Source organism: Kutzneria kofuensis (genome assembly GCF_014203355.1).
GTDB lineage: Bacteria > Actinomycetota > Actinomycetes > Mycobacteriales > Pseudonocardiaceae > Kutzneria > Kutzneria kofuensis.
In genome coordinates, this window is sequence record NZ_JACHIR010000004.1 from 1 (window position 1) to 57671 (window position 57671).

The 57671-nt window shown below is 71.5% G+C and carries 39 protein-coding genes; 21 read left to right on the plus strand and 18 right to left on the minus strand.

The annotated features are described in order from the left end of the window. Both BJ998_RS44920 and BJ998_RS44925 read right to left on the minus strand, forming a co-directional pair. Positions 1–313: condensation domain-containing protein (locus BJ998_RS44920; RefSeq protein WP_184870325.1), on the minus strand; the 313-nt coding region annotated here is incomplete at its 3' end. Positions 314–391: 78 nt separating this feature from the next. Beyond that, the gene (locus tag BJ998_RS44925; protein ID WP_246490212.1) at positions 392–1621 is read right to left on the minus strand and encodes a DegT/DnrJ/EryC1/StrS aminotransferase family protein; all 1230 of its coding nucleotides are present in this window, start codon (positions 1619–1621) and stop codon (positions 392–394) included. A 408-nt stretch (positions 1622–2029) separates the two neighbouring features. Here BJ998_RS44925 and BJ998_RS44930 point away from each other — a divergent pair, with 408 nt between their 5' ends. Genes BJ998_RS44930 through BJ998_RS44940 form a run of 3 tightly spaced genes read left to right on the plus strand, consistent with a single transcriptional unit; the run spans position 2030 to position 5510 of the window. After that, positions 2030–3220, plus strand: coding sequence for an FAD-dependent oxidoreductase (locus BJ998_RS44930; RefSeq protein ID WP_184870326.1), 1191 nt, complete (start codon positions 2030–2032; stop codon positions 3218–3220). Positions 3221–3255: 35 nt separating this feature from the next. Next, entirely contained in the window at positions 3256–4230 is a 975-nt protein-coding gene (locus BJ998_RS44935; protein ID WP_184870327.1) for an ornithine cyclodeaminase family protein, read from the plus strand. Between the two features lie 20 nt (positions 4231–4250). Beyond that, entirely contained in the window at positions 4251–5510 is a 1260-nt protein-coding gene (locus tag BJ998_RS44940; RefSeq protein WP_184870328.1) for a cytochrome P450, read from the plus strand. Here the strand turns inward: BJ998_RS44940 and BJ998_RS44945 are convergent. From BJ998_RS44945 to BJ998_RS44965, 5 genes are all read right to left on the minus strand, one after another. Further along, complete coding sequence (locus BJ998_RS44945; RefSeq protein ID WP_184870329.1) at positions 5497–7740, minus strand: lantibiotic dehydratase; 2244 nt, start codon at positions 7738–7740, stop codon at positions 5497–5499. The two genes, BJ998_RS44940 and BJ998_RS44945, sit on opposite strands and share 14 nt — an antisense overlap. After that, the gene (locus BJ998_RS44950) at positions 7730–13225 is read right to left on the minus strand and encodes a type I polyketide synthase (protein WP_184870330.1); all 5496 of its coding nucleotides are present in this window, start codon (positions 13223–13225) and stop codon (positions 7730–7732) included. The genes BJ998_RS44945 and BJ998_RS44950 overlap by 11 nt, the downstream gene beginning before the upstream one ends. Positions 13226–13378: 153 nt before the next feature. Further along, entirely contained in the window at positions 13379–13621 is a 243-nt protein-coding gene (locus tag BJ998_RS44955) for an ATP-binding protein (protein WP_184870331.1), read from the minus strand. A gap of 90 nt (positions 13622–13711) precedes the next feature. Beyond that, positions 13712–15640, minus strand: a complete 1929-nt coding sequence (locus BJ998_RS44960) for a glycoside hydrolase family 15 protein (RefSeq protein WP_184870332.1) — start codon at positions 15638–15640, stop codon at positions 13712–13714. A gap of 166 nt (positions 15641–15806) precedes the next feature. After that, entirely contained in the window at positions 15807–16307 is a 501-nt protein-coding gene (locus BJ998_RS44965; RefSeq protein ID WP_184870333.1) for a hypothetical protein, read from the minus strand. Between the two features lie 420 nt (positions 16308–16727). On the opposite strand from BJ998_RS44965, the gene BJ998_RS44970 reads away from it, so the two are divergent. Both BJ998_RS44970 and BJ998_RS44975 read left to right on the plus strand, forming a co-directional pair. After that, complete coding sequence (locus tag BJ998_RS44970; protein ID WP_184870334.1) at positions 16728–19886, plus strand: family 43 glycosylhydrolase; 3159 nt, start codon at positions 16728–16730, stop codon at positions 19884–19886. 95 nt (positions 19887–19981) lie between these two features. Beyond that, complete coding sequence (locus tag BJ998_RS44975) at positions 19982–21580, plus strand: long-chain-fatty-acid--CoA ligase (protein ID WP_184870335.1); 1599 nt, start codon at positions 19982–19984, stop codon at positions 21578–21580. Between the two features lie 3 nt (positions 21581–21583). On the opposite strand, the gene BJ998_RS44980 is transcribed toward BJ998_RS44975, so the two are convergent. Beyond that, positions 21584–23200 (minus strand): phosphoenolpyruvate--protein phosphotransferase, encoded by a 1617-nt coding sequence (locus tag BJ998_RS44980; RefSeq protein WP_184870336.1) that lies wholly within the window; start codon positions 23198–23200, stop codon positions 21584–21586. 100 nt (positions 23201–23300) lie between these two features. Here BJ998_RS44980 and BJ998_RS44985 point away from each other — a divergent pair, with 100 nt between their 5' ends. From BJ998_RS44985 to BJ998_RS45005, 5 genes are read left to right on the plus strand one after another with little or no spacing between them, the layout of a single operon-like run. Next, a complete protein-coding gene (locus BJ998_RS44985) occupies positions 23301–24062 on the plus strand; it encodes a DeoR/GlpR family DNA-binding transcription regulator (protein WP_184870337.1) in 762 nt (253 codons plus the stop codon). Beyond that, on the plus strand, positions 24059–25003 hold the full coding sequence (gene pfkB, locus BJ998_RS44990) for a 1-phosphofructokinase (protein WP_184870338.1): 945 nt from the start codon (positions 24059–24061) through the stop codon (positions 25001–25003). The genes BJ998_RS44985 and pfkB overlap by 4 nt, the downstream gene beginning before the upstream one ends. Continuing rightward, a complete protein-coding gene (locus BJ998_RS44995) occupies positions 25000–25452 on the plus strand; it encodes a PTS sugar transporter subunit IIA (RefSeq protein WP_184870339.1) in 453 nt (150 codons plus the stop codon). The genes pfkB and BJ998_RS44995 overlap by 4 nt, the downstream gene beginning before the upstream one ends. A 1-nt stretch (position 25453) precedes the next feature. Continuing rightward, positions 25454–26914, plus strand: a complete 1461-nt coding sequence (locus tag BJ998_RS45000) for a PTS fructose transporter subunit IIC (RefSeq protein WP_184870340.1) — start codon at positions 25454–25456, stop codon at positions 26912–26914. Positions 26915–26923: 9 nt separating this feature from the next. After that, positions 26924–27202, plus strand: coding sequence for an HPr family phosphocarrier protein (locus BJ998_RS45005; RefSeq protein ID WP_184870341.1), 279 nt, complete (start codon positions 26924–26926; stop codon positions 27200–27202). 74 nt (positions 27203–27276) lie between these two features. On the opposite strand, the gene BJ998_RS45010 is transcribed toward BJ998_RS45005, so the two are convergent. Next, a complete protein-coding gene (locus BJ998_RS45010) occupies positions 27277–28743 on the minus strand; it encodes an RICIN domain-containing protein (RefSeq protein ID WP_184870342.1) in 1467 nt (488 codons plus the stop codon). Between the two features lie 237 nt (positions 28744–28980). On the opposite strand from BJ998_RS45010, the gene BJ998_RS45015 reads away from it, so the two are divergent. The 4 genes from BJ998_RS45015 to BJ998_RS45030 all read left to right on the plus strand — a co-directional run bounded on the left by BJ998_RS45015 (position 28981) and on the right by BJ998_RS45030 (position 32716). Next, positions 28981–30180 (plus strand): IS110 family RNA-guided transposase, encoded by a 1200-nt coding sequence (locus BJ998_RS45015; protein ID WP_376776079.1) that lies wholly within the window; start codon positions 28981–28983, stop codon positions 30178–30180. A 321-nt stretch (positions 30181–30501) separates the two neighbouring features. After that, positions 30502–31785, plus strand: coding sequence for a nickel-dependent lactate racemase (larA, locus tag BJ998_RS45020; protein ID WP_184870344.1), 1284 nt, complete (start codon positions 30502–30504; stop codon positions 31783–31785). After that, positions 31785–31994 (plus strand): hypothetical protein, encoded by a 210-nt coding sequence (locus tag BJ998_RS45025; protein ID WP_246490213.1) that lies wholly within the window; start codon positions 31785–31787, stop codon positions 31992–31994. The genes larA and BJ998_RS45025 overlap by 1 nt, the downstream gene beginning before the upstream one ends. After that, positions 31991–32716, plus strand: coding sequence for a FadR/GntR family transcriptional regulator (locus tag BJ998_RS45030; protein ID WP_184870345.1), 726 nt, complete (start codon positions 31991–31993; stop codon positions 32714–32716). Before BJ998_RS45025 ends, BJ998_RS45030 begins: the two co-directional genes overlap by 4 nt. Positions 32717–32944: 228 nt before the next feature. Here the strand turns inward: BJ998_RS45030 and BJ998_RS45035 are convergent, their stop codons facing one another. Then, on the minus strand, positions 32945–34309 hold the full coding sequence (locus BJ998_RS45035; protein ID WP_184870346.1) for a GH12 family glycosyl hydrolase domain-containing protein: 1365 nt from the start codon (positions 34307–34309) through the stop codon (positions 32945–32947). A gap of 679 nt (positions 34310–34988) precedes the next feature. Here BJ998_RS45035 and BJ998_RS45040 point away from each other — a divergent pair. The 3 genes from BJ998_RS45040 to BJ998_RS45050 are packed head-to-tail and all read left to right on the plus strand — an operon-like array spanning position 34989 to position 41127. Further along, positions 34989–36251, plus strand: coding sequence for a CE1 family esterase (locus BJ998_RS45040; protein WP_184870347.1), 1263 nt, complete (start codon positions 34989–34991; stop codon positions 36249–36251). Between the two features lie 39 nt (positions 36252–36290). Further along, on the plus strand, positions 36291–37421 hold the full coding sequence (xynA, locus tag BJ998_RS45045) for an endo-1,4-beta-xylanase XynA (RefSeq protein WP_312890693.1): 1131 nt from the start codon (positions 36291–36293) through the stop codon (positions 37419–37421). 49 nt (positions 37422–37470) lie between these two features. Further along, positions 37471–41127 carry a glycoside hydrolase family 3 C-terminal domain-containing protein gene (locus tag BJ998_RS45050; RefSeq protein WP_184870348.1) on the plus strand — a complete coding sequence of 1219 codons (3657 nt, stop codon included), beginning with the start codon at positions 37471–37473 and terminating at the stop codon, positions 41125–41127. A 48-nt stretch (positions 41128–41175) separates the two neighbouring features. On the opposite strand, the gene BJ998_RS45055 is transcribed toward BJ998_RS45050, so the two are convergent. The 7 genes from BJ998_RS45055 to BJ998_RS45085 form a co-directional block, all read right to left on the minus strand. Continuing rightward, entirely contained in the window at positions 41176–42048 is an 873-nt protein-coding gene (locus tag BJ998_RS45055; protein ID WP_184870349.1) for a sigma-70 family RNA polymerase sigma factor, read from the minus strand. Between the two features lie 28 nt (positions 42049–42076). Next, positions 42077–42469 (minus strand): VOC family protein, encoded by a 393-nt coding sequence (locus tag BJ998_RS45060; RefSeq protein ID WP_184870350.1) that lies wholly within the window; start codon positions 42467–42469, stop codon positions 42077–42079. A 54-nt stretch (positions 42470–42523) separates the two neighbouring features. Next, a complete protein-coding gene (locus BJ998_RS45065) occupies positions 42524–46738 on the minus strand; it encodes a glycoside hydrolase family 38 N-terminal domain-containing protein (protein WP_184870351.1) in 4215 nt (1404 codons plus the stop codon). A gap of 11 nt (positions 46739–46749) precedes the next feature. Beyond that, the gene (locus BJ998_RS45070) at positions 46750–48060 is read right to left on the minus strand and encodes an ABC transporter substrate-binding protein (protein ID WP_184870352.1); all 1311 of its coding nucleotides are present in this window, start codon (positions 48058–48060) and stop codon (positions 46750–46752) included. A 45-nt stretch (positions 48061–48105) separates the two neighbouring features. Next, positions 48106–48966, minus strand: coding sequence for a carbohydrate ABC transporter permease (locus BJ998_RS45075; protein ID WP_184870353.1), 861 nt, complete (start codon positions 48964–48966; stop codon positions 48106–48108). 14 nt (positions 48967–48980) lie between these two features. Next, a complete protein-coding gene (locus BJ998_RS45080; RefSeq protein WP_184870354.1) occupies positions 48981–49937 on the minus strand; it encodes a carbohydrate ABC transporter permease in 957 nt (318 codons plus the stop codon). 195 nt (positions 49938–50132) lie between these two features. Beyond that, positions 50133–51257 carry an ROK family protein gene (locus BJ998_RS45085; RefSeq protein ID WP_184870355.1) on the minus strand — a complete coding sequence of 375 codons (1125 nt, stop codon included), beginning with the start codon at positions 51255–51257 and terminating at the stop codon, positions 50133–50135. 188 nt (positions 51258–51445) lie between these two features. Here BJ998_RS45085 and BJ998_RS45090 point away from each other — a divergent pair, with 188 nt between their 5' ends. Genes BJ998_RS45090 through BJ998_RS45105 form a run of 4 tightly spaced genes read left to right on the plus strand, consistent with a single transcriptional unit; the run spans position 51446 to position 56286 of the window. Beyond that, positions 51446–52351 (plus strand): N-acetylglucosamine kinase, encoded by a 906-nt coding sequence (locus tag BJ998_RS45090; protein WP_221339741.1) that lies wholly within the window; start codon positions 51446–51448, stop codon positions 52349–52351. Position 52352: 1 nt separating this feature from the next. Next, complete coding sequence (locus tag BJ998_RS45095; protein WP_184870357.1) at positions 52353–53495, plus strand: Gfo/Idh/MocA family protein; 1143 nt, start codon at positions 52353–52355, stop codon at positions 53493–53495. After that, on the plus strand, positions 53492–55489 hold the full coding sequence (locus BJ998_RS45100) for a hypothetical protein (RefSeq protein ID WP_221339742.1): 1998 nt from the start codon (positions 53492–53494) through the stop codon (positions 55487–55489). Before BJ998_RS45095 ends, BJ998_RS45100 begins: the two co-directional genes overlap by 4 nt. Beyond that, a complete protein-coding gene (locus tag BJ998_RS45105) occupies positions 55486–56286 on the plus strand; it encodes a DUF6807 domain-containing protein (protein ID WP_184870358.1) in 801 nt (266 codons plus the stop codon). Before BJ998_RS45100 ends, BJ998_RS45105 begins: the two co-directional genes overlap by 4 nt. Positions 56287–56328: 42 nt before the next feature. Here BJ998_RS45105 and BJ998_RS45110 read toward each other — a convergent pair whose 3' ends face one another. After that, complete coding sequence (locus BJ998_RS45110; protein ID WP_184870359.1) at positions 56329–57483, minus strand: alpha/beta hydrolase; 1155 nt, start codon at positions 57481–57483, stop codon at positions 56329–56331. Positions 57484–57671 lie beyond the last annotated feature (188 nt).

Here is a 57671-nt window from a genome sequence, read left to right on the forward strand (position 1 = left end):
CGGGCTCCGTGCTGAGGTCGAGTACGGGCAGGTCGACGGGGCGGGGCGCGTCGACCTGGACCCGCACCTCGTCCTCGGCCGGCACGTACCGGGACCGCAGCACGTCATGCCGCCGCACGACGGCCGTGAGTGCGTCGGCGAGGGCGGTCACGTCAAGGGGACCGACGATCGTGTAGCTCTGCTGAAGGGTGTGCGCCGCATTGCCGGGCACCAGTCCGTCGAGGAACCAGAACCGCTCCTGCGCGAACGAGGGCATGGTCTCGCGATACTGCGCACCGGCGGCTTCCGGCACAACCAGATCATCAGTCGCCATATGTTGTACTCCATGCTCGAACACCCCTCCGCGTCTTGTCCCATGAAAAAGGGACAGGGCCCGGAATGACACCGACGGTCACGCCCTGGCGCCGGCCAGCGCTTTGTCGAGGGCGGCGACGAGGCGCTCGAGGTGAATGTCGGTCAGCGCGGGGTGGCACGGCAGGTTGAGCTGACTTCCGAACCACAGCCGCTCCGCCGTCGGGCATTCGCCGAAATCATGTCCCCGGCTGCGCCATTCGGGCAGCAGGTGCAGCGGGAAATAACGCAGCCACATTTCGACGCCGAGGTCCTCCAGCGACCGGATCAGCGCGTTGCGGTCTATTCCGCTGCCGGGCTCGACAAAACACGTGTACAGGTGCCGGCCGTGCACGACGTCGGGCGGGACCGCCTGGATCCTGATGTCGTCGCGGTCGCGCAGGTGGTCGTCCAGCACGCCGGCCACGTGGCGGCGGCGGGCGCTCAGCTCGGCCAGCCGGCCCAGCTGCACCAGGCCGACGGCGGCCGCCGGCTCCCCCATCGTGGCGTTGGTGCCCGGGTCGCGGACGGTCACGCACTCGTGGGTGTGCGCCAGCCCCGGGTAGAGCGCCTTGGGCACCTCGTCGAACCGCGCGGTCGCGGCCCGGTACACGCCGTCGCAGTCGTTGCCGCGGATCCGAGCCACCCGCTCGGCCCAGTCGTCCCGGTCGAACGTGATCATCCCGCCCTCGCCGAGGGTGGTGATGGTCTTGGACGAGTGGAAGCTGAAGCAGCCGATGTCGGCCAGCGCGCCCGGCCGCCGGCCGCGGTAGGACGCGCCCAGCGCGTGCGCGCAGTCCTCGACCACCACGATGCCCCGGGGCCGGGTGATCGCCATGATCTCGTCCATGGGCGCGGGCAGCCCGCCGTAGTGCACCAGCATGACGGCCCGGGTGCGCGGGGTGACCAGCTCGGCCATCCGGGCCACGTCGATGTTCAGCGAGTTGGCGTCGATGTCACAGAACCGGACGGTCACCGGCAGGCCGAGCAGGGCGTGCACGGTGGCCTGGAAGGTCTGCGGGGTGGCGATCACCTCGTCGCCCGGCTGCAGGTCCAGCAGCCGGACCGCCATCTCCAGGGCGACCGTGCCGCTGGTCACCGTCAGCGCGTGCCGCGCCCCGACGTGGTCGGCGAACGCCCGCTCGAACCGGTCGCGCCACTGCCCCTGGGAGAGCCGGTCGCCCGACCGCAGCACCTCGCCGAGCACCGCCAGCTCGGGCTCGTCGAGCACGCCGCCGAGCATCGGGAACGGCACCTCGGCGGCGGCCGCCCGGCTCATTCCTGTCGACATTTCACGGCGAGTGGCGAGAGCATTCCGCCGGCGGGCGCCGTGAATTCACCCGGCGAGCCCGTCGGCAATCCGGCGGAACAGGACCCCGCCGCCGACGACCACTGGTCACGGTCGACGGGATGTGACATTTCCAGGCGCACGATCTCCCCCGAAACATCTCGATTGATTTCGCCAGACGCGCGAATCCGCATATTCGCCGAAACCGTTCCTGGCGACGGTGCCGACCGGACGTTCGGCCACGCTACCAGCTGTGTGCCGAAAGGCAAGCAGCGCGGACTCGACACGGATCGCTCCTGGCGGCCCGTTGGTTTCCGTGGCATGCTGCTGGAATCATCGCCGAGGCGCCGATGTGCGGTGGCGACCGACCGCACGGGGGAATCCGACGGGCCCGATAGCCGGGAGGGCGCGATGCTGGACGCTGAATTCTTCGACCTGACCGTGGTCGGCGGCGGCCCGGTGGGCCTGGCCGCCGCCGGGGCGGCCGCCGCGCGCGGGCTGTCGGTTCTGGTCGTGGAGCGGTTCGACTTCCACGGCGGGCACGGCAGCTCGGGCGGGGCCGAACGGCAGTGGCGGCTCCAGTACGCCGAGACCGATCTGTCCGCGCTGACGCTGCATGCCCGCACCGCTTGGCGCGACTTGGCGGCGCGCACCCGGCGCCGGGTGGTGCACGAGACCGGCAGCCTGTGGTTCGGCGACACCACGCAGAGCAGCTCGGAGGGTCAGATCGAGGCGGCCGTGGCCGTGCTGGACGAGCTGGAGATCGCCTACCAGCGGGTGGACAACGACGAGCTGCGCACCCGCTACGGGTTCCATGACCTGCCCGCGGACTACCACGGCATCCACCAGCCGCAGGGCGGCGTGCTGGACGTCGCCGCGGCGCGCTGGGCGCTGCTGGACTCGGCCGCCGGCCTCGGATGTGCCTTGCACAGCGGCGAAACGGTGCTCGACATCGCGCCGGACGGCAACGGCGTCACCGTCCACACCGACCGCGGCCGCTATCGCTGCGGGCACGTGGTGGTCACCGCGGGCGCGTGGACTCCCGCGGTGCTCGACCGGATCGGCGTGTCGGTCGACCTCACGCTGTACGAGCTGACCCAGGCGCACTTCCGGCTGCGCACGGACCGGGACTACCCGACCTGGTTCGCCTTCCAGAACGCCACCGACACCGACAGCAACCTGTTCTACGGCTTCGGCCGCACCCCGTGGGCCGACGACGACCTGGTCCAGGTGTCGCCGCTGTTCGAGGCCGACCCGATCGCCGACCCGGCCGCCGCGCGCCGCGCTCCCCGTGAGCACGATCTGCGCCGCGTGACCGAATGGGTCCGCGACCACATGCCTGATCTGGAGCCACAACCGCTGCACGCGGGCACGTGCGTCGCCGCGCTGCCCACCGACCACGGCCGGCAGTTCTACCTCGGCTCCGCCGCCGGCCTGGTGCCCGACGGCGAGCGCGTGGTGGTCTGCGCCGGCGGCTGGGGCTTCAAGTTCGTGCCCGTGTTCGGCGAGGCGTGCGTGCAGCTGGCGCTGGACGGCCGCACCCGGTACGGGTTGGAGCGCAGCGGGCTCACCGCGACGTCGGTGACCGGCGCGACCGCATAGCAGAAACCACGTCCAGCGAGCGGGAGACAGCGACCGTGCAGATCAAGGTCATCAGCGGCAGCACCGTGCGGCGGTTGGTCACCCTGGCCGACCTGGCCGGGCCGATGCGCGACGCGCTGGTCGGGTTCAGCGCCGGCACGGTGTACCAGCACCCCCGGGTGACCGCCGAGCCGAGCGACGGCGACTACGTGCTGATCATGCCGGCCGGCGGGGGCGGCAAGGTCGGCCTGAAGGTCCTCACCATGTTCGCCGCCAGCACCCAGCACGGCCTGCCCAGCGTCCAGGGCCTGGTGGTGCTGGTGGACGGCACGACCGGGCAGCCGCTGGCCCTCGTGGACGGCACGGTGATCACCGAGCTGCGCACGGCCGCGGTGTCGGCGCTGGCCACCGAACGGCTGGCGCGGGCGGACGCCCGGACGCTGGCCGTGATCGGCGCGGGTGTCCAGGCCACCGCGCATCTGGAGGCCTTGCAAGGCGTTCGCGAGTGGGACGACGTCCGGGTGCACAGCCGGACGCCCGAACGCGGCCAGCAGCTGGTGAAGCAGGCCGAGGCGTGGGGGCTGCCGGTGCGGTGGGCGCCGTCCGCCGCCGAGGCGGCCGACGGCGCGGACGTGATCTGCACCGCGACGTCCTCGTGCTCGCCGGTGATCCCGTCGGACGCGGTCGGGCCGGGCACGCACATCACCGCGGTGGGCGCTTTCGGGGCCACCTGCCGCGAGCTGCCGACCGAGGTCGTCGTGCGGGCGACGCTGTTCGCCGACAGCCACGCCTCGGTGCTGGCCGAGGCGGGCGACGTGCTGATCCCGATCGGTGAGGGCCGGCTGCCGGCCGACCCGCCGCTGACCGAGATCGGCCGGGTGCTCGCCGGCGACCATCCCGGCCGCACGGACGACGACGAGGTCACGGTGTTCAAGTCGCTGGGGCTGCCGGTGGAGGACGTGGCGGCGTGCACGCTCGTGTACGACCGCGCCCTGGCCGCGGGCGCCGGCCAGGACGTGGACTTCGACTGAACGGACGGATCGGCATCCCGATGAGCGCGCCCAGCCAGCCGGCCGCGACCGGCGCGGAACTGTTCGCCCGGCTGATCGACCCGGCCCGCCGGCACGACCCGTACCCGGTGTACGCCGAGATCCGCCGGCGCGGTCCACTGTGGATAGAGCACATGCCGGCGGTCGCGGTGGGCTCGTACCACGACTGCGAAGCCCTGATGCGCGACCCACGGCTGAGCGCGGAGCGGTGGCGGTACGCCGGGGCGACGTCGAACCACGAGCGGCTGCCGATCGACGCGCCGACGTCACTGTGGCAACCGTCCTTCCTCTCGCTGGACCCGCCGGACCACACCCGGCTGCGCCGGCTGGTGACCAAGGCCTTCACCGTGCACACGGTGACCAGGCTCGAACCGGCCATCGCCGACCTGGTGGACCGGTTGGTCGACGAGGCCGCCGACCGCGACACGTTCGACGTCATCGCCGACCTGGCCTACCCGCTGCCGGTCACGGTGATCTGCCGGATGCTGGGCGTGCCCGCCGCCGACGAGCACCTGTTCCACCGGTGGTCCTCGCAGCTCGCCCGGTTCGTCGACGGGCTCGCGCTGGCCGCCGCGGGCAGCGACGACAAGTTCGACTGGATGTCGGGCACCATCGAGATGCACCGGTACATCGAGGACCTGGTGGCACTGCGGCGCGTCGACCCCCGTGACGACCTGGTGTCGGACCTGATCGCCATCGAGGACGCCGGTGACGTGCTGACCGCCGACGAGCTGGTGTCGACGATCGTGCTGCTCCTGGTCACCGGGCACGAGACCACGATGAACCTCATCGGCAACTGCGTGCTCGCGCTGCTGCGGCACCCCGAGCACCTGGCGGCCGTGCGCGCCGACCCGACGCTGGTGCCGGCGGTCATCGAGGAGACCGTGCGCTACGACCCGCCGGTGCACCTGAGCGCCCGGGTCGCCAAGGAGGCCATGGACATCGGCGGGACCGCGGTGCCCGAGGGTGGCCTGGTGTTCCTGCTTCTGGCGGCGGCGCACCGGGACCCCGCGATGTATCCCGACCCGGACCGGTTCGACCCGACCCGAGCGCAGCCCGGACACCTCGGTTTCGGCGTCGGCATCCACTACTGCGTCGGCGCCGCGCTGGCCAAGACCCAGACCAGGCTGGCGCTGACCAGCCTGCTCCGGCGGCTGGTCGACCCGGTGCTGGCCCAGGACCCGCCGCCCTACCGGGAACACGTGAACCTGCACGGACCGAGCGCCCTTCCCTTGGCCCACAAGGGGATCAGGCCTCGGTGACCACCCGGTCCGCGGCGGTGGCGCGGACCGCCACCATCCGCAGCTCGGCCGGGTACCGCCGGCCGGCGGGATCGCGCAGCCAGAGCTGGTCCGGTCCGGGCAGCATCTCGGTGACGGTGACCGGCAGGCCCTCGCGCGCGGCCGCCCGGACCAGGCGGGCCATGTCGTCCAGCAGCGCGGGGGCGGTGAAGTCCACGTACACCGGCTTGACCTCACGCGGGGTGTGCACGAACACGTGCCGCGGCATGCCGTGCCGGCCGGCCCACTCCCGCAGGCACCGGTAGGTGTGGTCCTGCGGACGTGACCGCGGCAGCGGCACGTCGGTCGCCGGGACATGCCAGCTCTCCCGGCACACCACCACCTCGTCGATCAGCACCCGCGGCGCCCACGCGCGGCGCGCTCGCAGCGTGAACATGTTGACGCACAAGGAGGTCAGGAACTCGCCGAAGAACTCCGCGACCGGGGCCCGCCACCCGTCGGTCACGCCGACGAGCACGCCGTCGCGTTCCACCACCCGCACCGCGGTGGCCGGCACGGCGGCGACGCCGTGTTCGTGCCCGTGGTCCGCGCCGAACGACCAGTAGTGGAATCCGCCCGGCGGGTCCAGCGCCGGCGGCGGGTAGGTGCGGGAGTTGTTGGCCACGCCGTCGTGCGGGTACAGCGGCACCACCCGACCGGCCGCGAAGTCCCGCGCCGTCGCGTCCACAAGGGACGGACGGTCGGCGCACTGCGTCGCGAACAGCCGGCTCTCCAAGGTGTTCAGCGCGACGTGCAACTCGCCGAGCACCCAGAGATGGCCGCCGTCGGGCTGCCGGGCCAGCATCAGGTCGGGGGTGTGGTGCCGGGCGGCGGCCCAGCACGGCGTCCGTTCCGGGAACAGGGCGTCGACGAGACCGCGCAGTCCCGCCGTGGTCAGGCGGACCGGCCCGGTCGCGGCGTCCGGCAGGATCTCCGCCCAGCGCAGCTGGAAGTCCTCGTGTACGGCGGCGACGATGTCGTTGCCGGGAACCAGCACGTCGGTGACCGCGGCCTGGAGCTCGGCCAGTGTGACCACTTCGCGGCGCATCGCGTGCAACGCCTTGGCCATGTGCCTCTCGACCACGTCGCCGACCTCCGCGGCGACCCAGTCGGCGGCGCGCAGCAGCAGACCGAGCGGGCCGGCGAGCGCTGCCAGCAGCGGCTCGCCCAGCTCGACGTCCAGGTCCCGCCGGCAGTCCAGGTACACCGAGGTCCGGCCGAGGTCGTGACGGGAGATGGTCCGGGTGGCGGTGCCGCCCGCGGCCCGGACGGCTGTGGCCAGCTCCCCCATCGCCGCGTGCAGCTGCGCGGGGGCCGTGGCCGTCGCGGCCACCCTGGCCCGGGCGGCGTCCAACTCGTCCAACCGGACCAGGAGATCGCCGCGGACCCGGCCGTCCGGGATCTCGGCCACCTGCTCGCGCAGGCGCCGCTCGGGGTGTTCGTCGAACGGGATCAGGAACCCGACCTGGAGCACGCCGGCCGCGCACAGCTCCTCGGCGGCCTCGGTGAGCGTGGACGCGGCGAGACCGCTCGTCGCGGCGGCGTCGGCGACCAGCATCGAGAGTGTCTGCTTCGGCGCGAGCGCGGCGAGCAGCGCGGCCGCCGCCCCGTCGAGGTTCCGGGGCGGCCGGCGCGGCCGCAGCAGCCGCCCATAGTCCACAGTGGACGCCGGATGCAGTCGGACCGGCAGGTGCGGCCGGACTTCCGGCCGCTCACCCCACGACCGGGCCAGTTCGACGATCGCCCACACCTCGAAGGAGACCGTGCTGTCCCGCAGGCCGAGCGTGCCCCGCCAGGACAGCGGGGCCGCCGCGTCGGTGAACGTTCCCCACGCGACCGGCCCGAAGAAGCCGATGGACTCGTTCTTCGTCGCGTAGCGCTGGGCGTACCGGGCGATCACCCGTTCCCGTTCGTTGCGCCGGGAAAGGGGTGGGCGTTCGCCGCTTCGGGCCAGTGCCGCCAGCCGGTGCGCCCAGGTGTCGACCACCGACGGGTTCTGCCAGGTCAGCGCGGCCATGAACGTGTCGTCCGCCAACGCGGACCACACCGCCTCGGTGGTCGCCGCCCGCGCCGCCGGCTCGTCGTCGGGCCGGTCGACGGCGAACGTGTCGACGAACTCCACCGGCAGGCCGGTGCTGCGCACGGCGTACCGCCGCCACAGTGACCACCGGCCGTCCAGCGGCACCAGATGACTGTCCACTTCAGACTGCACGGGCGTCGCGCACCAGGGCGGCCAGCGCGTCGACGGTCGGGTGGTCGAAGACCGCGCCGATGCCGAACTCGATCTTGAACACGTCCCGGATGCGGCCCATCAGCTGCACCGCGCTCATCGAGTCGCCGCCGAGGTCGAAGAAGTCGCCGCCGGCGTCGAACGACGCCACGCCGAGCACCTCGGCCCACAGCTCGCGTAGCCGATTCTCGACCGACTCCCCGTCGGGCGCCGGCACCGCCGCCACGGGCGCGGGCACGACCGGGGCGGCCGACGGCTTCGCGGCCGCCGCCAGCACCTGCGCCGGCGATGCCACCTCGGCCGCGCCGGCGTCGACGCGGGCCAGCGGCACCGGCGTGTCGTTCTCGAACGGCCGGACGAGCACATGTGCCGGCGTCCGGGCAGACAGCAGGTCCAGCAGGAGCCGGACGCCCTGCTCCGGGGCCAGGCCGCGGCCGGTGCCCGGCACGGGGGCGACCCGAGCCGGTGGCGCCTCCGGGGCGGTCGCCGGCGTCCGCGTGGCGAAGGAATGCCGGTCGGCCCGGCGCATGGTGAAGCCCTCGATCTCGCCGATCACCGTGCCGTCCGGTCCGATCAGGTCGATGTCGCCGACGATCGTGCGGTCGGTGCCCTCCCGGCGGTGGATCCGGCTGTGCATGACGCCGGGCAGCGGCGCGTGCACCGTGAACCGGCGGTACATGAACGGCAGGTGCAGCCCGTCCTGGTCGGGGTCGCGCATGATCGAAGTAGCCAGGTCGAGCAGCGCGGGGTGCAGCGGGTGCACGGCCAGATCCGGCCGGAACGGCTCCGGCAGCGACAGGCTGACCAGCTTGGCCGACCCGGCCGCCCAGACCCCGGTCATGCTGTCCCAGCGCGGGCCGAGGTTGAACATGCGGGTGCTGGACATCACCACGTTCGGGATCTCCTGCTGGTCGAGCGCGGCGCGGACCTCGTCCACCGCGACCGTGCGGCCCGACCCGGCCGCCCCGGCCGGCGCCGAGACGAATCCGCTGGTGTGGTCCTGCCACGGCTCGTCCGAGCCAGCCGCGCGGGAGGCGACGGTGAACCGGCGCCGGTCCCCGTCCTCGACGAACCGGACCCGGACCTCCTGCTCACGGCGCACCGCGAGCGGCTGGCCGAGCGTCACGTCCTCGAACACGACCGTGCCGTCCGGCCGGAGGTCGAACACCTCGCGGAAGGCGCGGATGACGAGGTCGAGCTGGCCGGTGCCGGGCAGCACCGGCCGGCCGTCCACGCGGTGCTCGTCCAGCGCCCAGCAGCGGTCCGGAGCCAGCGTGGTGAGGTGATCGCGGGTGCCGGCCGGCGGCTCGTCACCGGACGGGCCCACCAGCGCCTTCGCCATGCCGACGGTGCGCCAGGCCGGCCAGCCGATGCTCAGCACGCGCTCGCCGCCCCGGCCCCACCGGCTGGCGGCGTACGCGTCGAGGAACGCGTTGGCCGCCGCGTAGTCGCCGTTGCCGACCATGCCGGCCAGCGCGGACCGGCTGGAGAAGGAGACGAGGAAGTCCAGCGGGGCCCGGCCGGCGAACGCCTCGGCCAGCGCCAGCACGCCCTGCACCTTCGGCCGGCAGACCCGCTGCACGTCGGCCCGGTCGCGGACGGCCAGCATGCCGCCGCCGGGCACGCCGGCCAGGTGCAGCACGCCGTTGACCGGACCGAAGTGGGCGGTCGTGATGTCGAGCATGCGGGCCAGCGCCCGTGCGTCGGCGATGTCGCACGCGTGCACCCGCACCTGCGCGCCCAGCGCCTCCATCTCCGCGATCGCCGCCGCCGTGCCGTCCTCGTCGGACGGCAGGCCGGACCGCCCGGCCAGCACCAGGCGGGGCCGCAGCCCGGTGCCCGCCAGGCCCTTGGCGACCGCCACGCCCAGCCCGCCCAGGCCACCGGTGATCAGGTACACCCCGCCGCGGCGCAGCGAGGTCCCGTCGGGTCGGGGCTGCCAGGGCAGTTCGCGCGGCACCCAGCGCCGCCCGGCCCGCAGCGCGACGACGACCTCGTCGGGCTCGGCGCCGAGTTCGTCGACCAGGTCCTCCTCGCCGACCGGCGCGATGTCGAGCAGCCGGCAGGCCACGCCGGGCATCTCCGCGGCGAGCGTGCGCAGGTGCGCCGGCAGGACCGCCTTCGCCGGATGTGCGCCCTCACCGCCGGAGACATCCACCGCACCGTTCGTCACGACGAGCACGCCGGGCAGCCGGCCGTCGGTGTCCGGCGCCGCGCCGGCCGCGTTGACCAGTGCCTGCAACGAGTGGAACGCCAAGTCCAGTTGGGCGGTCGCGTTGTCGACGCCGACCGGCTCCCACTCGCCCAGCGCCCAGCCGTGCACCAGCAGTCGGGGCGAGCGGCCGGTCGCGGCCAGCGCGGCAACGACGGCCGCCAGATCCGCCTGCTCGCCCGGGCGGACGTGGAACTCGGTGTCACCGGCCACGAAGCCGCTGCCCGGCCGTACCCGGACGACCTGGTAGCCGCGTCGCTGCAGGGCCAGGACCAGGGGCAACGCCGTCGCCTGGTCCTCGGGCACCAGGGCGAGCGCGCACTGGCCCGTGGCCGGATCGACCGGCCGGCCCGCCCGCGCCCGTTCCGTCCAGGTGACGGTCGCATACGGCGACGCCTCCGCCGGCGTGCCGGTGGCCACCGGGACCGTATCGTCCGATGTGGACGGTTCGGACTCGGTCGGCGGCTGGTACGGGGCGGCCGGTCCGGTCTTGGGGTCGATCCAGTACCGGCTGCGCTGGTACGGGTATCCCGGGACGGGCACCCGCCGCAGCGGCTCGTCCGGCCGCAGCGCCGCCCAATCCGGCTGCTGGCCCAGCTCCCACAACGCCGCGAGGGCGTCGAGGAACGAGCGTTCGTCGTCACGCACCGAGCGGTCGCCGCGCGGCAGCAACGCCCGCACCGTCGAGTCGCCCTGCCGCACCGCATCGTGCTTGCGCACCACACCCGTGAGCACCTGGTTCGGCCCGACCTCCAGCAGGACGTGCATGCCGCTGGCCACCGCCGAGCCGACCGCCTCGTCGAACCGCACCGGCTCGACCAGCTGGCGCGCCCAGAACTCGGGGTCGGTCGCCTCCGGCGCGGTCAGTTCCCGTCCGGTCGCCGCGGAGTACAGCGTGATCGCCGGCTCGTTCAGGGTCACCCCGTCAAAACCGGCGACGAACGGCGCCACGGCGCCGCGCATGGCCTCGCTGTGGAAGGCGTGCGAGGTGGGCACGACGGTGACCGTCAGGCCGGCCGCCCTCAGCGCGTCCACTGCCGGCGTCGGGTCGGCGGGGCCGGCGAGCACCAACTGCTGGGGACCGTTCACCACCGCGACGGTGAATCCCTCGGGCAGCAGCGGGGTGACGGTGGCCTCGTCGGCCCGGACCGCGATCATGGCGCCGGCCGGCTGGTCCTGCATGAGCTTGCCGCGCAACGCGGTCAGCCGGAGCGCGTCCTCCACGCCGATCACGCCCGCGACGGTGGCAGCGACCAGCTCGCCGACGCTGTGGCCGAGCACGGCCCGCGGCCGGATACCCGACTCGATGAGCGTCCGCGCGAGCGAGTACTCCACGGCGAAGAGCAACGGCTGTGCGTACGCGGTGGGGCGCAACGCTTCGTCGTCGCCTTCCAGCCACAACTGCGCGAGCCGGGGGCCGTCGTCCAAAGCGGCCAGGCAGCGGTCCATCTCTGCGGTGAACACGGCGTTCTGCCGGTAGAGCCCGGCGGCCATCCGCGCGTGCTGGGAACCCTGTCCGGGGAACATGAACACTACGTCACGGGGCAGCGGCGCCGTCTCGGGCGACCGCGCCAGCCGCAGTGCCTCGGCCGCCTCGGCCCGGCTGGCCGCCACCACCGCGGCCCGCACCGGATGGGCGGTCCGTCCCTGCTGCAGCGTCGCCACGGCGTCGGCGAACAGGTCGTCCGGCGCGTCGGCGAGGAAGTCCGCGAGCCTGGTCCGGCTCTCCTCGGCGGCCGCGGCGTTGCGCGCCGACCACACGACGATCCTCGGCCGGCCGCGGTCCGGCGTGCGCATCCGCGCCGGTCCCTCGCCGATCACCAGGTGCGCGTTCGCGCCGCCGACGCCGAACGAGCTGATCCCCGCGTACCGGGGCTTGTCCGGGTCGCGCGGCCACGCCCGCAGCTCACTGTTGACGTAGAACGGGGTCTTGTCCAACTCCAGCCGCGGATTGGGCTCGGTGAAGTTGATGCTCGGCGGCAGCTCCTCGGCGTCCAGCGCCATCGCCAGCTTGATCAGCCCGGCCACGCCGGAGGTGGGCACGGTGTGCCCGATGTTGCCCTTGACCGAGCCGATGCCGATCGAGCCGGGGGCCAGCTCACTGTCCGACAGCGACCGGTACGCCCGGTTCAGCGCCGTGACCTCGATCGGGTCGCCGACCGCGGTCGCCGTGCCGTGCGCCTCCACGTACGAGATGTCCGCGGGGGTCAGCCCGGCGACGCTCATCGCCTGGACGATCGCCGCCGACTGGCCGGTGACGCTCGGCGCGCTGAAGCTCATCTTGTCGCGGCCGTCGTCGTTCAGCGCGGTCCCGTGGATCACCGCGCGGATGTGGTCGCCGTCGGCCACCGCGTCCGACAACCGTTTGAGGACCACCATCCCGGCGCCGTTGGTGAAGATGGTGCCGTTGGCCGCCGCGTCGAACGGCCGGCAGTGCCCGTCCCGCGACCGCACGCTGCCCGGTCCCCAGCGGTACCCGTGACCGTAGGGCAGCTCGACGTTCGCGGCACCGGCGAGTGCCATGTCGCACTCCCCCATCACCAGCGACTGGCACGCCAGGTGCACCGCCACCAGCGAGCTGGAGCAGGCGGTCAGCACGGTCAGCGCCGGGCCGTGCAGGTCGAGGTTGTACGAGGTGTAGGTGGTGATGTAGTCGGGGTTGTTGAACACCACGTTCGTCGCGTCGTGCTGCTGCAGGCGCCCGTTGATGTACAGGTCGGTGTACCGGGTCAGGCCGGTCGCCCCGAACACGCCCACGTCCCGGGTCATCGTGGTCGGGTCCAGCCCCGCGTCCTCGAGCGCGGCGTGGCTGACCTCCAGCGTCAGCTTCAGCTGCGGGTCGCTGAACCGCGCCTCGCGGGCCGTCATCCCGAAGAAGTCCGCGTCGAAGTCCCGCACGTGCGGGACCAGGCCCGCGGCCCGCACGTAGTACTCGTCGGCCACTTCCGCCGGCGTCGCGCCCTCGGCGAGCAGCTCCTGCTCGGACAGCTGGGTGATGGACTCGGTGCCCGCTCGGAGGTTGCGCCAGTACTCCCGGGCGTCCCGCGCGCCGGGCAACCGGGCGCCGACGCCGATGATCGCGATCGCCTCGAGGGAATCGTCCACAGCCAAGCCCCATTCCCCATCGTCCTCATGCGACAGCGGGGTGATCCGGCCGTGCGGGCGACGAACCGCGGCCGCCGAGGTCGACGCCGTCCGTTCCCGCGCGACGGCGCCGCACCCGTACGGACCGGACACCACTACCCAGTGCCGCATCCCGTAGGTCTCGAACCCCGACCCTATACAAGCCCCTCGCAGCAAAGGGAAAACGCGCTGTCCCCAAAAAAAATGACAGCGCCGGCTTCGTACCCGCCTCGGCGAGGGGCGCGAGCAGGCGGTCGTAACCCGCTCCGAACTCCTCCACGGGGATCACCTGCCCTTCGGGTCCAGCGTGTGCCAGCCCATGTCGTCGACCCCGACGAGGATCGACACCACGTCCGGGCCCCGGAAACCCCAGGCCCGCCCGGCGACCTCGGCGGCGACGCGGGTCTTGCCGGCCCCCGCCGGTCCCGTGACCAACACGAGCCCACCCCGGCCGGCGCGGGCGCGATCCAGTGCGGCGCCGAGCTCGGTGAGCACGGCACTACGGCCGGTGAACGGAAGCGCCTCCACCGTCGATCCTCTCGCCGCCGTCGAGCGTAGGCGCGATCCGCCGCCGCGGCACCGTGGCCGCGCCGGTTTCGAGTGGGCGGACGAGCGCGTTCAGGTTTTCGGGTTCACGACAACCCCCGCGGTCTCTTTCCGCGCCGGTAAGGCTGACGGATCGTCCGCCACGGCGGTCGGGCGCGTCGATGCCGCAGGTGGGTGGAGGTCCAACTGCCGGTCGAGAGTGATGGCGGCGTCGATGAGGGCGAGGTGGGTGAACGCCTGGGGGAAATTGCCGATCTGTTCGCCGGTGAGGGCGATCTCCTCCGAGTACAGGCCGAGGTGGTTCGCGTAGGTGAGCATCTTCTCGAAAACGACGCGGGCCTTGTCGAGCCGGCCGGCGCGCGCGAGGGAGTCGACGTAGGCGAAGGTGCACAGGGAGAACGTGCCCTCCGAGCCGCGAAGCCCGTCCGGTGAGGCCGCGGGGTCGTACCGGTACACCAGACTGTCGGTGACGAGCTCGCGGTCCATCGCGTCCAACGTGGACAGCCACATCGGGTCGGTCGGGGCGATGAACCCGACCGCGGTCATCCGCAGCAGCGACGCGTCGAGCACATCGGTCTCGTAGTGCTGGCGGAACGCCTGCCGGCTGGCACTCCAGCCTCGATCCATGACCTGGTCGTAGATCGCGTCGCGCTGCTCGCGCCAGCGGTCCACCGGGGCCGGTCGTCCGTGTTCGGTGGCGAGCCGGATGCCACGATCGAGTGCCACCCAGTTCATGAGCCGGCCGTAGGTGAAGTCCTGGCGTCCGCCCCGGGTCTCCCAGATGCCTTCCTCGGCCTGATCCCAGTTCTCGCTGACCCAGTTCAGGATGTCGGACACCACCCGCCATCCGTGGTGGCCGGTGAGGATGCCGTGCCGGTCACCGACCCAGATGCTGTCGAGCGCCTCGCCGTAGATGTCGAGCTGCAACTGGTCGGCCGCGTCATTGCCGATGCGGACCGGCGCCGAGCCACGGTAACCCTCCCAGTCGGCAAGGATTTCCTCGGTGAGATCCGAGGAACCGTCGACGCGGTACATGACCTTCAACGGCCGGCCGGCACCGGCCTGCTCGTCGACACGGTGCGCCAGCCAGCGTCCCAGGGCGGCGGCTTCCTCGGAGAAACCGAGCCCGAGCAGCGAGTAGACCGAGAACGACGCATCCCGGACCCAGGTGTAGCGATAGTCCCAGTTCCGTTCACCGCCGATCTGTTCCGGCAGTCCCGCCGTGGGCGCGGCCACGAACGCGCCGCTCGGCGCATAGGTCATCAGCTTCAGCGTGATCGCGGAGCGGTTCAGCGCCTCGCGCCACCTGCCCCGGTATGTCGACCGGCCGATCCACGACTTCCAGAAGTCCACCGTCTCCTCGAGCAGCCGCCACGCCTCGGCCACCGGGATCTGACGGATCGGGCCGGCGACCCCGGTCTCCAGCACCAGACCCCGCGTCAGCCCGGCTCGCAGGGTGGCCTCCCCGTGCACGTTGCCGTGGTCGTCCACACGCGCCCGTGCGAGGTACTCGTCCTCGGGATCCCTGATCAAGTTCGCCGTCATCGACGTTCCGGTCCTGCCCTCGAAGACCGCGCCGTCCGGCATCAGCCGCGTCTCGTGCGGCTCGCGTCCGTAATCGAACCGCGGCGCGATGTCGAAGGAGAAGGTCATCTCCCCACGGACACAGCGCAGCAACCGAACCAGCTGGTGGCGAGCCGTGGCCACCGTGCCGGTGACCGGCATGAAGTCGATGACCTCGCCCACCCCGGCCTCGGTCATGAAGCGGGTGACCAGAACCGCGGTGTCCGGGTAGTAGAGCTGCTTGCTGGTGAACACCTTGACGGTGGGACGGATCCGGCAGTGCCCGCCGCGACGCTGGTCGAGCAGGGCCCCGAAGGTGCTGGGCGAGTCGAACCGAGGGGCGCAGAACCAGTCGACCGTGCCATCGGTGGCCACCAGCGCGGAGGTCTGCAGGTCGCCGATGAGGCCGTGGTCGGCGATCAGCGGGTAGTCGGACATGGTTCTCGTGTCCTTTCGGTTCGCTGCCGGAAAACCGCGTCGATGGGGAAAGATTGCGGAGAGCGCGCTTCGGGCCAGTGTCGAAGTGGCATCACCACGGCACCTCACCCGGGGGAGATGAGACCGGACAGTGTCCAGCTGGGCGAGATGGACCGCTCCGCGCCCTTCAGTGCAGGTGAACCAGAACGAAGTTCTTCATCAGGATCATGACCACGCCGAGCAGCCCGGCCGCACACGTCGCCCCGATCAGCTTCGGCCCACGAAGCCGGGCGACCCGTGCGGCCGACCACGCGTGGTACACCAGCAGCACGACCGCCGCGGCGAGCCCGGCGTTGGCCGCGGTCACCGGCGAGGCGCCGGCCAGCCGGACCAGCAGCAGCACGGCGAGCGGGACGTAGGAGGCCGTCACCATGGGCCAGGTGGCGCGCAGCTCCGCGACAACCTGCGCCGTCCCGGGGAACTTTCCGTCGTGGACGTGCGCGCCCAGCAGTTCCGCGTATTCCTCGGCCGTCCAGTAGACCAGGAGCGTGACCACGACCGCGACCGCGAGGGGCAGAGTGGGCAGCTGCCCGCCCGCGGCGGTCAGGATGGCCGCGGTGACGATCGCTCCGTAGATTCCCGCCGCCCGGCGCCGCCCCGCGATCCGTTCAGCCGTTTGATCGGCCACGTGTCGCCTCCTCTGTCCGAAGTGGACGAATAGCGATGGAGGCTCGGTCCGGGACACGAATGTCGCCGGCGGGTCCCCACCGCCCGGTGTGACCGTGGGCCCGAGGCTCCTTCACGGGTGCGAGGCTAGGGCGGCGGCACCGCGCCCTGCTCATCCCGGCGGGGTGGCCGGAACGGCGAGTTCCTCATCCGGCCGGGGTGATACGACTTCCGCCCGGTTGAGTTCTCGAGGCCCGTCAAGACTCGTGGGTAGGGTATTTCGAACGCTTCGACGCCGCTCGAATCGAGGTCCGCACAGTGTGGCCGGCCCGAGGCTTGACCACCCACCACACCGGAACTTACTGTCAACGTGCCCTCCATTGTGTTAGCGCTAACACAACGGCATCCCGCGGGCGGTTCGGCGAGAAGAAAGACGACAACGATGAAGTTGTTCTCATTACGCCGTGTCGGCGTCGTACTGGTCGTGATGGCCGCCGTCCTGCCGTTGGGCGGTGTGAGTGCCGGCGCGGCGCCCCGGCCCGCCGTTCGAACCGAGGGGTATTCACCCGCTCGGAGCGCGGCGAACTCGTTGTCCCTGCCGAACATCGATGACGTCCGCGGCAACATGACGCTGCCGACCGCCGGCCCGAACGGCTCGACCGTCACGTGGACGTCGTCCGACCGCAAGGTGATCACGCCGACCGGCGAGGTCACTCGCCCGCCCACCGGTGGCAAACCGGCCAAGGTCGTGCTGACCGCGACGGTGCGCCTCGGGCACGACAGCGCCACCCGGCGGTTCACCGCCACCGTCGTGCCGCTCCCGCCGAAGGAGCCGCTGGCGGGCTACAGCTTCTTCTACTTCACCGGCGAGGGCACCTCGAACGGCGAACAGATCTACTCCGCCGCCAGCAAGGGCAACGACCCGCTGAACTGGACCGAGCTCAACAACGGCCAGCCGGTGCTCAAGTCGAGCCTGGGCGAACTGGGCGTGCGCGACCCGTTCGTGATGCGCTCCCCCGACGGCGACAAGTTCTACCTGCTCGCCACCGACCTGAAGATCTACGGCGGCCGCGGCTGGGACGCCGAGCAGCGCACCGGCAGCCGGTCGATCATGATCTGGGAGTCCGACGATCTCACCCACTGGTCGCGGCAGCGCAGCGTGCAGGTGGCGCCGGCGACCGCCGGCAACACCTGGGCGCCGGAAGCCTTCTGGGACGCCAAGCGCGGTGACTACGTCGTCTTCTGGGCATCCAAGCTGTACGCGGACAACGACCCCGGCCACACCGGCGACAGCTACAACCGCATGATGTACGCCACCACCCGCGACTTCGTCACCTTCAGCGCGCCCAAGGTGTGGATCGACCCGGGCTACTCGGTGATCGACTCGACGGTCATCCAGAACAACGGCACCTACTACCGGTTCACCAAGGACGAGCGGAACAACACGTCGTCGTCGCCGTGCAGCAAGTACATCCTGGAGCAGAAGGCCACCGACCTGCTCGACCCGGACTACGACTTCGTCGCCGAGTGCATCGGCAAGGCCACCGCGACCAGCCCCGGCCTGTCCGCCGGAGAGGGCCCGACCGGGTTCAAGTCCAACACCGAGAACAAGTGGTACCTGTTCATCGACGAGTACGGCGGCCGCGGCTACGTCCCGTTCGAGACCACGGACCTCGACTCGGGCAAGTGGACGATGTCCACCGGCGCGCACCTGCCCGCGTCGCCGCGGCACGGCACGGTCCTCCCCGTCACCCAGGCCGAACTGAACCGGCTGACCGCTCCCCCGGCCCCGGTCGAGGCCGACCGCAACGGCCTGGTCGCGCACTGGCCGCTCGACGCGAAGTCGGGCCAGGTCGCCGCCGACACCACCGGCCACGGCTACGACGCCGCCCTCGCCGGCGACGTGAGCTGGACCGACGGCGCGCTGTCCTTCGGCGGCACGAACGGCCATGTCCAGCTGCCCAACAACCTTCTGACCGGCGCGAGCGCCGCCACGGTGTCCGCTGACGTCCTCGTCGACCCGAAGCAACAGACGCCTTACTTCCTCTACGACTTCGGCAACACCGCACCGTCCGGCGTCGGCAACGGCTACCTGTTCGCCACCGGCGGCACGGCCGACAGCGGCCTGCGAGGCGCGATCGCGACCGGCAACTGGACCACCGAACAACAGGCGGCGTCCAGCGGCGGACTTCCACGCGGGGTCTGGAAGAACGTGGCCCTGACCGTCGGCAACGGCGTGGAGGTGCTGTACCTGGACGGCGTCGAGGTGGGCCGCAACACCAACGCCACGATCAAGCCGTCGGACATCGGCGGTGGCGTCACCGCGGCGAACTACCTGGGCCGCTCGGCGTACGCGGCGGACAACTACTTCACGGGCAAGATGAAGGACGTCCGGCTCTACGACCGGGCGCTGTCCGGGGACGAGGTCGCCGCCCTGCCGTCGAACAGCACCCTGATCCGTTCCGTCGACCTGGCGTCCCTCAAGGTCCCGGCGGTGATCGACGCGAGCGCGGGCACCGTCGTGCTGCCCGTCAAGCCGGGCACCGACCTGCGCAGGCTCGCGCCGACGTTCGGGCTCGCACCGGGCTCGAGGATCACGCCGGCCAACGGCCGCACGGTCGATCTGCGCAGCCCCAAGAAGTTCACCGTCACCGGACCGGAGGGCCGCAGTCGCGTGTGGACGGTCGAGGCGCACGAGATGCGCAGCCCGGTGTTGCCGGGGTTCAACGCCGACCCGAACATCGTGGCGTTCGGCGACACGTACTACATCTACCCGACCACGGACGGCTTTCCCGGCTGGAGCGGCACCACGTTCTCGGCCTGGTCGTCCAAGGACCTCGTCAACTGGACGAACCGAGGCGTCGTGCTCGACCTCGGGCCCGACGTGAGCTGGGCCGACAAGAACGCGTGGGCGCCGACCATCGCCGAGCACAACGGCAAGTACTACTTCTACTACTGCGCCGAGGCCAAGATCGGGGTCGCGGTCGGCGACTCGCCGGTCGGGCCGTTCAAGGACTCCGGCAAGCCCCTGATCGCCTCGAACCCCGACGGTGGCCAGGCCATCGACCCCGCCGTGTTCGTCGACCCCAGCGGGCAGCCCTACCTGTACTGGGGCAACGGAAACGCCTACGTCGTGCCGCTCGACGACGACATGGTCTCCTACGACCCGGCCAAGATCACGCACCTCACCGGCCTGGCCGACTTCCGCGAGGGCCTGTTCATGGTCGAGCGCCGGGGCACCTACTACCTCAGCTGGTCGATCGACGACACCCGCAGCCAGGACTACCGCGTCGGCTACGCCACCTCGTCCAGCCCGACCGGCCCCTTCACCAACCACGGCGTGATCCTGAGCAAGGACACCAGGCTCGGCATCGTGGGCACCGGCCACAGCTCGATGCTGCAGGTGCCCGGCACCGACGACTGGTACATCGCCTACCACCGCTTCGCCATTCCCGGCGGGGACGGCATGCACCGGGAGACCACCATCGACAGGATGACCTTCAACCCGGACGGCACCATCGCCCCGGTCAAGCCCACGCTGGAAAGCGTGGAGCCGCAGCGGATCCCGCCCCGGCACTGCGGCCGGAACCGGTACGTCTGAGCGGGTGGTGCCCGGTCCGCGCCGGGCACCACCCACGGCACGCCGTTGTAGAGTACGGACCATGCTGGCCAGCCCCCACGCCGCGGTGCCGTGCCATGGCCGGCCCTGACGCGCCGACCGTCACCGACCTGCTGCTGGCCAGAGCGGCTGATGATCGCCCGGGCCTGCGGTTCGAGGACGACACCTGGTCCTGGGCCGCCCACATCCGGTGCTCGGCCGCCTACGCGGCGGCCCTCACCGCCCTGCGCCGGCCCGGAATGCCGTTCCACGTCGGCATTCTGGCCGACAACCTGCCGGAGTTCTCCTTCGCGCTCGCCGGCGCGGCACTGGCCGGCGCGGTCCTGGTCGGGCTGAACCCGACCCGGCGCGGCGCCGCCCTGGCCAGGGACGTGCGGCTGGCCGACTGCCAACTGATCCTCACCGAGTCCCGGCACGCGGGCCTGCTGGCCGGACCGGACCTCGCCGTCGGCCCCGACCGGATCATCGACCTGCACTCCGCCGCCTGGCGGGAGCTCGTGGCCGCGCACGCGGACGCGCCGCTGGCCCCGGCGCCGGCCACCCCGGGCGACCTGCTGATGCTGATCTTCACCTCCGGCACCAGCGGTGACCCCAAGGCGGTGCGCTGCACGCACGGCAAGATCGCGTTTCCCGGCCGGATGCTGGCCGACCGGTTCGGCCTGTCCACATCGGACACCGTCTACCTGTCGATGCCGATGTTCCACTCCAACGCCATCATGGCCGGCTGGTCGGTCGGACTCGCGGCCGGCGCCACCCTCGCGTTGCGCCGCCGGTTCTCCGCATCCGGCTTCCTCGCCGACGTGCGCGCCTACGGCGCCACCTACGCCAACTACGTCGGCCGCCCGCTGTCCTACGTCCTCGCCACCCCGGAACGCGAGGACGACGCGGACAACCCCCTGCGCATCGTGTACGGCAACGAGGGCGCCGAGGCGGACATCGCCCGGTTCGCCGAGCGGTTCGGCTGCCGGGTGATCGACGGATTCGGCTCGACCGAGGGCGGCGTGGCAATCGTCAGGAGCCCGGACACCCCACCCGGCGCGCTCGGCCGGCTCACCGACGGCACCGTGGTACTCGATCCGAACACCGGAAAACCCTGCCCGCCGGCCGAGATCGGCCCGGACGGCCGGCTGCGCAACGCCGAGCAGGCCGTCGGCGAGTTGGTGAACACCGCCGGGGCGGGCTGGTTCGCCGGGTACTACGGCGATCCCGAGGCGGACGCGTCCCGGCTGCGCAACGGCTGGTATCACAGCGGGGACCTCGGCTATGTCGACGAGGACGGCTACTGCCACTTCGTCGGTCGCACCGGTGACTGGATGCGGGTCGACGGCGAGAACCTCGGCACCGCGCCGATCGAGCGGATCATTGCCCGGCATCCGGATATCGCCGAGGTCGCCGTCTACGGGGTGCCCGATCCGACCGTCGGCGACCAGGTGATGGCGGCGGTGGTGCTTCGGCCCGGGGCAGTGCTCGATCCGAGCGGCTTCGCCGCGTTCCTCGCCGCGCAGCCCGATCTCGGCCCCAAGCAACTGCCCCGCTACGTGCGGATCACCACCGCCCTGCCGCGCACCGCGACGTACAAGGTCGTGAAGCGCACGCTCACCGCGCAGGGCGTCGACTGTGCCGATCCGGTCTGGCACCGGCCGGGCTCCGACGCGGTGTTCCACCCGTTGACGTAGGCGTCACTCCCCTTGGGGCCGGGCCGTCTCCGGATCAGTGGCGGCCAGCGCGGCCTTCGCGCGGTCACGGCACGCGTTCAGGTCGACCCCGGCCAGGGCCGCGCCCACCGGCGGGAGCGCCACGGGGTTCATCGACAGGCTGGTCAGCCCGAGCCCGGCCAACACCGGGGCGAGCGCGGGATCCGCCGCGGCCTCCCCGCAGACCCCGGCGGGCTTGCCGGCCTTCGCCGCTGCCTCGGCGACCATCGCGACCAGCCGGAGCAACGCCGGCTGCCACGGGTCGTTCAGCGCGGCCACGGCGCCGAGTTGCCGATCCGCGGCGAACACGTACTGGGCGAGGTCGTTGGTGCCGATCGAGACGAAGTCGACCGCCGCGAGGATCTCGGTGGCGGCCAGTGCCGCCGCCGGAACCTCGATCATCACCCCGATCCGGGCGATGCCCGCGTGCCGGGCCCGCTCGGCGAACCAGCGGGCTTCGGCGGCGGTGGCGACCATCGGGGCCATCACGGACACCTCCGCGCCGGTGTCCGCCGCCGCGGCGGCCACGGCGGCCAGCTGGCGGTCGATCAGGTCGGGACGCTGGAACGCCACTCGCAGGCCGCGGACGCCGAGGGCCGGGTTGGGCTCGTCCGTCGCGGGCAGGAACGCCAACGGCTTGTCCGATCCGGCATCCAGCGTCCGGACGACGACGGGCTTTCCGGCGAACGGCGCGAGCACCGCGGCGTAGGCCGCGCGCTGGGCGGCGACCGTCGGTTCGTCGGTGGCGGCGAGGTAGCAGAACTCCGTGCGGAACAAGCCGATTCCCTCGGCTCCCGCCGCCGCGGCCGCGTGGGCGTCGGCCGCGGATCCGACGTTGGCCAGCAGCTTGATCGGGTGGCCGTCGGCCAGCCTGCCGACGCCGTCCCACTGCTGCCGTGACCCGCGCCCGGCGGCCCGCACGGTTCCGTCGGAGATGTCGACCGTGCCGGCGTTTCCGTCGACCGCCAGGCCCGGGGCGTCGAGACCGAGCACGCCGGCGCACGCGACGACGGCCGGGATGCCCAGTGCCCGAGCCAGGATCGCGGTGTGGCTGGTCGGCCCGCCCTCCTCGGTCACCAGGGCGAGGACCAGGGTCGGGTCCAGCCCGGCGGTGTCGGCCGGGGCGAGGTCCCGCGCGACGAGCACGCTGGGCGCGGTCAGCTCGGGCACGCCGGGCGGGGTCACGCCGAGCAGCTCGGCGATGATCCGATCGCGGACGTCCGCGACGTCGCGCACCCGCTCGGCCAGGTAGCCGCCGGCGCCGCGCAGCGCGGCGATGAACTGTCCGGCCGCCTCCCACACCGCCCGGGGAGCGGGCAGGCCGCGTTCGGTCACGAGCCGCTCGGCGGCCTGGACCAGGGCCGGGTCCTCGGCCATCGCCGCGGTGGTCGCCAGCACCGACCGGGCGTCACCGGACACGGAACGGGCACGATCGGACAACCGGGCGGCCACCTTCGCCGCCGCCGGCCCGATCCTGCCCGCTTCGGCCGCGAGGTCGCCGGGCGCCGGCCCGGAGGCGGGTTCCGGCAGGTCAGCGGCCACGACCGCGACCGGCCCCCGGGCTCGACCGGGGCTGACTCCGACTCCACGCAGACCTGTCACGACGACCTCCGACCGGAGTGATCCAGCAACTGGGGATTGACAGTAAGGTAACAACGGGCAGAATCAAATGACAACAGGCAGACACCGGAGAGGAACGGGCATGTACGCGGCCGAACGGCATCAACTGCTGGCGCAGCGGGCACGGCGGGACGGCCGGGTCGACGTGGCCGACCTGGCCGCCGAACTGGGCGTCGCGCCCGAGACGATCCGCCGCGACCTGGGCACGCTCGAACGCCAGGGCCTGGTGCGGCGCGTCTACGGCGGCGCGGTCGCGATCGACCGGCTGGACTTCGAACCCGAGGTGGCCCAGCGCGACCAGACCAACGCCGCCGAGAAGGACGCGATCGCCCGCGCCGCCGTGGACCTGCTGCCCGACCGCGGTTCGGTGCTGCTCGACGCCGGCACGACCACCAGCCGGCTGGCCACGCTCCTGCCCACCGACCGCGAGCTGACCGTGATCACCAACTCGATCCCGATCGCCTCGATCCTGGCCACCCGTCCCGGCGTCACCCTGCACATGCTGGGCGGACGCGTCCGCGGCACCACGCTCGCCGCCGTCGAGTCCTGGACCCTGCACGCGCTCGGCGGTCTGCTCGTCGACGTCGCTTTCCTCGGCACCAACGGTTTTTCGGTCGAGCACGGCTGCACGACCCCCGACATCGCCGAGGCGGCGGTCAAGGCGGCCGCGGTCACCGCCGCCCGCCAGCGCGTCGTGCTCGCCGACCACAGCAAGTACGGCGCCGACCAGCTCAGCCGCTTCGCCACGCTCGCCGAGATCGACGTGCTGGTCACCGACCGCGGCCTGGACGCGGGCGCCGTCTCCGAACTGGAGGACGGCGGCCCGCGGGTGGTGCTCGCATGATCGTCACGCTGACTCCGAACCCCAGCCTCGACCGCACGGCGACGGTGCCCGAGCTGCGTCGCGGCGAGGTCCTGCGCGCCTCCCGTGTGCGGCTCGATCCCGGCGGCAAGGGCGTGAACGTCGCCCGCGCGCTCACCGCGGCCGGCACCCCGACCGTCGCACTGCTGCCCGCGGGCGGCACGGTCGGCGAGCGGCTGGCCGCTCTCCTCGCGCCCGAGGGCGTCGCCGTCGTCGCGGTGCCGATCGCCGGCACGACCCGCAGCAACATCACCGTCGTCGAGGCCGACGGGACCACAACGAAGATCAACGAGCCGGGCCCGGAGATCTCCCCCGCCGAACTCGCCGCGCTGGAACGCCGCGCCGTCGAACTGGCCGGCCGGGACAGCTGGCTGGTCTGCTGCGGCAGCCTGCCCGCCGGCGTGCCGGACGACTTCTACGCCCGCCTGACCCGGCTGGCCCACGACGCCGGGGCCAAGGTCGCCGTCGACTCCTCGGGCGCGCCGCTGGCCGCCGCCTGCGCCGGCGGGCCGGACCTGCTCAAGCCCAACCTCGACGAGCTGACCGAACTCGCCGGCCGGCCGCTGCCGCTGCTCGGCGACGTCGTCGACTTCTGCCGCGAACTCGTCGCCGGCGGCGTCGGCAGCGTGCTGGTCAGCCTCGGCGCCCGCGGCGCGGTGCTGGTCGACGCGGCCGAAACCCACCACGCCGCCGGGCCGTTGGTCGCCGTGCGCAGCACCGTCGGCGCCGGAGACGCCGCTCTCGCCGGATTCCTGCACGCGGGCGGATCCGGCCCGCAGGCCCTGCGCACCGCGGTCGCCTACGGCACCGCCGCGGTCGCCCAGGAGGGCAGCCGCATGCCCACCCCACAGGACGTGCACGCGGACGCGGTCCGCCTGTTCGCCGCCGACCCCACCGTCAACCTCAGCGGAGCCGCCGCATGACCATCACCGACCTGATCAGCGCCGACCTGGTCGACCTCGCGCTCGACGCCCCGGACCGACACGCCGCCGTCCGCTCGCTCGCCGAGCGCCTCGTCCGCGCCGGCCGGGTGACCGACCTGGAGTTGTTCCTCACCGACATCGAGGCGCGCGAGGCGCAGATGGCGACCGGACTCGAAGGGGGCATCGGCATCCCGCACTGCCGCTCGGCCGCGGTCACCGCGCCGACCCTCGCCTTCGGCCGCAGCCCGGCCGGCGTCGACTTCGGCGCGCCGGACGGCCCGGCAAAGCTGATCTTCCTCATCGCCGCGCCCGAGGGCGGCGGCGCCGAGCACCTCACCGTCCTCGCCGCGCTCGCCCGCCGCCTGGTGCGCGCGGAGTTCAAGCAGACCCTGCTCGACGCCACCGACCCGGCGGCGGTCGCCGGCTATGTCAGCCAGGAGGTGTCCTGACATGAAGTTCGTCGCCATCACCGCGTGCCCCACCGGCATCGCCCACACCTACATGGCCGCCGAGTCCCTGGAGCAGACCGCGAAGGCCAACGGGGACACCATCGTCGTCGAGACCCAGGGCTCGGCCGGGTCGACCCCGCTGTCGGCGGAGGACATCGCGACCGCCGACGCGGTCATCTTCGCCGCCGACCTCGCCGTGCAGGGCCGGGACCGGTTCGCCGGCAAGCCGATCGTCGAGGCGCCGGTCAAGCAGGCCATCAACGACGCGGCCGGGCTGTTCGAGCGGGCCAGGGCCGCGGCCGCGGCGGGCTCGCCGTCGCCCGCCGCGCCGGCCGCCGGCCCCGAACTGACCACGAAGGTCGGCGCCAACGACCGGCTCGGCACCCGGATCCGGCAGTGGCTGATGACCGGCGTCAGCTACCTCATCCCGTTCGTCGCCGCGGGCGGGCTGCTGATCGCGCTGAGCTTCGCGCTCGGCGGCTACCAGATCGCGAGCGCGCCGAAGGTCACCGAGCACTTCGACGCCGGTTCGGTGGCCGGCTGGGCCGCGCTGATGTTCCAGATCGGCAGCGCCGCGTTCAGCTTCCTGGTGCCGGTGCTGGCCGGCTTCATCGCCTTCGCGATGGCCGACCGGCCGGCCATCGCGCCCGGGTTCGTCGGCGGGGCGATCGCGGTGACCGTCGGCGCCGGGTTCCTCGGCGGCCTCGTCGCCGGCCTGCTCGCCGGTGGCGTGGTGATGGCGCTCAAGCGCGTCCAGGTGCCCAAGGCCATGCGCGGCATCATGCCGGTGGTGGTCTACCCGCTGCTCGGCTCGATCGTCGTGGGCGTGCTGATGTACGTGGTCGTCGGCAAGCCGATGGCGGCCGCGACCGACGGGCTCACGCACTGGCTGAACAGCCTCAGCGGGGTGAGCGCGGTCCTGCTCGGCGCGCTGCTCGGCCTGATGATGGCCTTCGACATGGGCGGCCCGGTCAACAAGGCGGCCTACACGTTCGCCGTCGGCGGCCTGACCACCGGCACCGGGGCGTCGCTGCAGATCATGGCCGCGGTGATGGGCGCCGGCATGGTGCCGCCGCTGGCGCTGGCGCTCGCGTCGACCGTGCGCAGGAAGCTGTTCACCGAGGCCGAACGCGAGAACGGCCGGGCGGCATGGCTCCTCGGCGCGTCGTTCATCACCGAGGGCGCGATCCCGTTCGCCGCGGCCGACCCGTTCCGCGTCATCCCGTCGATGATGCTCGGCTCGGCCGTCACCGGCTCGCTGTCGATGGCCTTCGGCGCCACGCTGCGGGCACCGCACGGTGGGATCTTCGTGCTGCCCCTGATCGGCCGCCCGCTGCTGTTCACGCTCGCGCTGCTGGTCGGGACCGCGGTCTCCGCCGCGGCCGTCATCCTGCTCAAGCAGCTGCGGCTGCGGACCTCCGACACCGCCGCCGCCGTCACCGCCAGTCCGGTCAACGCCTGAGGAGTCCTCGTGTACCGACGCCGAACCGCCGTCGCCGCCCGGATCGGGCTGCACGCCCGCCCGGCCGGGCTGCTCGCCCAGGAAGCCGCGAAGTCCCCGGCCCGCGTCCGGATCGCCAAAGTCGTCGACGGCACCGCGGGCGAGCCGGTCGACGCGGCCAGCGTGCTCAGCCTCATGACGCTGGCCGCCGGCCACGGCGACGAGGTCGAACTCAGCGCGGACGGTGATCACGCCCGCGAAGCCGTCGACGCGCTCGTCGCGCTGCTCGAGCAGGATCTCGACGCCTGACCGGCAGCCTTCCGACGTTGACCGCGTCGGTCCTGCCGATGCCGGCGCGGTCGTGACGGGCGCGGGCGATCACGTCATCGGGACAGTGTCCAGGTCTGGTTGCTGCCGCCGTTGGTGGTCCACTGGACGACGGGAGCTCCGGCACTGGCGGAGCCGCCGGAGACGTCAGCGACCCAACCGCTGCCGAGGTTGACGAAGAGGTAGCTGGCATCGGCCGACGAGGCGTAGTCGCCAACGGCGTCGAGGGCCCATTGCTGGCCGGCGCCACCGTCGCAGGTCCGCTGGTCGAGCTGGGTGCCCTGGGCGGTGGAGCCGGCCGGGTCGTCGAGACACTTGCCACTGCCGGCGTTGACGACGGTGTACACGTTGCCGGCGCGCTGGGTCAGAGTCCAACGCTGGTTGCCGGCCTGGTGGTCGGTCCACTGGATGATCTTCCCGCCATCGGCGGTCGACGCGTCGCTGACGTCCATGACCAAGCCGCTGTTGGCGTTGGTGAGCGTGCGCGTGCCGGCAGGCGGGTTCGACGAGCCCGCCGACCACGTTCCCGCGGCCGGGTCGAGACTCCAGGAGTTCTGCCACCCGACGGTCACCGTGGTGCCGGCGATCGTCATCGGCAGCCAGACCGCCGGGGACGCGCCGAGATTACCCGTGGTCCACCGATCCCCCGCGTAGACGTAGGTCGTGCCGGCGCTGCCTTGCACGGGGATGATGTTGGCGGTCTGGCTGTTGTACGTGTTGGTGCCGGCCGGGGCGAAGGGCCGGAACGGCGCCCACGGGCCGCCCAGTGAGGTCGCGGTCGAGTACACGTTGTCGTTGGCGCCCCAACCGGTCAGGCGCGAGCCGAGCAGGTAGTACCGGCCGTTGTCCTTCACCATGGCCGGTGCTTCGTAGTCCGGCAGGACGGCGACAGCGGAGTCGACCGAGAGGTAGTCGGCGGACAGCCGATCGATGCGCAGTCCGTTGGCGCGGTCCTCGCTGAGGAGGTAGCCGGTGCCGTCGCTGTCCTGGAACAGCCCGAGATCCCGGCTCAGCTGTCCCAACGGCCGAAAACTGCCGCGGTAGGTGTAGGGGCCGCACGGCGTGCCGCTGGTGGCCACGCCGACCTTGGCATCGCCGTAGGACGGGCTGTCGATGTGCAGGTACATCACGTACGTCCGGGTGGAGGCGTTGTAGAGCACCTTCGGCCGCTCCACGACGCGGTTCGGACCGAGGTCACCGCTCGCCTGCCGGACCAGGGCGCGTCCCCGCGGCGTCCAGTTCGCCAGGTCCGTGCTGGCGTAGCAGGGAATGTCCTGGAACGACGTGTCGGCGGAGCTTTCGCCGGTCTTGTCCTCGCCGAAGCCGTACCAGGTGGCGCCGACCTTCACGATGCCCAGGCCGTGCAACTGGAGTGCGGCGCCGCTGGTGTCCTGCCACGCCTTCCCCGGGGTGAATCCGACGGTCGCGGCCCGCGCCGGCACCGCGATCAGCACGGCGCCCAGCACCGCCGCCAGCACGGCGACCGCGCCGGCCCGGACACGCATCCCGATCCACTGAGACATGACGTTCCTTATCTTCTGAGTCGGGTCGGTTCTGGTCAGTCGTAAGATCAGGAAGGCCCGGGGACCTCGGGTGTGGCTGTCATGACGGAGCCGTTGGTGTGGCTGGGAAGGATTGGCCGCCCGGGGTCCTGCGACGACTCGGCCGCTGATTGGGATGAGCGAAACAATCGCTGCATAAGGACGTGACGGCGAGGTCGTCTGCTGGGTGTCTGGCACGAACGACGACGGGAGGTGGCCGTGCCGCAACTGTGGGCCGGTGTGGACGCGGGCAAAGCCCACCACCACTGCGTGGTGATCAACGCCGAGGGCGACAAGATCCTGTCCCGGCGAGTGCCCAACAACGAGGCCGAACTGCTGGAGCTGATCGCCGATGTCCGAGCGCTGTCGCCCGACGTGCTGTGGGCGATCGATCTCAACGCCGGCGGCGGCGCGCTGCTGATCGCCCTGTTGGTCAACCACGACCAGGCCCTGCTCTACATCCCCGGCCGCACCGTCCACCACGCCTCGGCCGGCTACCGAGGATCGGGCAAAAGTGACGCCAAGGACGCGTTCATCATCGCCGACCAGGCCCGCATGCGCCGCGACCTGCACCCGATGACCGCCGGCGACGAGATCGCCGTGGACCTGCGGATCCTGACCGCCCGCCGCTACGACCTGACCGCCGACCGCACGAGGGCGATCAACCGGCTGCGCGCCCAGATCCTGGAGTACTTCCCCGCCCTGGAACGAGCCTTTGACTACAGCTCCTTCAAAGCCGCGCTGGTGCTGTTGACCGGCTTTCAGACTCCCGCCGCGCTGCGGGAGTGCGGCCAGGCCGAGCTGGCCACCTGGCTGCGGGCCCGCAAGGTCCGCAACGGCGCCGCAATCGCCGCGACCGCGATCGCCGCAGCCCGGGCCCAGCTCACCGCCGTTCCCGGACAGTCCACTGCCGCGGCCATGACGGCGCGGCTGGCCAAGGGGGTGATGGCCCTGGATGAGGAGATCGCGGAGACCGACGCCCTGATCGAGGGCCGGTTTCGCCAGCACCGGCACGCCGCCGTGATCCTGAGCATGCCCGGCATCGGGCCGTTGCTCGGGGCCGAGATCATCGCTCTGACCGGCGGGGATCCGGCCGCGTTCGGCAGCGTTGACCGGCTGGCCGGTGTCGCCGGCCTGGCGCCGGTCCCGCGTGACTCCGGCCGGGTTCAGGGCAACCTGCGCCGTCCGCGCCGCTACAACCGGCGGCTGCTGCGGGCGTTCTACCTGTCCGCGCAGTACGCCATCGTCCGGTGTCCGGAGTCGAAGGCCTTCTACGAACGCAAACGGCACGAGGGCAAGGTCCACAAGCAGGCCGTACTGGCCCTGGCGCGTCGACGCCTCAACGTCGTGTGGGCGCTCGTCCGCGACGAACGAACGTTCCAGCCCCACGTGCCACGACCAGGCAGCGCAGCAGCCTGACAGGCTCACCGCCTATCACCGCTACCGCTTGACAACGTCATTGGGAATCCTTCCACGACTGTGCGCAGCACCGACAGCGGTACCCATCCGTCGCGGCGGGTGTCAAGGCGCCGCGGCGCCGTCCCGGATCGTCCGAGGTGGCAGGCTCCACCGGCGCGTCGTCCGTGTGAAACCTTCACGGAGCCGCCACCAGATCCGCGCGCAGATCCCAGACCGAGGCCGGCACGCCGGCCCACAGCGTGGTGTCCGAAGCGGACGATCATCAGCGATACATCATATGTCTGTTAGCGTGTGACGACGCCGCCGGGGACAGGAGCAGCGATGACCGACACCGTCCGCCTGGCCTACGGCGACACGGGCCTCGACCTCGCCGTCGATCCGGCGATCACGACCGTGGTCGTCCCCGCCCATCACCCGCCGGTCGAGTCCCCGCGCGCGTGCCTGCTCGCGGCCCTACGCGATCCGGTGGCGGGACCGCCACTGAGAGCGCGGGTGCGTCCGGGCCAGACCGTGGCGATCTCCGCATGCGACGGCACGCGCCCGCAGCCGCGCGAGCACATGATTCCGGCCATCCTCGAGGAGCTGGACGGCATCGTCCGGCTTGATGACGTCGTCGTCCTCGTCGCCACCGGCACCCATCGCGGCAACACGGACGCGGAGCTCCGCGCGATGTTCGGTGACGACGTCGTCGACTCGGTCCGCATCGTCAACCACGACGCCCGGGAGCGGGACAGCCTGGCCTGGGTCGGCCGCCTCGGCGACGACGTCCCGGTGTGGCTCAACCGGACCTGGCTCGACGCCGACGTGCGCATCACCACCGGTTTCGTGGAACCGCACTTCTTCGCCGGCTTCTCCGGCGGCCCCAAGCTCGTCGCCCCGGGGCTGGCCGCGCTGGAGACGGTCCTGACCCTGCACGACGCACGCCGGATCGGCCACCCCCGTGCGACCTGGGGCGTGCTCGACGGCAATCCGGTGCACGACGACATCCGGTCGATCGCCGCGGCCACCGGCGTGACGTTCGCCCTGGATGTGATCCTCAACCGGGACAAGGAAATCGTCGCCGCCTTCGGCGGCGACCTCGACCCGATGCACCGGGCCGCAGTCCGCACCGCGCGGGCCGTCGCGATGCGCCCGGTGCCCGACCGCTTCGACGTGGTGGTCACCACCAACTCCGGCTATCCGCTCGACCAGAACCTCTACCAGGCGGTCAAGGGCATGTCCGCGGCCCACAAGGTCGCCAAGCCCGGCGCCACCATCGTCTGCGCCGCCGAGTGCCGCGACGGCTTCCCCGACCACGGGTCGTACCGGGACGTGCTGGCGTCGGCCGGCTCACCGCGACAGCTGCTCGCGGACATATCGGCCCGTGACACGACGGTGCCGGACCAGTGGCAGGTGCAGATCCAGGCCAAGATCCAGTCCGACTGCCGCGTGGTGATGCACACGTCCTACCTCAGCGACGCTGATCTCGCCGCCGCCCACCTGACCCAGACCGACGACATCGCCGGCACGGTCGCCGAGGTGGTCCGCGGCGTCGGCCCACGGGCGCGTGTGTGCGTGCTCCCGGAGGGCCCACTGACCATCCCCTACGTCGACGGTGAGCACTGATGACACGGGGCTCCACCGACGCCGCGAGCGCCGACCTGGGATTCGCGCGGATCGACCTTGACCGCGAGGGCCGCCAGGGACTGCCCGAGGTCGTGTACGGACCGGGCAAGGAACCCGCCGACATCGCCGCGGTCACCCGGAGGTCGTGCAGGGCGGTGACACAGCACATGTCCGACAGCGGCGCGCGAACACGAGGAGGGAAGCCGTGACGGGGTCACTGACGGACCAGGCGATCGACCGCATCCGAGAGTTCGTCCGGTCCGGCCGCTTCCCGGCCGGATCCAAGCTCCCGCCGGAGAACGCGCTCGCGACCGAGCTGGGCATCTCCCGCAGCCCGACCCGGGAGGCGGTGAAGGCGCTCACGCTGGCCCGGGTGTTGGAGATCCGCCGGGGCGACGGCACCTACGTGACCAGTCTCGCGCCGAGCCTGCTGCTCGAGGGTCTTGAGAGCGCTGTGTCCCTGATGAGCGGCAACACGATCACGGAGCTCACCGAGGTGCGTCGCCTGCTGGAGCCGTCGGCCACCGCGCTGGCCGCGTCCCGCATCACCGACGAACAGCTCGCCGTGGTGCGCGGACACCTGGACGCGATGCACGAGGCGGTCGACGACATCGAGCAGCTGACCGTCCTGGACGCGGCCTTTCATCGCGCGGTCGTGGACGCGACCGGCAACGAGACGCTCGCGACGCTGCTGGACGGGATCTCCTCACGCACCCTCCGTGCCCGGATCTGGCGCGGCACGGCCGAACGCGGTGTCACAGCGGTGACCGTGGCGCAGCACACCGCCATCTACGAGGCGCTCGCCAACCGAGATCCCCTGGTGGCCAGCGCCGCGGCGCTGATGCATGTGGACACGTCCGAGCGATGGCTGCGCGACCACATCGGCGACGAGGACGTCCCGACCGATGTCGTGACCGGCGAAAGACCGTGACCGTCAACCGATCCGGAGCCGACCCCGCCGTCCACATCGCCGATGTCCATGATCGCCTACGCCGAGCAGACCTGCCACGGCGATCCCGACCAGGTGTACGTCACCGGCAGTTCCTGAACGGCAGCGCCTGCGCCAGCGGGTAGTCCCCCAGCGTTCTGCCGCCTCGCTCGGCGCGAGGCGGCAGAACCGTCAGGACCTGGAGGGGTGGTTCGCCGGTGGGGGTCAGGGTCAGATCGTGGTGCAGGTCAGCGTGGGCGGCGGATTGGCCCCCGAGTAGCCGGCCTGGAACCCGAAGGACGTGTTGCCGCCGGGCGCTATCGCGCCGTTGTATCCCGCGTTCGTGACGGTCTCGCTTTGGCCGCTGCGGCTTTCCACGCCGTTCCAGACGCTGGCGATCTGCTGGTTGCCGCCCCAGGTCCAGGTCACCTTCCAGCCGGTGGTGGCCGTGGTCCCGGTGTTCGCCACCGTCACGTTGGCGGTGAACCCGGTGCTCCACTGGTTGGTCACCGCGTAGGTCGCCGTGCACCCGCCCCCTCCCCCGCCGCCCGGGGACGTCGTGGCGGTTACTCCCGCGGACTGGGCCGAGACGTTGCCGGCCGCGTCGTAGGCGGCGACCGTGTACGTGTGCCGCGAAGCGGCGGACAACCCGGTGTCGGTGAACGTGGCCCCGGTGGGCGTGCCGACCTGGACGCCGTCCCGGTACACCCGGTACCCGGCCACGCCCACGTTGTCCGTGGCCGGCGACCACGACAGGGAGACCGAGGAACTCGTCACGCCGGTGGCCGCGAGGTTCGCCGGCACGGACGGCGCGGTGGTGTCCCCGCTGCCGCCGGCTGTGGTCGTGACCGAGAAGCTGTTGGTGGCCAGGCCCTGCCCGCCCTGCCAGATCTCGAATCCGGCCTCGACGTCGATCAAGTAGTGCGAGGGGTTGATGGAGCCGCGGGCCACGGCGTCGTTGATCAGCGACTTGAGGTCGAGGTTCGTCACGGACGTGGCGCCCGGGTCCAACACGTACGAGATGATCTTCCACGAGGTCTGCTGGCCCGTCCACACGGCCCAGTTCATGCCGGCGGCGCCGGAGGTACCGGTGCGGGAGCCGAACGGCTGCACCCCGCCGCGGCTGTTGAGCCAGATCATCACCTCGGTGCCGTCGGGCTGGCCGGTCGTGGTGGGCGCGGAGTTGAACCAGATGTCATAGGCCACGTCGTAGGCGCCGGAAGCGGGCTGGACGGTGCTCCACGACGTGGTGGCGCTGCCCAGTTTGCTCACCTGGATCGGCATTCCGCTGTTGGCGGTGCACATACCCCAGTGACATCCCTTGTAGATGGACGGGTAGGTGGCCGGCGCGCCGCCGCTGAGGTTGAAGTTGGCGGTGCTCACCGACCACGCGGTCCCGCCGGTGTAGGTGAGGCACTGCCGGTCGGTCGAGTTCCACTCGTTGGCCTGAATCAGGTAGTCCCCGGCCGGGATCGTGCCCGTTCCGGAGCAGGTGGTCGTGTCGGCGTGCGCCGCCGGGGCGATCGCGAAGGCCGCCCCGACGGCGGCCGCGAGCGCCACCGCGAACACGCGGAGCCGAGGGAATGCTCGGAACATGGAACTGTCGCTCCTTCGGAAGTCCGCCGTGTTCCCACGGCGGAAAGGCTTGCGGCGAACCGCAGGAGGACTGCAGGAGGGTCTGGCAGCCGCCGACACTAGCCACGCCCCTGCGACGGCCCAAGGACGATCGCGACGAAGCCCATGTCGAGCCGGAGTCATGAAAGGAAAGTTTCACGGGGCGCTCGATTCCGACGAACGGCTCGCCCGTGGGCCGCCTACCTGGGCCGGCCCGTCGTCGGCGGCGATACCAATGAAACTTTCACCCTCGGCGCTGCCGCAAGCCGTGCCACCCGCGGCGGCCGATCATCCACCCGCGGCCGGCTCCGGCGACGCCACGGCCCGAGTTCGGCCCGCATAGGACGGGTTCATCACCGCAGGAAGACCCCTACGCAAGATGATCAATCATGTCCACCGCCCACCGCAGCGGCGGATAAGCCCACCTATATCGGACCGACCGGCGACACCGGATACGCGGAGCAGCTGTTTGCCACCAGGCAGATCCGCTGCTATCGATGGTGGTCGACCAGGCCAGGATCACGCCGAAACCGGAACTCATGAGTGCTGCTGATCCCAGCACATAGGTGTTACTTCCCGAGCGGCTTCCACGGAACGGACAGAGCCGCCGGAACCGCCCGGGCGGGCGGCGTCAACCGACATCGGACGGCGGAGGGTGTGGATGTCCGGACACAGAGCCGTTTTCGTTCCCGTTGCGCTACTGGCAGCCCTCATCGCCGTCCTGGGCGGCCTGGCGGTGAGCGGCCTCGGCATGACCGCGGCGGCCTCGGTCGGCGCCCACCTCGCGGGCACCGCCGGTTGTGGCAAGGCCCCCACCCTGGCCAGCGGCACACACACCATCCAAAGCAGCGGCCAAAACCGCAACTACATCCTCCGAATCCCCACCAACTACGACAACAACCACCCCTACCGACTCATCTTCGGCTTCCACTGGGTCGGCGGCACCGCCAACGACGTCGACTCCGGCGGCACCGACGGCTACAACTGGTCCTACTACGGACTCCGACGCCTCGCCGACAACGCCGGCAACACCACCATCTTCGTCGCCCCCCAAGGCAACAACAACGGCTGGGCCAACCCCGGCGGCCAAGACATCACCTTCGTCGACGACATGATCCGCCAACTCGAAGCCGGCCTGTGCATCGACACCACACAACTGTTCTCCACCGGCTTCAGCTACGGCGGCGCCATGACCTACGCCCTAGCCTGCGCCCGAGCAACCGTCTTCCGCGCCGTCGCCGTCTACTCCGGCGCCAACCTCAGCGGCTGCAACGGCGGCACCCAACCCATCGCCTACATGGGACTCCACGGCCTCCGCGACAACGTCCTGCCCATCTCCAACGGACGAGCACTACGCGACACCTTCGTCCGCGCCAACGGCTGCACCCCGCAGAACCCGCCGGAGCCGGCGCAGGGCAGCCTCACCCACATCGTCACCACCTACTCCGGCTGCAAAGCCGGCTATCCCGTGGTCTGGGCCGCGTTCGACGGAGCCGGACACGACCCCGGCCCCATCGACGGCTGCACCTGCGACGGCTGGCACACCTGGACCTCCGGCGAAGTCTGGAAGTTCTTCACCCAGTTCGACTCCAGCACGCCTCCGCCGCCCACGTCGACCACCCCGCCGCCCAGCGGCGCGTGCACCGCCAGCTATCGGACGGTCAACTCGTGGCAGGGCGGCTTCCAGGGCGAAGTCACGGTGACGGCCGGCAGCGCGGCGGTCAACGGCTGGACCGTCCGATGGACGCTCGACGGCCAGACCATCACTCAGGTGTGGAACGGCACCCTGACCGCAACCGGTTCGTCCGTGTCGATCAGCAACGCCTCGTACAACGGTTCACTCCCGGCAGCCGGGTCGACCACCTTCGGCTTCCTCGCCAACGGCACGCCGCCGACCTCCGCGCCGAGCTGCACCAGCCCGTAGCGCGTCCCCGCCAAGCCTGACCGAGAAAGGAGCACCCACGTGCACCCTGTCCATGCCGAACGCCGCAACGGACTCAGACGGCGCGGCAGGCTGCTCGTCGGCGCCGTCCGCACCGTCGCGGTGGCCGCGGCACTCACCCTGGTGGCGATCATCATGCCCGGCACCGCCAACGCCGCCGGGACGATCTGTTCGAGCCAGACCGGCAACAGCAACGGCTACTACTACTCGTTCTGGACCGCGGGCGGCGGATCGGCCTGTATGACCCTCGGCTCCGGCGGGAACTACAGCACGTCGTGGAGCAACGTCAACAACTTCGTCGCCGGCACCGGTTGGGCCAACGGCGCGCGCATGACGGTGAACTACTCCGGTTCCTTCAACCCTTCCGGCAACGCCTACCTGTCGCTGTACGGCTGGACCTCCAACCCGCTGGTCGAGTACTACATCGTCGACAACTGGGGCAGCTACCGGCCGACCGGCACGTACAAGGGCACGGTCACCAGCGACGGCGGCACGTACGACATCTACGAGACCACCCGCTACAACGCCCCGTCGGTCGAGGGGAACCGGACGTTCAACCAGTACTGGGCCGTCCGCCAGGCCCGGCGCACCGGTGGCAGCATCACCACCGGCAACTTCTTCGACGCCTGGGCCAGCCACGGCATGAACCTGGGCAGCTTCAACTACTACATGATCCTGGCCACCGAGGGCTACCAGAGCAGCGGCAACTCCAACATCGTCCTCGGCGGTTCCGGCGGGGGTGGCGGCGGAGGCGGCACCACGGGAGCCGTGCACGCGGTGGGCGCGGGCAAGTGCCTGGACGTGCCGAACGCCTCGACAACGCCGGGAACCCAGCTGCAGATCTACTCCTGCTGGGGCGGCGCCAACCAGACCTGGACCCGCACCTCCAGCGGCCAGCTGACGACCACCCTGAACGGCACCACCCTCTGTCTGGACGCCTACGACAACCAGACCAGCCCCGGCACCAAGGTGGAGACCTGGTCCTGCAACGGCGGCGCGAACCAGCAGTGGAACCTCAACTCCGACGGCACCATCAGAGGAGTCCAATCCGGACTGTGCCTGGACGTGGTCGGCGGCTCCACGGCCGACGGCGCGCTGGTCGACCTGGCGGCCTGCAACGGCCAGAGCAGCCAGCGCTGGTCCCTCGGGTGACCGCCGGCCAGTCCCGCAGCGCCACCGACCAACTGTGACGGAGTTCTTGATGCCCTTGATCCACTCCCGCCGGCGGCGAGCGCGACTCGTCGCCGGCAGCCTGCTCGCCGCGGCCGCGCTCGTCCCGTCCACGTGGGCGGCCGCGTCGGCGCAGCCGACCGCGACCGCGGTGCCGATCTACCGCGACACCCACCACAGCTTCGCGGAACGGGCCGCCGATCTGGTCTCCCGCATGACGCTCGCCGAGAAGGTGCTGCAGCTGCACACCAACAGCGCGCCGGCCATTCCCCGGCTCGGCGTGCAGCAGTACACGTACTGGAGCGAGGGCCAGCACGGGCTCAACACGCTCGGCGCGAACACCGATCACGGCACCGTCGGCGGCGGCGTGCACGCGACGAGCTTCCCGACCAACCTGGCCAGCACCATGTCGTGGGATCCGGACCTGATCTACCAGGAGACCACGGCGATCTCCGACGAGGCCCGCGGCATGCTGGACAAGTCGTTGTGGGGTGTCGCGCAGAACAACATCGGCCCGGACAAGAACGGCTACGGCTCCCTGACCTACTGGGCCCCGACGGTGAACATGGACCGGGATCCCAGGTGGGGCCGCACCGACGAGGGGTTCGGCGAGGACCCGTACCTGGTCGGCCGGATGGCCGGCGCGTTCGTGAACGGCTACCAGGGCCAGACCCCGTCCGGCCGGCCGATGACGCCCTACCTCAAGGTCGCGGCCACGGCCAAGCACTACGCGCTCAACGACGTGGAGAACGACCGGCACGCGGACTCCTCGGACACCACGGACGCCAACCTCCGTGACTACTACACCGCGCAGTTCCGGGACCTGATCCAGAACGCCCACGTGTCCGGCCTGATGACCTCGTACAACGCGATCAACGGCACGCCGGCGCCGGCCGACACGTACACCGCGAACGAACTGGCCCAGCGGACCTACGGCTTCGACGGATACACCACGTCCGACTGCGGCGCGGTCGGCGACGTCTACGCGCCGGGCAGCCACAACTGGGCGCCGCCGGGCTGGACCACGGCCACCGCCAACGGCGCGACACAGTGGACGAACACCGGTACCGGACAACAGGTTTCCGGCGCCGCCGGCGGCCAGGCGTACGCGCTGCGCGCGGGCACCCAGCTCAACTGCACGGGTGCGGAGGACACCCTGGCCAACATCCAGGAAGCCATCAAGGCCGGGGTGCTGTCCGAGGGCGTCATCGACGACGCCCTGGTGCACCTGTTCACCATGCGCATGCAGACCGGCGAGTTCGACCCGCCGGACCAGGTGGCCTACACGAAGATCACCAAGGACCAGATCCAGAGCCCCGCGCACCAGGCGCTGGCCGAGAAGGTCGCGGCGAACTCGTTGGCACTGCTGAAGAACGACCCCGTGCCCGACACCAAGGCGCCGCTGCTGCCGGCCGATCCGGCCAAGCTCGACAACGTGGTGGTCGTCGGCGACCTGGCCGGCACGGTCACCCTCGGCGACTACTCCGGCGAACCGGCCGTCCAGGTGAGCGCGGTGCAGGGCATCACCGCCGGGGTGAAGGCGGCCAACCCGAAGGCGACGATCACGTTCGACGCCTGCGGCACGTCCACCGGCGCGACCACGACGGCGAGTTGCTCGGCGGCCACCCTGGCCGCGATCAAGACCGCCGACCTGGTCGTGGTGTTCGTCGGCACCGACACGAGCGTGGCCACCGAGGGCAAGGACCGCGGCACCATCGCCATGCCGGGCAACTACAACTCGCTGATCGACCAGGTCCACGCGGTCGGCAACCCGCGGACGGCGCTGGCCATCCAGGCCGGCGGCCCGGTCGCCATCGACGACGTCAAGGGCGACTTCCCGGCCATCGTGTTCAGCGCATACAACGGGGAGAGCCAGGGCACCGCGCTGGCCGACGTGCTGTTCGGCAAGCAGAACCCCAGCGCGCGGCTGGACTTCACCTGGTACGCCGACGACTCGCAGCTGCCGGGGGTGAAGAACTACGGCCTCACCCCGTCGCAGACCGGCGGCCTCGGGCGCACCTACCAGTACTTCACCGGCACACCGACGTATCCGTTCGGCTACGGCCTGTCCTACACCAGCTTCGCCTACTCGCACGTGCGCGCCGACCGCAAGTCCGTCAACGCGGACGGGCAGGTGACCGTGCACCTGGACGTGACCAACACGGGCCACACGGCCGGCGCCACCGTCGCCCAGCTGTACGTGTCCACGCCGTTCACCGTGCCCGGCGTGGAACTGCCGCGCGAACGGCTGGCCGGGTTCCGGAAGACGACCGTGTTGGCCCCCGGACAGACCCAGCACCTGTCCATCCCGGTGCGGATCAGCGATCTGGCGTTCTGGGACGAGGGCCAGCACCGCGACGTGGTGTACAACGGCCCCTACCGGTTCGGTGTGGGCACCGACGCCGATCACATCGTCGGCGACAGCACGGTGAAAGTCACCGGCTCCATCACCCCGAAGACGCGGTATGTCACCGTGCAGCCCGATCAGGTGGTGTTCGCGCCGGGCCAGAGCATCGACCTGACCGCCCGGAACCCGTGGATCGCCGACGACACCGCGCAAGCCGCCCAGCACGTCCGGGCCGACCGCGTCGTGGAGGCGGTGAACAACGACGAGACGTTCGTCGACCTGGCCCACACCCGGGTCAGCTACCGCAGCAGCGATCCTCGGGTGGCCGAGGTGAGCCGAACCGGCAAGGTGACCCTCGTGGCGCCTGGCGTCGCGACCATCAGCGTCACGGTCAACGGGGTCACCGGCTCGACGCCGGTCGTGGTCAAGCAGCCGTTCACGCTCAGCGCGCCGGCCCAGGTGCAACCGGGCGCCACGTTCACCGCCACCACCACGCTGCCCAACCCGGCGGGCGCTCGGCCACTGCGCGACGTGGCCCTGACGCTCAACGCGCCCGCAGACTGGACCGTCAAGGCCACCTCGCCGTCCACCTTCGCCACCGTGGCCGCCGGGCAGACGGTCAGCACCACCTGGCAGGTGACCGTGCCGGCCTCGGCGCAACCCAGCAAGTTCGCCGTGTCGGCGCAGGCGACGTTCACCTCCGCCAACGGGCCGGGCAGCTCGGCGGATGCGACCACCGTGCTGCTGCCCCATGCGCCGTACCCGTCGTTGGCGGCGGCGTACAACAACGTCGGCATCAGCGACGACGCCAGTCCGGGCTCGGGCGATTTCGACGGCGGCAACGCCAGCTTCTCGGCCCAGGCCCTGGCCAACGCCACGCCCAGCCTCACCCCGGGGGCGACGTTCACCCATGACGGCTTGACGTTCACCTGGCCGGACGCCCAACCCGGCACCCAGGACAACGTCGTCGCCGGCGGGGTGGCCGGCGGGCAGACCATCGCGATCTCCGGCTCCGGCCACACGCTCGGCCTGATCGGCGCCGGTGACTACGGCAGCCCGACCGGGACCGCGACGGTGACCTACACCGACGGCACCACCGAGTCCCACACCGTCAGCTTCGCGGACTGGTGGGCCAACGCGGCGACCGGTGGCGACATCGTCGTCACGGTGCCGTACCTCAACAACGGCAGCGGGCGGACGAACCAGCAGGTGAGCCTGTACTACGCCCCGATACCGCTGCAGGCCGGCAAGACCGTGCGGTACGTGACCCTGCCGGACATCAGCGACGGCGCGGTCAGCGGCACGGCGGCGATGCACATCTTCAGCATCGCCATCGGCTGACCGGTCCGGGTGTCCCGTCGGCACGACGTCGGCGGGACACCCGGCCGCTCACGCCGGGCTCGGCAGGTCCATCGACCCGAGCCGGACCGGATCGGTCAGGATCGCGATGCCGGCTACGCGGCCGTCCACGACGGTGAACGAGACGACCGAGAGCGGGGAACCGTCCTCCCGCCAGGAGACGATCCCGGGACGACCGTCGACCAGCACCGCTCGCCCTCGCGCGGCAGCGCCGGCAGCCAGTTGCGCCCCGGCGGCCACCTTGGTCGCACCGAGCGTGACGACCACGCCGTCGGCCGTGTCGACGGTCAGCCGCACCTCGGGGTCCAGCACCCGCAGCAGGCCCTCGAAGTCGCCACCGCGAGCCGCCGCGAGGAACGCCTGGACCACCTCGCGCTCCTCGCGTAGGGCCGCCGGTCGCCTGGTCTCCCGGACCTTCCTGCGGGCCCGGCTGGCGAGCATCTTGGTCGCGGCGGTGGACTTGCCGAGGATCTGGCCGATCTCGTCGAAGGGCACCGCGAACAGGTCGTGCAGCACGAACGCCAGCCGCTCGCTCGGCCCGAGCGAGTCGAGGACGACCAGGAGCGCCAGCCCGACCGAGTCGGCGAGCGCCGCCTCGTCCTCCGGCGCCGGGTCGTCGACCGTCACGACGAACTCGGGCAGCCCGTCGCCGACGGAGGCCTCGGGGCGGGTCTGCCGCGACCACAGGACGTCCAGGCTGAGCCGGCCGACCACCGTGGTCAGCCAGCCGGCCAGGTTCTCGATGGTCGCCGTGTCCTGCCGGGACAGCCGCAACCACGCCTCCTGCACCACGTCCTCGGCATCGGCGTGCGATCCGAGCACGCGGTAGGCGACGGCACGCAGCCGGTCGCGGTGGGCCTCGAACGCCTCAGCCACCAGGTCCGACCGGCCGGTGTCGGTCATCGTGTCACCCTCCTCGCACACTGCCCGGTCACCGGCGGCGCTGCTGGCGCAGCGAGATGCGGTTGCCGTCCGGGTCCAGCGCCTCGATGCGCACGCCGAACGGATAGTCCTCCGGTTCGGGCTGGACGAAGGTCACGCCTCGTTCGCGCAGCACCTCGAAGTCCCTCCGCAGGTCGTCCGACTCGAGGATGAGCGGACCGGGCGTGGCCCCCGGGCGCGCCTCGACCGGCTGGCCCGCGCCGGGTGCGTGCGACCACAGGATGATCTCGACGGGACTGCCGCCGGCGCGGACGGTCAGGAAGCGCCCGTCGGGCCCCGAATAGTCGATGCGCTTCTCCAGGCCGAGCCCTTCCGTGTAGAACTTCAGCGCGCGGTCCTGATCGGTGACATACACGGTCACAAACATGATGTTCGTCAGCATGCCCGTATGACGCGAGCCGGCCGGAAAAGGTAACGGGATCGGCCGGTGCTGCTGTCACCGCACCACGTGAACGGCTACCGCCGGCGTGTAGTACAGCCGGCCGTGGCAGGCGACTCGCACCAAAGCCCACCAGTGCGAGCCGACTCGCGCCGTGGCCGCCGCCCGGGCGCTGAAGGAGATCGAGGCCGTGCCACCGGCGGCGATCGTGAACGGCTGGGTGCGCGGGTCGATGCGCACGTCGTCGGACCAGGTCCCGTGCGGGCTGATCAGCGTGGCCTCGCCCCGGATCTCGCTCTGGGCATGGTTGCGCAGCGACACCGGTAGTTCCACGACGTGCCCGGCGACCAGTTCCAGCCCGTCCGCGCCCAGCAGCAGGGACACGAGGCTGTCGTCCGCGGGCGGTTCACCGACGACGACCTCGCTGGTGTCCTCGAGGACTTGGCCGAGATCGTCCCGGATGCGGACGGCGAGCAGGCGACGCCCCGGCAGCGTGCCGCGCACCGTCAACCTGAACGCGGCGAACCCGTCGGGGGTCAGATCGTAGGCCAGGCCGTCCGGCGATTCGGCGACGAGCCCGGGTGGCATCGAGAGTTCGACGGCACCGGATGCGGGGCGTCCGCTACAGCTGACCGTGACCCGTACCTCGGCCGTCGCGCCGACGTCGAGGTGCAGGCGCGCCGGGCTGACGTGCACGCTCACCGGGAGGTTGCCGAGCGGCGCCGGTCCGGCGTTGTGCCGCCAGTAACGGGTGAACACCGGCTGCACCGGCTCCTGGCCGCGAGCCAGCCGGGCACCGGAGTGGGCCGACACGGCGGACGGCTTGAGGCGCACGGTGGCCACGTCCGCCGCGGCCAGCCCGACCCGCGCCTGGCCACTGTGGACGGTGAGTGGCTCGATGTTCTTCTCCTCCAACACATCCGTCCGACAAGCGGTCGTCAACCCGCCGTGCAGGCCGACCGTGGCGGTCACCGGTGTGCCGGTGGTCTCGTAGATCCGCACGGTGATCCCGTCGGCCGGGGACCCCTCGGCCGCGGCCCCGGAGGCGAGCGGATTGCCGGCCGGTTTGACCGCGGTGAGCAGCACCTCGGCCGGCGACACCGTGATGAGGCTGAGCTCCGGCGGCAGGGCGCCGGGTGCGCTGGGCACCTGAAGCGCGCGCACCGGGTGGTTGACGTCCTGTCCGGCTCGGGTGAAGCCGGCCTGCCGCCAGTCGCCGGCGCCGGACACCAGGCTCAGGTCGAAGGTGTGCGACCAGTGCTGCCAGGCGAAGCTGGAACCATCCGGGGCGGTACGGCGTTCGCCGTCGATCCACACCCCGCACGGCCAGCCGCTGCACGACCGCATCAGCGAGACGTGCAGCGTGCCGTCGGGAGCGACGACGAATCCGGGCGTGCCGCGGTTCACCACGGCGACGGAGTGGTCCACGGCCGGCTCGGACGTCCCCGCCAGGCCGCCGGGCACGTCGACCTCCACCCGTGCGTCGGCGAGGTCGGCGATCAGCGCGTCGAGATCGTGACCGGCGACGATCAGCATTGGCAGGTCCCGGGGCCCGCGAAGATCCGCGTCGGGTGTCCACACCTCTTGTCGAGTCCGTAGCGCCGGCACGAAAACCCGACCGTGCCGGTCCAGCGCCCGCCGGTACGGGTCGCCCGCCCCGGCCAGCACCTCGTCGGCGAACACGGTGCCGGCCACGGCGATGCGCACATCGGGCAGATTCGAGTCGACATCCAGCGAGCCGTACCGCGGCCCTTCCGGCAGTGTGCGCGTCGCGGTCACTCCCTTCGCCACCAACGCCACGAGCAACTCGCGCACCAGACGCTCGTCCTCGGCGGCCACCACCTCGGCCACTCCGACGCAGTGGTCCCCGACGCGGCCGTCCTGGTGTCGCAGCCGCAGCCGAACCGGACTCGACAGCCCGGCCCAGGTGTGCGCGGGGCTGTCCAGCGTCCAGAGATGCTCGGCGGCATCCACGTCGGGGAAGCCGAAGGACCGCCCCACCGCCGCGAAACCGACCTCCGCCACCGGCAGCGTGCCGGGCAGGTCCAAGGCGAATCTCGCGCGCAGCAGGTGGTCCTGCCCGACGGAGCCGTCCACGAAGCACCGGATGTCCACTCTGGACAATCCGTGCCAGAGCACGGTGTGCTGGGTGATCCGCAGCCCGTCGAGCGTCGTGCTGCTGACGATCCGCTCGCCCAGCGGGCTCGTCTCCACGCGAACCTCGGCCGGCGCCTCGCCGCTGCCCCGGCCGGGCCCGGCCGGCAGCAGATGCCACGGCCCCTCCTCCCACACCGGGTGCTGCGCATGCTCGGACTGCAACACCAGCTCCGCGGCCAAGCCGCCGTCTCGCACGAGCTCCCGGCCACTCCGCCGGTCGTGCACCCGGGACAGCGCGCCGCCCCGGACGGGATCGGCCTCGACCAGGAAGGAGTCGTTCTCGATCGGCCGTTGTGCCGCTTCGGCGGACCAGGCCTGAGGCACGGTGTCGGCTTCCACCGCTCGGTACACGCGGTATCCGCAGGCGGGCACCTGCCGGGCGAGAAAGGACAGGCTGACTTCGGCCAGGGTGCCGTCCGGTCGCCGTTGGACCCCGTCCGTCGCGGCTGGCACGGATTCCCCGTGCGGATCGACGATTTCGACGCCACGGGCGCGGGGCGGCAGATCGCGCAGGGTCACCGACACCACTGCGTCCCTGGCGAAGGACAGGGTGTTGACCGCGATCACCGCCAGGCCCGGACCCGCGGTGTCCACCCGCGACGCCAGGTGGTCGACGGCGCCGGTGAGCACCTCGCGGCCCAACTCGTCGGCCTCCCGCCAGCCGGCGACCAGGTCCAGGTAGACCTGGTCGGACTCGGTGCCCGTGATCGCGTCGTGGTGCGCGCCGTACACGAGCTGCCGCCAGGCCTTGTCCAGGGCCTCGGCGGGAAAGCGGGCGCCGAGCAGCGAGGCGAGCGTCGCCACCCGCTCACCGTCCAGCACGGACACCTCGGCGGCGCGCTGCGCCTGCTTGGTGTCCACATAGGAGACGTCCTTGCCGGTGTAGACCGGGTTCATGTCCCGGGTCTGCGGCGAGAACACGATCGAGCGCTCGGCGGCGTCGGCGCGCACCGCGGCGAAGAACTCGCGGGGCAGGCCCACCACGAACCTGGGCCACACGTATCTCGCGTTCCACTCGCGGTGGATCTGCGTGCAGAACCGGGACGGGACGTTGTGGTCGTGGCCGACCGGCAGCAGCACGTTGCGGGTCGCCGCCACCTGACGCAGCGAGCTGAACTGCCGGTACGCCTCGGCCATCGCCTCGTCCACAGTGGACTTTCGCTCGATGTCCCAGCCGGCGACGTAGTGGTCGGCGAGGTAGGCGGTGAGCAGGCCGCGCCCGGTGGGTGCGATCCACTCGAACTCGGACGGGAACTGCATCCGGGTGATGTCGCCGGTGTGCCGCTTCGCGCCGACGTGGTGCCACGGCCCGCGCGCCCAGACACTGGAATCGAGCCCCGCGTCGGCCATCAGCCCCGGATACGCCGGATCGTGCCCGAACACGTCCAGCATCCACGCCGACCGGGGGTCGCCGCCGAGCACGTCCCGCTGGTAACCCACGCCGTGGACGGCGTTGCGGATGGTCGACTCGGGGTGGGTGAGGTTGGTGTTGGCCTCGTTGTAGTTGCCGCCGACCAGTTCGACGCGGCCGCCCCGGACGAACTCGCGCAGGTCGCGGCGGTCCTCGGGGAACGCGTCCCAGTGCGGCTTGAGGTAGTCGACCTCGGCCAGCACGAACCGGTAGTCCTCGTCCCGGCGGGCGGCGTCCAGGTGGGCCCGCACCAGGTCGAACGCGGAGAGCTGGAACGGCATCCGCTTCTCCTGCGCGCCGGGCAGGTCCAGCCAGGTGTCGGTGAAGCCGGCCTGGGTGTTCCACCACACCGGGTCGTAGTGGAAGTGCGAGACCATCCACATGGTCCAGCCGGTCTCCGCGGCGGTCACGGCCGTGTCCGAAACGGACACCCGGATTCCGTCGTCGGGCCGCTCGACGAGCACGGTCGCCGGATAGGCCACGCCGGGCGAGGTCGGCGCGCCGAACACGACGCCGACCTCCACCACGACCTCGCCGTCTCCGCTCGGCACGACCGCCGGCTCCGGCGTGCGGACCAGCGGACCGGCCAGCCTGACCAGCAGCGGCGCCGGCCGCGGGCCGGCGAGGGTCACCCGCACGACCTGGCGCGGCGCCGCCGCCGGCCCGACGAACAGATCCGTGTCCCGCACACCGGTGATCCGCATGTCGTCCTCGGCTACTTGGCGCTGGCCAGCGCGGACTTGGCGGTGGTGAAGAACTGGCTGACGCCGTCGGCGATGGACAGCTTGCCGAAGGCGATCTGCTTGGCGGCGGCGTCCAGCGCCGTCTTGACGTCCTGGTAGCCCGGCGGCGCCGTCGGCGCGGCCGGCAGCCCCTCCTTGGCCACCTGCTGGGCCACGTACTGGCCGTAGGTGACGTCCCGCTTGTCGGCGGCGTTCAGGGACGGCATCAGGATGTTCAGCGCCTTGTCCGACGGCGGGAAGCCGCGCTGGATGCCCATGTCCTTGATGGCGTCGGCGTCGCTGACGAACAGGTCGATCAGCTTGGCCGCGCCGTCCGGGTTGCGGCTCTTCGCCGGGATGCACAGCAGCACGCCGCCGCTGAGCGCCTGGCCGGTCTTGCCGTCCTTGCCCCGGGGCACCACCACGATGTCCAGGGTGTGCTGGGTCAGCGGCTGCATCTGGGCCAGTCCCCACCCGGTCGTCATCACGATCTGGCCGGCGATCAGCGGGTGGGTCCCGCTGGCCTCGCCGGCGTTGGCCAGCAGGTCCGGCGGCGTGACGGCGCCGCTGCGGCGCAGCCCGGCCCAGTAGGTGAACCACTCGGCCAGCTCGTCGACGCCGAAGCCGATCTCCCCGGTGGCGGTGTAGAGGTCCTTGCCGCGCTGGCGCAGCCAGGGCTGCAGCGCGCCGGAGTCGTCGAAGGACGAGTCCAGCGCCCCGTACTTGCCCGACCCCAGCGCCTTGGAGATCTCGGCGGTGACGGTCGCGAAGTCGTCCCAGGTCCAGCCGTCGGACGGCGGCGTGATCTTCAGCTGGTCCAGCACGGTCTTGTCGTAGAGGACGGGGGCGTAGCCGGAGCCCGACGGCACGCCGTAGGGCTTGCCGTCGACCGTCCCCGCCGCCCGCACGGCCGGGTAGAGCGTGTCCAGGTGGATGGTGCCGGGGATGTAGGCGGACAGGTCGGTCAGCACGCCCTTGGCCGCGTAGGTGCTCACCAGCGCGGTGTCCATCTGGAAGATGTCGGGCGGGTTGCCGCCGGCGAACTCGGTGTTGAGCTTGTCGAAGTAGCCGTCGTAGCCGGAGTACTGGGTCGTGACCGAAATGCCGGTCTTCTTCGTGAACAGCTGCAGCGCCGCCTGGTACGCCTTGTTCCGGGCGTCACCACCCCACCAGCGGAACGTCAGCGAGTTGTTCGACGACGAGCTGCTGCTGGGAGGCGCGAAGCCGCAGCCGGTCAGCGCGGTCGCCGCGACGCCGCCGGCCGCGAGGCCGAGGAACCCTCTCCTGGACAGGTTGTCGGGCATGGCTGCTCTCCTTCTGTGCTGGGCTGCGCCGAACGCGGCGCGTGATCACTTGATCCCGGTGTTGGCGACGCCGTCGACGAGGCGCCGCTGCGAGATCAGGAAGACCGCGATGGTGGGCACGAGGGTGACGACGGACATCGCGAGCATGCCGCCGTAGCTGGACCCGCTGGCCTTGTCGATGAACGAGTTCAGCCCGAGCGGCACGGTGTAGCGGCTGTTGTCGGACAGGTAGACCAGCTGGCGCAGGAAGTCGTTGAACGTCCAGATGAAGGTCAGCACGCCGGTCGTGATCAGCGCCGGCCGCAGCAGCGGCACGATGATGGTGAAGAACACCCGCACGTGGCCGGCGCCGTCCAGCGCGGCCGCCTCGTCCAGCTCGCGCGGGATGCCGCGGATGAACTGCACCATCAGGAAGATGAAGAACGCGTCGTAGGCCAGGAAGTACGGCACCACCAGCGGCAGGAACGTGTTGATCCAGTTCAGCCGGTAGAAGATCGTGTACTGCGGGATGAGCGTGGCCTGGAACGGCAGCATGAGCGTGCCCAGCATCAGCCCGAACCACATCCTGCGCAGCGCGAAGTCCAGCCGCGCGAACGCGTAGGCGGCCAGCGAGCACGAGATCAGGTTGCCCACCACCACGCACACCGAGACCGTCACCGAGTTGGCCAGGTACACGGTGAACGAGGTGCCGGTGGCGGTCCACCCGCTGACGTAGTTGCCGAAGGTGAACTGGAACGGCAGCGGGTTGACCGTGGTGAAGATCTGGTTCTCCGGCTTGAACGACGCGCCGACCAGCCACACCAGCGGGTAGATCATCACGACCAGGGTCACCAGCAGCACGGTGTGGGCGCGCCAGTGGAACCGGACTCGGCGCCGGCCGGGCCGGGACGGGGCAGGGGCCGTCATCACGGCGTCTCCTCTCACTCGGCGTAGTTGACCCAGCGGCGCGCGGACCAGAAGTAGACGGCGGTGAACGCGCCGATCACCAGGAACAGCACCCATGCCATCGCCGAGGCGTAGCCCATCTGCAGGCTGCCGAAGCCCTTGAGGTACAGGTAGAGCGTGTAGAGCAGCGTCGAGTCGATCGGGCCGCCGGTGCCGCTGGACACCACGAAGGCCGGCGTGAAGGTCTGGAAGGCGTTGATCGTCTCCAGCACCAGGTTGAAGAACACCATCGGGGACAACAGCGGGAGGGTGATCGTGAAGAAGACCCGCACCCGGCCGGCGCCGTCCAGCGCCGCGGCCTCGTAGAGGTCCTGCGGCAGTTGCTTGAGGCCGGCCAGGAAGATCAGCATCGGCGTGCCGAACTGCCAGCCGGACAGCAACACCAGCGTCCACAGCGCGTACCTCGGGTCGCCGATCCAGTCCGCGCCCCGGACCCCGAACCAGCTCAGGAACTCGTTGAGCAGCCCCTGCTGGGAGAAGATCTGCCGCCACATCACCGAGACCGCGACGCTCGCGCCGAGCAGCGACGGCAGGTAGAACACGGACCGGTAGAAGCCCAGCGCCGTCAACCCGCGATTGAGCGCGACCGCGACCAGCAGCGCCAGCGCCAGCTTCAGCGGCACGGACGTCACCACGTAGATCAGGGTGACCTTGACCGCCTGCAGATAACGCTGGTCGTGCAGGAGGTTCAGGTAGTTGTCGATACCTGTCCACTGTGGAGCGGTGAGCAGGTTGAACTTGGTCAACGACAGGTACAGCGAGTACACCATCGGGATCAGCGTGAAGCCGAAGATGCCGACCAGCCAGGGCGCGATGAAGCCGTAGCCGGCGAGATTGTGCTTGTGCCGCTTGCGCCTGTTCACCCGGACCGGTTCGGGCGGCGGTGGCGGCACGGGCACGACGGCCGGGGCGGCGACCGTGTTCTCCGACATGGGTGACACTCCTGGGACGTCGGTGCTGCTTGCCGTTCGGGCGAGGGGTCGCGACGCGACTCCTCCGCCCGGAGTGGACAGTGTGTTCTGTTCCCACGCGGCGCCGTGCCCAGTCCGTCCCAGGGATCTGGAATGCGCTTTCCAAGACGGTAGGGGCGTCCCGGTTCGGCTGTCAACGGTAAGTGACCTAGACGATTAGAGCGCGACAACGGCCCGTCGCACCCCCTGCTCCCGGGCCAGCCGCGCGGCGCCGAGCACCGTGGCCCGGTCCCCCAGCCTGCTGACGACCACCTCGGTGGGCCAGCTCAATCCGGCCAGCGTTTCGACGACTCCCGGCGTGAGCAGCGGGTTGGCTCCCACGCCGCCGCCCAGGACGACCAGGCCGGGATCGAGCACGGCGCTCAGCGACGCGGCCAGCTTGCCCACTTCCAGCGAGTGCTCCCGGACCAGGCCGGCGGCGGTCGAATGCCCCCGCTCGGCCAGCGCGAACAGGGCGGCCGCGTCCCGCGGCAGCGGTCCGTCCGCGGTGGACCAGCGTGCCCGCACCCGGCGCAGCAGGCCCGGGGATCCGAGCCGGGCTTCCAACGCCTCATGGCCGGCCGGCCGGTCGTCCGCCCACGGATACGCCAGCCGCGCGAGTTCGCCCGCGGCCCCGTTCTCGCCGCGCACCAACCGACCGTTGACCACGATCCCGGCCCCGATGCCGACGCCGACCTGGAGGTAGACGAAGGTGTCCCGGCTACCGGCCGCCCCCTCGCGCAGCTCGGCGATGGCCGCACAGTTGACGTTGTTCTCGGTCAGGACGGGCGCGGCCGCCGGCAGCCCGAGCCCGTCGACCGCGGCCCGCACCCGTTCGTCCACGGCCGGGTCGCCGACCCGCCCGGCGGGCGTCACCACATCGGACACCGCGACCACAACCGCGCGCAACGGGCCGCTACGGCGACGTCTGCGCAGTGCCGCCCGGACCATCGCCCGCGCTTCGGACGGGGTTCCGGTGTGCGCCTCGTCGAGCAGGCGCCCGTCGAGGGCGACCGCCCGGAACGAGACCTGAGTGGAGCCGTGGTCCACGGCGAGCACGTACCCGGCGGCCGGACCGAGCCGGTACACCGCGGCCGTACGACCAATTGTTCCGTGCGCCGCACCATTGCGTTCGATTAATTCGATGCCCTCCAATTCGGACACCGCCGCGGAAACCGTAGGCTTGGACAGCCCGCAGTCGACGGCCAATTGTGGACGAGTAGCCTTCGCCCGCGCGGAGAGCGCGATGAAAACCGCCTGAGCACTGGCCGACAGGCTCACCGTGCCGACACCCACCTTCATCCTCGTGCCGACCGCTAACAGTTCGCACCGTACCTCTTGACAGGCGACCCCGTTAGTAAGTTGACTGCTTAACGAACGGAGCGGGTCCCAGCCGCTTTCCGCGTTCCCTCCGAACGCGAGCATCAATCATGAGGCAGTGCGGTTCCCACGCGCCGCGCGAGCCCGACCACTTCCGGAAAGGAACCCGCGTGCCGGACCTGTTCTCCGGCGTTCGGGTCGGAATCGACGTCGGCGGCACCAAGACACACCTGCGCGCCGTCCGCGGCGGCCAGGTGCTGGCCGACCGCGTCGTATCGAGCGAGGGCTGGCGGCCGGCCGACGCCGCGTCGGCGGCCGCGTTCCTCACCGACCTGATCGCCACCACCCTGCCCGACGCCGCCGTGGACGCGGTCGCCGTAGGCGCCCATGGTTGCGACAGCTCGCGGGCGTGTGACGCCCTGGCCACCGAGCTGGTGCGTCGGCTGCCCGCCGCGAAGTGCCTGGTGCGCAACGATGCCGAGCTGCTGGTGCCGGCATGCGGCCTGGCGGCCGGAGTGGGCGTGGTGGCCGGCACCGGCTCGGTGGCCGTCGCCCGCGACCGCCGGGGCGAGCCGGTTTTCATGGGCGGCTGGGGTTGGCTGATCGGCGACGAGGGCAGCGCGCCGGGGCTCCTCCGGGAGGCGGTGCGGGCCAGCATGGCCGCCCGGGACCGGGGTGAGCCGCCGGATCTCCTCGCGACCGCGCTGATGGGCTCCTACGGCGTGGGCGAAGTGGCCGATCTGCCGGAGGCGATGGCCGGCGAGGCCGGGGCCGCCAGCTGGGGCCGCCGCGCCGAGCTGGTGTTCGAAGCCCTGCACGGAGGTTCCGCGCTCGCCCGTGCCGTAGTCGACGACGCGGCCGACGCGCTTGCCTCGCTCGTCACCGGCATGGCCGGCCGGGACGTCGACGTGGACGACGTCGTGGTGGCCGGCGGGGTGATCCTCAACCAGCCCAGCCTGTTCGACGCCTTCGCCCGCAAGCTGGCGGCGGTCGCCCCGGTGAGCACCGTGCACCGGTTGACGGTCGATCCGGTCGTCGGCGCGGTGCGGCTGGCCGAGTGTCTGGTGGCGAGCTGAGGTGGCGGATCTCGTCGTGCCCAGGGTGGCCCTGATCGGCATGCACGGCCACGGGCGGGTGCACCTGGACGGTCTACTCGACCGCGACCGGGCCGGGCGGCTGGTCCTGTGTGGGGTGGCCGACGTGCGCGAGCCCGTCGGCGCGGACGCGGACCTGGTGGCAGGCAGCGTGTTCGACACGAACGCGGTCCGCCTGCTCGAACGGGTGCGTCCCGACATCGTGGTCATCACCTCCCCCGCCCACACGCACCTGCACCTCGCCGAACGGGCCATGCTGCTCGGAGCGCACGTCCTGCTGGAGAAGCCGCCGGTGACCAGCCTCGCCGATCACGACCGCCTGCTGGCCGTCGCCGAGCGGACGCGCCGGCACTGCCAGGTGGGATTTCAGGCATTCGGCTCCGCGGTGGTGCGGGAGTTGTTGCGCCGCAACCAATCCGGCGAGTTCGGCGAGTTGAGTCGGGTGAGCGTCGTCGGCTGCTGGAGTCGGGACACGGACTACTACACCCGTTCGGACTGGGCGGGCCGCCGCACGGTCGCCGGTGTCGTGGTGGCCGACGGCGCGCTCATCAACCCGTTCGCTCACGGCGTCGCACTCGCGCTGCGCCTGGCCGCACCACAATCGAACGGGTCGGTGCGGGTGCGCGCGGAGGCGTACCACGCCTATCCGATCGAAGGTGACGACACGATCAGCGCGCGGATCGAGCCGGACGGCGCAGCGCCGGTCACCGCGGCTGTGACGTTGTGTGCCGAGCGCGAGTTCGAGCCGTACGTGCGGGTGTTCGGCGCTGAGGGCCAGGCGACCGTGTGGTACACCGAGGACCGCGCGCGGATCGAGGTCGGCGGTCGTGTCGAGGAGCTGGCGGGCGATCGGGTCGCGCTGATCGACGATCTGATCGCGAACCTGTCCGAGGACCCGGCCGGCGACGTGTTGTGCAGCCCGCTGCGCGACACCCGATCGTTCACCGCCGTGCTGGCCGCGATCGTCGCCGGCCCCGCTGTCAAGCCCATACCGGCGCGCCATCTCCGGATCACCCCTACGCGGCGCACCATTCCCGGCATCGAAGACGCCGTGGTGGCGGCCGGCGAACGTGGCGTGCCGTTCTCCGAACTGGACCTGCCCTGGGCGACCGAGGAGTGCCCATGACCCCGGTGTACCTGCCGAGCCAGCACGCGAGTCTGCACGACCTGCCCGACGATCCCGACACCCTGCGCACGGTGCTGGCCGACGCCGTCACGAAGGCCATCGTCGGCCAGCGACCGGACGGCAACCTGGAAGACCCGTCGGCCGATGACGACATCGGCGACATGACCCTCGGCGTCGTGTCGCTGTTCTGCCTGGCCTGGCACCGGGACGACCGCCGGGACGCCGAACTGGTGGGCGCCGCCCGTCGCGGTGTCGACTTCTTCCTGGCCCACCGGGTGTTCCGCACCGACAACCCGGGGGAGCCGTTCCTGCGGGTGCGGGACAGCGGCCTGCCCTACGTCCGCTATCTGCCCGCCGCCGGGGAACATCCGTTCGGCGACTGGCCGAGCACCGTGTGGGCCCTGCTGCACGCCGTCAACGTGCTCGATCTCGGGCGGGCACTGCTGACCGACCAGCAGTACGCCGAGCTGACCGAAGTGGCGGTCGGATTCTGGCGGTGGCTGACCGAGGCGAGCCTGTTCAATCCGCAGCAGACCGCCAACCAGGCCATCGGCGCGGTGGTGGGCGGGCTGACGCTCGGCCGACACCTGCGTGCACGGTCCGGCGCCCAGGACGGCGACCGGATCATTGCCGAGGCGATGTCCTGGTACGACACCGAGATCCGGTCGTCGCGGCTGGTCGACCGGGGCCTGCGGCTGCCGGCCGAGCACGGCGCCGGACACGACCAGAACTACCTTCCGATCTCGCTGACGTTCCTGGCCCGGGCGTTCCAGGTCAGCGGCGAGCAGTGCTTCCTCGACGACGGTGACGAGATCGCCCGGTATCTTCAGGGCCGACTGTCCAGCCGAGGCTTCGACTTCGGCGGGCCCCGTTACAGCGAACAGCATTGCGGCTGCGAGGGGATGCTCGGGCTGCGCCTGTTCAGCACCAGGATCGGCGCGGACATCGGCCGCTACCTCGGCGACCGAAGGGTCGCGTACTACTGCGCGACCACCGCCGGTGTCCCGAGTGGACATTTCGCCTTCGCGACGGTGTGGTTCTGGCTGGACGACCACCGGTGGCATCGCGGCGCGACGGACGCCGTCGTGCACACGCGACATTCGCTGCGTCAGGGCCGGACCTCGGTGTCGCTGACCGACCAGTTGACGCCGTACCTGATCGACGCGGGTGACACCGCCGTAATCGAGTCCATTGTGGACCATCAGCACGGCATCGGGCCACTCGTACGGTACCCGGACGGCCAGCGCGTGCTGCTCACCCGCCCGCTCGGACCGATGCGCACCCGTGAGTGCACCGGCGACCGACTGGGGGCCAAGCTGGTGACCAAGGCGGTGGTCACCAGGGACCAAGTCATGCTTGCCGTGCAACAGCTGTTCGTGTCCGACGGCAGCGGTCTGCACGTGGTGACCGTTCTCGACCGCACGGCGCTGCCCGCCGACACCGAGGTGACGTTCCTGGCCGGACTGCCCTATGCGACCGCCGAGGGCGCTCGACAGCGCAAGATCGTCGAGGTGGTCGAACCCGGCGGAGTGCCGTTCGACCTCGGACGCCCCGACCAGGTGCTGACGACCACCGGCGCGCTGGTGGCCGGCGGCATGGCCGTCACCGCGGGTTCCGGGCTGCGGGTGATCAATCCGCCGGCCGGCCGGGCCCACGTCAACAGCCCACAGACCATTGGACTCACCCAGGAACAGGTCGCGTTCGACCTGACCGACGACCCGCGTGGCTACGGCAATCCGGACGCCGGCTGGCGGCGCGTCGCCCTCACCAACCTGGTGCTCGCCGACCGGATCGCGGACGCACCGGCGGACCTCGCGGTCTTCGTCGTGCGCTACGGGCCGGCCGCCGACGTGACCGAGGCTCGACCGCTCCCCTGCTCCGCTCGGCGAACAGCCGACGGAGTGCTGGTGCGGACCCGCGACTTCACCGCACTGATCGGCGACCCGGCCGGCGACGCGCAAGGCGAGCCGGTCCTGCGGGTGACCACGCCATGACCCCCGTCGTCCTGCGTGTCGGGGATTCGGCCGTGGCCGAGTACGTCATCGAGCCCCAGGTCGATCCGACCCTGGCGCCCAGGCCGTACCTGCATCCGATCCGCACCGCCGCCGGCACCGTGGTCACCGACCTGCTGCCCGCCGACCATCGCTGGCACCTGGGCGTCAGCCTGGCCGTGCCCGACGTGGCCGGCGCCAATCTGTGGGGCGGGCGCACCTATGTGCACGGGCGGGGTTACGTGGAACTGCCCGACCACGGACGCATCGAGCACCTCCGCTGGTGGGAACGGACTTCCGGTGCGCTGGGCCACGAACTGGCCTGGAAGGGACCTCATGGCAACACATTGCTGGTCGAGCGGCGCACCGTCCGGGCCGACGCGACCGCCCGCGGCTGGCGGCTCACCATCGGCACGCAGCTGACCAACCCGGGCGAGGCCGCCGTCGCCCTCCGCAGCCCCGCCGTCAACGGACGCGGCGACGGCGCCGGTTACGGCGGCTTCTTCTGGCGCCTGCCGCCGACCACCGATCCGGTGCTCGCGGCGGGCCCACTGCGCGATGAACGTGAGATCAACGGATCGGCCTGGCCCGAGCTCACCGTCAGCGGCACGGCCGCCGGCGGTCGATACGCGTTGACCTTCAGCGGCCTCGCCCGTGACGACCGCTGGTTCGTGCGGATGGCCGAGTACCCGGCCGTCGGGGTGGCTTTCGCATTCGAGCGGCCCCTGGTGATCGCGCCGTCGGGGACGATCGAGCGGACCTACTCCGTCGTGGTCAGCGACGACGAGATCCCGACCTGAGGGTGGATGGCGTCGGCCGCCCGTTCATCCGCCTGCCACCGGTCACCGCGGCGATGCCTGGTCGAACATGCGGCCGGCGAAGGTGAGCAGGTACGGCAGGCTCGCGCGGGCGGTGTGCCAGGTGTGGTTGAACCCACGTTCCATGCGCACGACGACGTTCTGCCCACGGGCCTGCAAGGCCGCCGCGACACGGTTGGCGGTCGCGGCGTCGGTGGGCGCGCCCGTGCCGGCGGTGAGCATGACCGAAACCTTGTGCGGGAACGGCATCGTGGGCAGGTACTCCCGAGGAGTGTTGGCGGTGACCAGGTTCCGGTTCCCGCCGAGCAGACCTTCGTTGCCGTCCAACGTGTCGTACGGCAGGGAGATCAGCAGCGCGCCGAACTCGTCGAGGTGGTGCAGGCCGATGTTCAGCGCGGCGAACCCGCCGCCGGACATGCCGCCCAGCGCCCGGTGGTCCCGGTCGGCGCTGGTGCGGTAGCGGTGGTCTACGGTCGGCACGACCGTGCGCGCCAGGTAGGTCTCCAGCTGGGGGCCGCCCGGGACGTCGAGCCCGTCCCAGGCGCGGCTGGCGTTGCCGGCGGTGAGATCGACGCTGACGACGATCGTCGGCGAGAGGGCATGGTGCTGGTACAGCCCCCGCAACGTGCCCGGGGCATCGCCGGCGGACAGCCAGTCGTCGGGGCTGCCGTAGGGATAGCCGTGCACGAGGTAGACGACCGGGTACCGCCGGTTGGCGTTGGCGGGAGCGTCGTAGCCCGGCGGCAGCAGGACGAACGTCCGCCCGGACGGCACGGCGTGCGCCGGGTCGGCGATGTCGATCCGGTCGACGGTCGGTGCGTTCGGGTCGGCGGGATTGCCGACGTCGGCCGAACCTCTCTCGTCCCCGCTGTCGACGGCCTCCCCGAGGGTGCGCAACGGGCCGCCGCCACGTTCGAGGAGCATGGCCAGATCGTGCCTGGTGCGGACGTAGCCGACGTAGCTGTTCAGGCCGGTGATGCCGGCCAACAGCGACAAGCACACCACGACGGCGGTCCCGATCCGCCGGGCGCGGCGGCGTCGACGGAACCAGACCGTGGCCGCCAGGGCCACCGCGGCCAGCACGCCGAGCGTCAGCCAGATCCACGGCGACTCCAGCGGACCCACCTGCCTGGCGTGATCCGCCACGTCGTCGGGGACCGTGACGTCGGACGCGCTCATCGTCTGATCACCACTGGTCGTCGCCGTCCATCGGACTCCCTTCCGCCCGCCGCCCATGCTCCGCGCGGCCGGCCGCGTCGGACACCGGTTGACCGGCCTGTAACACCCGCCACCTGGCTGGTTGACGCCAGCTGGTCGACCGGTCCGGCCCTGCCGAGCCCCGGATGGAGGCTTTACGCGGTGGCGGC

Excerpts from the sequence above, each read along its gene's own strand:
- BJ998_RS44960 (WP_184870332.1), bottom strand. The coding sequence starts at position 15,640 with ATGTCCGACTACCCGCTGATCGCCGACCACGGCCTCATCGGCGACCTG.
- pfkB (WP_184870338.1), top strand. The coding sequence starts at position 24,059 with ATGATCGTCACGCTGACTCCGAACCCCAGCCTCGACCGCACGGCGACG.
- BJ998_RS45085 (WP_184870355.1), bottom strand. The coding sequence starts at position 51,257 with ATGAAGGTGGGTGTCGGCACGGTGAGCCTGTCGGCCAGTGCTCAGGCG.
- BJ998_RS44995 (WP_184870339.1), top strand. The coding sequence starts at position 25,000 with ATGACCATCACCGACCTGATCAGCGCCGACCTGGTCGACCTCGCGCTC.
- BJ998_RS44970 (WP_184870334.1), top strand. The coding sequence starts at position 16,728 with ATGAAGTTGTTCTCATTACGCCGTGTCGGCGTCGTACTGGTCGTGATG.
- BJ998_RS45075 (WP_184870353.1), bottom strand. The coding sequence starts at position 48,966 with ATGACGGCCCCTGCCCCGTCCCGGCCCGGCCGGCGCCGAGTCCGGTTC.
- BJ998_RS45060 (WP_184870350.1), bottom strand. The coding sequence starts at position 42,469 with ATGCTGACGAACATCATGTTTGTGACCGTGTATGTCACCGATCAGGAC.
- larA (WP_184870344.1), top strand. The coding sequence starts at position 30,502 with ATGACCGACACCGTCCGCCTGGCCTACGGCGACACGGGCCTCGACCTC.
- BJ998_RS45050 (WP_184870348.1), top strand. The coding sequence starts at position 37,471 with ATGCCCTTGATCCACTCCCGCCGGCGGCGAGCGCGACTCGTCGCCGGC.
- BJ998_RS45025 (WP_246490213.1), top strand. The coding sequence starts at position 31,785 with ATGACACGGGGCTCCACCGACGCCGCGAGCGCCGACCTGGGATTCGCG.
- BJ998_RS44975 (WP_184870335.1), top strand. The coding sequence starts at position 19,982 with ATGGCCGGCCCTGACGCGCCGACCGTCACCGACCTGCTGCTGGCCAGA.
- BJ998_RS45070 (WP_184870352.1), bottom strand. The coding sequence starts at position 48,060 with ATGCCCGACAACCTGTCCAGGAGAGGGTTCCTCGGCCTCGCGGCCGGC.
- BJ998_RS44930 (WP_184870326.1), top strand. The coding sequence starts at position 2,030 with ATGCTGGACGCTGAATTCTTCGACCTGACCGTGGTCGGCGGCGGCCCG.
- BJ998_RS45000 (WP_184870340.1), top strand. The coding sequence starts at position 25,454 with ATGAAGTTCGTCGCCATCACCGCGTGCCCCACCGGCATCGCCCACACC.
- BJ998_RS45100 (WP_221339742.1), top strand. The coding sequence starts at position 53,492 with ATGACCCCGGTGTACCTGCCGAGCCAGCACGCGAGTCTGCACGACCTG.
- BJ998_RS44940 (WP_184870328.1), top strand. The coding sequence starts at position 4,251 with ATGAGCGCGCCCAGCCAGCCGGCCGCGACCGGCGCGGAACTGTTCGCC.
- BJ998_RS44985 (WP_184870337.1), top strand. The coding sequence starts at position 23,301 with ATGTACGCGGCCGAACGGCATCAACTGCTGGCGCAGCGGGCACGGCGG.
- BJ998_RS45080 (WP_184870354.1), bottom strand. The coding sequence starts at position 49,937 with ATGTCGGAGAACACGGTCGCCGCCCCGGCCGTCGTGCCCGTGCCGCCA.
- BJ998_RS44925 (WP_246490212.1), bottom strand. The coding sequence starts at position 1,621 with ATGTCGACAGGAATGAGCCGGGCGGCCGCCGCCGAGGTGCCGTTCCCG.
- BJ998_RS45040 (WP_184870347.1), top strand. The coding sequence starts at position 34,989 with ATGTCCGGACACAGAGCCGTTTTCGTTCCCGTTGCGCTACTGGCAGCC.
- BJ998_RS45055 (WP_184870349.1), bottom strand. The coding sequence starts at position 42,048 with ATGACCGACACCGGCCGGTCGGACCTGGTGGCTGAGGCGTTCGAGGCC.
- BJ998_RS45105 (WP_184870358.1), top strand. The coding sequence starts at position 55,486 with ATGACCCCCGTCGTCCTGCGTGTCGGGGATTCGGCCGTGGCCGAGTAC.
- BJ998_RS45010 (WP_184870342.1), bottom strand. The coding sequence starts at position 28,743 with ATGTCTCAGTGGATCGGGATGCGTGTCCGGGCCGGCGCGGTCGCCGTG.
- BJ998_RS44950 (WP_184870330.1), bottom strand. The coding sequence starts at position 13,225 with ATGCGGCACTGGGTAGTGGTGTCCGGTCCGTACGGGTGCGGCGCCGTC.
- BJ998_RS45110 (WP_184870359.1), bottom strand. The coding sequence starts at position 57,483 with ATGAGCGCGTCCGACGTCACGGTCCCCGACGACGTGGCGGATCACGCC.
- BJ998_RS45035 (WP_184870346.1), bottom strand. The coding sequence starts at position 34,309 with ATGTTCCGAGCATTCCCTCGGCTCCGCGTGTTCGCGGTGGCGCTCGCG.
- BJ998_RS45065 (WP_184870351.1), bottom strand. The coding sequence starts at position 46,738 with ATGCGGATCACCGGTGTGCGGGACACGGATCTGTTCGTCGGGCCGGCG.